This window comes from Curtobacterium sp. 1544, assembly GCF_040544915.1.
Classification (GTDB): domain Bacteria; phylum Actinomycetota; class Actinomycetes; order Actinomycetales; family Microbacteriaceae; genus Curtobacterium; species Curtobacterium pusillum_C.
Genome location: NZ_JBEPKX010000001.1, coordinates 1 through 56,087 on the forward strand (window position 1 = coordinate 1; position 56,087 = coordinate 56,087).

A 56,087-nucleotide genomic window follows, 5' to 3' on the forward strand; every position below is an offset into this window, starting at 1 on the left:
GGGGGGCCTTGTGGGGGGCGGCCCGCGCCGTTGTGGTTGGGGGGGTGGTCACACTTCTGGCCGGCTCCGCGGGGGGCCCCCCCCCCCCCCCCCGCGGGGGGGGGGGGGGGGGGGGCCCCCCCCCCGCCCCCCCCGGCCGTCCGCTTGTGGGTTTTCATAGCAATTGCAATGATTGTCGTTCCGGCGTCGGAGCCGGATTCGATAGGGGGATCCGGCTCCGCCGCCGGACACGTGTCGTTCCGACCCTGAACCATCGGGGCGATCTCGGCGTAGGTTCCCCTTTCGTGAGCAGCGCGACGACGAACGGGGCGATCAAGAGCCTGGTCCCCGCCAGGATGGACAGACTCCCGTGGACACGGTTCCACTGGAGTGTCGTGGTGGGACTCGGTGTCTCCTGGGTCCTCGACGGACTCGAGATCCAGATCGTGTCGAACGCCGGGTTCCAGGCGGACCTGAACCTGTCGACCCAGCAGGTGACCTCGCTCGGCACCATCTACCTCATCGGGCAGGTCGTCGGTGCGATCGTCTTCGGCCGGATGTCCGACCGACTGGGTCGTCGGAAGCTCTTCATCCTCACGCTGGCCATCTACCTGATCGGCTCCGGCATCGCGGGGCTCGCGCAGGACTTCTGGTTCCTCGCGGCCTTCCGGTTCGTCGCGGGTCTCGGCATCGGCGGCGAGTACGCGGCGATCAACTCGGCGATCGACGAGCTCATCCCGGCGAAGTACCGCGGGCACGTCGACATCGCGATCAACGGGACGTACTGGGGCGGTGCCGCGCTCGGTGCCTTCGCGAACATCTACCTGCTCGACACGGCCAACTTCGCCGAGAACATCGGTTGGCGCATCGGGTTCTTCCTCGGCCCGGTGCTCGGCATCGCGATCATCTTCCTGCGACGGCACATCCCGGAGAGTCCGAGGTGGCTGATGACCCACGGACGCGAGGACGAGGCGGAGGCGACGGTCACGCAGATCGAGGAGTCGGTGGAGAAGTCCACCGGGCACCGGCTGCCGGAGGTCGATTCGTCCAAGGCGATGACCGTCACGCCGATGGACAACGTGAAGTTCCGGACGATCGTGAAGGTGCTGTTCCGGCAGTACCCGACCCGGACCCTGGTCGGCGCGACGATGATGATCACGCAGGCGTTCCTCTACAACGCGATCTTCTTCACGTACGCACTGGTGCTCACGAACTTCTTCGGTCTGAAGACCGCCGAGACGTCGGTGTACTTCTTCCCCTTCGCGATCGGCAACCTGCTCGGACCGATCATCCTCGGTCGGTTCTTCGACACCTGGGGTCGCCGGCAGATGATCTTCTCGACGTACCTGGTGTCCGGGCTCGTGCTCGCCACCTCGGCGTTCCTGTTCCAGGCGGACGCGATCAGCGCCGGCGTGCAGGTGGTCTTCTGGTGCGTGTCGTTCTTCTTCGCCTCGGCGGGTGCGTCGAGCGCGTACTTGACCGTGAGCGAGATCTTCCCGCTCGAGCTCCGGTCGCAGGCGATCTCGTACTTCTTCGCGCTGGCGCAGATCTTCGGTGCGATCGCGCCGCTCATCTACGGGGCGCTCATCGGCGACGGATCCTCGCGCGAGCCGCTGTTCTGGGGGTACCTGCTCGGGTCCGCGGTGATGATCGCGGGCGGCGTCGTCGCGCTGGTCTTCGGGGTCGACGCGGCACGGAAGGGGCTCGAGGACGTCACGCAGCCGTTGTCGGTCCTGACGAAGGAAGCCGACGCCCCGCGGAAGTAGTATTCCGTATGCGGAGTGTTTAGCACGTCGTTCCGACGCCTGTCATCGTGCAGGCATGGCACTCCTCCACAGCACCCGCGTTCCCGACACCCTCCACGGCACGGCGCCCACGGAACCCCGCGGGACCGGTCGTGGGTGATCCTGGCGACATGGAGCGATCACCGAGTTGCGCGGGCCGCGAGGGCGAGGATCCGTACGGCATCCGGCGGAGTCTCCTCCGGGACGCCGTGTTCGCGCGGCTGCTCGACAACGTCCTTCGTGGCGTGTACCGCCGCGGGCAGCGCATCCGACTCGACACCATCGCCGCGGACATGCGCGTCTCCCGCACCCCCGTGCGTGAGGCCCTCGTGCCGTTGGAGACCCTCTGCCTCGTCACGGTCCAGCGGTACGTCGGGGTCGTCATCTCGCACTGGACGGTGGACCACATGATCGAGCGCATCCGGATCGCGCGGACGATGATCACCGAACCGTCCGCGGGAGCTGCCACCTGTCCGGACCGCTTCGACGTGGCGTGGTTGCGTGAGTGCGCGACCGAGGGTGGCGCGTTCGTGGAACTCGGGGCGTGGTGGCTCCGGCGGAACGGTGCGTCCGTCAGCGCGGACTGGTTGCTGTCGCAGCGCGCCGTCCTCGACGCGTTCTTCACGGACGAGGTCGCGCTGGCCAACGGGATCGACGCCGTCGTCGCACGACGCGAGCGGGTCCGGATCGTCGAACGGGCCACCGTCGCGGCGGAGCGTGAAGCCCTCGACGAGTGCGCCGCGGCGCTCGTCGAGCTCGCCGATGCGCTCATCGTGATGCCGGATCGGTTCCGGACCGCGGCCTGACACTCACCGCGGATTCGGGGGACGCTCGCACTGAATCGCCAGGTGCGCCCGTGGCAGGGTGGTCCGGTTGCCGTCTCCGCGGCCCGGGACCGACCGGGCCCGTGTGGGACGCCCCGGCGCCCGGAAGGATGGGCGCTGCCTGTGCGCCAGCTCCATCGGCGTGCACTGTGTCCGCACACGACAGGAGTGCCCGTGAACGACGTCCGCGACCGATCCCACCGACTCAACCGAGCGAACGGGATCGCACGGCACGGACGTCTCCGCCACCGCCACCCCCTCAGCACGGCGATGCAGGTGCTCTCCGGTGTGGCAGCCGTCGCCCTCGTCAGTTCCGCGTCCGTCGCCGCGATCGCCGCCAAGCAGGTGACCGACGACCTCGGCGAGGGCGTGCAGATCCAGGGGCAGCCTGCGCCGAAGGCCAAGGGCGCCACGGCGCTCAGCTCCTACAAGGGCGGGTTCAACATGCTCGTCGTCGGCACGGACAACGACCCGGAGCAGGGGACCGCGTACGGCGAACGCGACGCCACCCTCAACGACGTGAACATCCTGCTGCACGTGTCCGCCGACCACACCAACGCCACGGCCGTCAGCATCCCTCGTGACCTCATCACGCCCATCCCCGGGTGCCAGAAGCCCGACGGGTCCGGCACCACGCCGGCCATGGCGGCGCAGCCGATCAACAGCGCGTGGGGCGAGGGCGGGCTCAACTGCGTCGTGCAGACCGTCCAGGGACTCACCGGCCTGCCCGTGCAGTACTCGGCGGCGGTGTCGTTCAACGGTGTGATCGAGATGTCGAACGCCATCGGCGGCGTGCCCGTCTGCGTCGCCCAGCCGATCCACGACCGGTACACGGGGCTCGACCTGTCGCAGGGCACGACCACGCTCCAGGGTGACCAGGCCCTCGCGTTCCTGCGCTCCCGGCACGGTGTCGGTGACGGCTCCGACCTCGGGCGCATCTCGAGCCAGCAGGTCTTCCTGTCCTCGCTGCTCCGGACGGTGAAGTCGAACGACACCCTCACCTCGCCGACCACCCTGTACAAGCTGGCCCGCGCGGCGGCGTCGAACATGCAGCTCTCCCAGAGCCTGAACGACATCGGCACGATGGTCCAGATGGGACGGGCGCTGCAGGATCTCCCGCTCGCGCAGGTCAACTTCGTGCAGTACCCCGGCACGACCGGAGGCACCGGGGTGTACGAGGGCAAGGTGCAGCCGTCGACCGAGCTCGCGACGCAGCTGTTCACGAAGATCAAGGCGGACCAGTCGTTCTCCCTCGGGGCGGACAGCACCGGAATCGGGTCCGAGAGCGCGGCGTCCGCGGGTCAGCCAGCCAGCTCGGGGCCCGCCGCCGGATCGGCTGCTGCGCCGACCGCTCCGGCTGCTGCCCCGTCCGCTCCGGCCGCAGCTGCCCCTTCTGCGGCGCCGACCCCCGCGGCGACGGCATCGTCCGACACGATCGACGGCCTGCAGGGCCAGTCCGCCGACCAACAGACCTGCTCGAAGGCGTTCGGCTCCTGACCCGCCGCGCGACGCTCGCGCTCAGCGACACTTCTCGTGCCCTGGAAGCCGAGAACTGTCGCCTGGGCCGAAACGTGCCCCGCGTGAGCACCGCCCGCCACCACCGAGGTCGGGGGCGCGGTGGTGGGCCGCGCCCCCTCGGTCGCTCCCCGGCCGAGCGCCGCGATCGGGCGCGTCGAGCTCGGCTCCGGAGAGCGACGTCGGTGCTGTGTCGCGACTACGGAGGGGAACCCTCCGGAACGTGATCGCCGCGTCCCGTCGATGCTATTGAGCGGGGTACGGCCGGACAACCCCCACGTGTCCCCACTTCGGGGGACCCGCCGCGCCCGGCCGGGAGCCCCCGAGGTCGAGACTCGGCTCGTCCTCCTGTATGGTGGTCGGAGCGCTCGCGAGAGTGCTTGGAGACGTCGCATAGTCCGGCCGAGTGCACCACCCTGCTAAGGTGGAGTCCCCTTTGAGGGGACCGAGGGTTCAAATCCCTCCGTCTCCGCACCACACGAACCCCGGTCCACTCGGACCGGGGTTTCGTCGTTCCGGAGCGCGTCCTGCGCGGCATCGACTGAGCAGCAATCGTCGAGTGCGCGCTGGCGACCCGACGATTGCTGCTCACTCACGGCGCGCGACGCGACGACGGACGGACTGGACGCGACCACGGACGGGCTGGAGGCGCGGTGCCAGCCGACACCGCGCCTCCAGTCCGGTGGGTACGCACCATCAGACCGTCGCGACGCTCCCCGTCGTCACGGCACCGTGCGAACGGCCGCGGCGTGCCGCGCCCGCGGCCACCACGGTCAGCACGACCGCAGCCAGTGTGATGCCGGCCCCCGCCCAGATCGGCGAGGTGTAGCCGAGCCCCGCCGCGATCGTGAGGCCACCGATCCAGGCCCCGAGCGCGTTGCCGAGGTTGAACGCGGCGATGTTCGCACCGCTGGCCAGGGTCGGCGCGTGGTCGGCGTACTGCATCACCCGGGTCTGCAGGGCCGGCACCGTCGCGAAGCCGAACGCCCCCATCAGCACGAGCGCGATCACGGTGAGCACGGGCGAGGTCGCGACGACGGCGAACAGCGCGAGCACGACGGTGAGCACGACCAGGACGACCAGGAGGGTGCCGTCGATCGACCTCGAGGCCAGCTTGCCGCCGACGAAGTTGCCCACGAAGAGTCCGACGCCGAACACGATGAGCAGCCACGGGACGGCGCTCGACGCGAAGCCGGAGACGGACGTCAGCGTGTACGCGATGTACGTGAAGGCGCCGAACATGCCGCCGTAGCCGAGCACGGTCATGCCGAGGGAGAGCCAGACCTGACCTGAGCGGAAGGCGCTGAGCTCACGGACGAGCGACGGGGGCTGCTCCGTGTCCGACCGGACGCTCGGCACGAGCAGCGCCACGCCGACGAGGGCGACCACGCCGATGACGGCGATGGCCCAGAAGGTGGCGCGCCAACCGAGCGCCTGACCGAGGAACGTGCCGAACGGGACGCCGAGCACGTTCGACGCGGTGAGTCCGGTGAACATCAGGGCGACGGCCGAGGCGCGCTTCGACCGCTCGACCATGTTCGACGCGACGACGGAGCCGATGCCGAAGAACGCTCCGTGGCAGAGTGCGGCGATCACACGGCCGAGCATCATGACGCCGTACACCGGCGCGACCGCGGAGAGCGTGTTGCCGATGACGAACAGCACGAGGAGTCCGATGAGCACGGGCTTGCGGGGGAGTCGGGTGGTGGCGGCGGTGAGGCCGAGCGCCCCGACGATCACGGCGAGTGCGTACCCGGTGACGAGCCAGCCGGCGGTCGTCTCGGTCACGCCGTAGTCGGCGGCGACCTCGGGCAGGAGCCCGGTGATGACGAACTCGGTCAGGCCGATGCCGAATCCGCCGAGTGCGAGGGCGATGAGTCCCGCGGGCATGGATGTCCTTCCGTTGTGCGGTGCAGCTGTGCCGCGTACGCTGGTTGTTGCAGACGCGGGATATCGATAGTTGCACACGCGGGGTATCCGCGCAAGCAATCATCTGCGCCCGCGACCACGAGTTGGGAGAGTCCATGTCCGTCGACGACACGTCCGTCGCCGTCCGCGCCCACGGCTGGCGCACGCTCGCAGCCCTGCACGGCTTGATCGAGACGCGGCTCGAGCGCGGCCTCCGTGAGGTCGACCTCTCCGTCGTCGAGTTCACCGTCCTCGACGCCCTCCGCCGCCAGGACGGCTTCCACATGCGCATGCAGCAGCTCGCCCGCGCCGCGGCACTCAGCCCGAGTGCGACCACCCGTCTGGTGAACCGGCTCGAGGAGCGAGCGCTCCTCACCCGTGTCCTCTGCGCCGACGATCGCCGCGGGCTCTACACCGAGCTGACCCACGCGGGGCAGCGGCTGCTCGACGCGGCCACGCCGATCCACGCGGCCGCGCTGGAAGCGGCCCTCGCCGAAGCGCGAGAGGTCCCGGAACTCGAGGAGCTCGCGATCGCGGTCGACCGGCTCGAGGGTGCGACGGTCTGACGGGAGGCGCGGCTCCTCCCCGCCCCGCACGCTACGGTGTGCGCATGGTGCGGCGGAGGGGTCTCGTGGTCACCGGTGCGGTCGTAGTCGCGCTGGTCCTGGGCGGCTGCGCCGCCGGGCCGGATGCCGGCAGTGCCGACGGTGACGGTGCTGGTGCTGGTGCTGGTGCCGCTGCCGGTCTCGCCGTCGAGGCGTACGTCGAGCCGGGTGACGACTCGGCCGGGCTGGTGGCCGACGCGTCCAGTCGCGCGGCGACGATCGGGATCGACGGGGTCACGGTCGCGGACGACGGCGCTGGTCTGAATGACCTGCCGGCCGGCGTCGGGGCGCTCGCCCGGACAGCGACCGACGGTGGAGCGGCTCCGGAGCTGCTCGTCAGCAACTACTCCGAGTCGATCGGGGACTTCTCGCCCGAGGTCGGCACGGCGCTGCTCTCCGACGCCGGGAACCGGTCGCGGGTCGCGTCGAGACTCGCGGAACTCGCGTCCGAGCAGCACGTGCGCGGGGTGCAGATCGACCTCGAGTCGCTCCGGAGCCGCGACCGCGCCGGGCTCGTGGCGTTCGCCGCTGCGCTCCGGACGGCGGTGGACGACCGGCTCGGGAAGGACGCCGAGGTGTCGATGGCGGTGATGGCGTCGACCAGTGCGGGTGGCTACCGCGACACCGGGTACGACCTCGGTGCGCTCGCCGACCACGTCGACCGGTTCGTCCTGATGACGTACGACCAGCACGGTCCCTGGACCGGCGCCGGATCCATCGGGTCCCTGCCGTGGGCGGAGCGAGTCGTCGCTGCTGCCGAGCGCTCCGGCATCCCCGCGGACCGGATCGACCTCGGGATCGCCGGGTACGGCTACGTCTGGGGTGGCTCCGGCGACGCGCAGCTCAGCCCGGACGCCGCACGTGCGGCTGCGGGGAGCGCTGCGGCGTGGTCCGCCCGGACCGGCGAGTGGTCGGCCACGCTCGACGACGGGCGCGAACTGCGCTGGTCCGACGCCCGGTCCTACCGCGCCCGGGTCGCGCTCGCCGAGGACCTCGGGCTGCACGGTGTCGCGCTCTGGTCCCTGAACACCCTGGCCCTGCCCGAGACGGAGACGACGTGAAGCTCTTGCTGACCTCAGGGGGCGTGACGAACCCGACGATCCGGGCGGCGCTCGTGGACATGCTCGGCAAGCCCGTGGAGGAGAGCCACGCGCTGGTCGTCCCGACCGCGCAGTGGGGTCACCCGATGTGCGGGCCGGCCTCCGTGCGGAACCTGGTGGCCGGCGGCAGCGACTCGCGGTACCTGGCCGGGTTGGGCTGGGCCTCGGTCGGTGTCCTGGAGCTCACCGCGCTTCCGACGATCGGCGTCGAACGATGGGGAGCCTGGGTGCGGGAGGCGGACGTGCTGCTCGTCGACGGCGGTGACGCGACGTACCTGAGTCACTGGATGCGGGCGTCCGGGCTCGCGGAGATCCTGCCCGAGTTGCCCGACACGGTGTGGGTGGGCGTGAGTGCCGGGAGCATGGTCATGACCCCGCGGATCGGTGCGTCCTTCGTCGAGTGGCACGGCGCCGCCGACGACCGCACCCTGGGGGTCGTCGGCTTCTCGGTCTTCCCGCACCTCGACGCGTTCCCGGAGAACACCCTCGAACAGGCGGAGCGGTGGGCTGCCGACATCGGCGGGCCGGCCTACGCCATCGACGAGCAGAGCGCCATCGCGGTCGACGGCGGTTCGGTGCGTGTGGTCTCCGAGGGGCGCTGGGTGCAGCTGCGCGACTGACGAAGCATCAGCGACGCTCATCGACGAGTGCGACGAAGCGGCTGCCGACGCCCTCGACCTCGCGTCGGGTGAAGCCCGCGGTGGGTTCCGGCGCCTGGTACGGGGCGTGGTAGTCGCACATCAGGTGGTCCCAGTCGGGCCACCACTTCTTCGGTCGCGCGGTCTCGCTGTAGCCGCAGACCACGCACTCCAGGTGTACCCACACCTTCTTGCCACCGGTGCGGTTCGCTCGCGACTGCACGAGCCAGGCGGGCGGGTCCTGCTCGATCGCCGCCAGGTCGGCCTCGCTGAGACGCGGCGGGATCCCGTGGTGGGTCGCCATCTCGAGGGGGATGTCGAGCCGGACGGCGGCGTCACGTCGGGAGAGCATCACCCCAGCGTAGGTTCTCCGCGCGCACTCGAGTAACGACCCCGTAACGAGTATGTGGAATGCATTCCGATCACATGTACGGCGTGGATACGGTGCTGGAAGGCAGTCGCAAGGGTGAGGAGCGAGATCCACATGAACACCAGCACGCCGTCGACGATCACGATCACGGTGGTCCCGTACGTCGACTACACCCGGTCCCAGCCGGCCCCGGTGGTCCCGGAGAGCCCACGCACGGCGTCGACCGGCTGACTCGCCGTCACGCGCGCGGGGGAGCGGTCGTCGAGCGGACGACGAGCGACGGCGGCACGAGGGTCCTGGTCGCCTCCGGCTGCTCGGCGGCACCGATCAGGTCCACGAGTCTGTTCGCTGCCAACCGCCCGACCTCGTCGTTGTGCGGGTCGACCGTGGTCAGGCGCAGCAGGGGTGAAGCGGCGAGCGGGGTCTCGTCGTTGCCGACCACCGACACGTCCTCCGGCACCCGGAGGCCTGCTTCGTGCACCGCCGCGATCGCGCCCATCGCCATGACGTCGTTCGCGGCGAACACGGCGGTCAGGTCCGGGTGGTCCTGCAATGCGCGCCGTGTGCCCTGGTAGCCGGTCTGCTCCGAGGTCGGGCCGTCGCCGAACACCAGCGGCTCGATGCCGGACTCGACCATCCGTGCGACGGTGGCGGCGCGGCGGACGGCAGCCGGGCCTCCCGAGCCGGTGACGTGCACGATGCGGCGGTGACCGAGTCCGATGAGGTGATCCGCTGCCAACCGGCCGCCGGCGGCTTCGTCCGAGGCGACCACGTCGAGCCCGCCGGGCACCTCGGCGCGCTCGCCCGCGATGACGACGGGGGTGTCCGCCGGGACGACCAGGTCGGGGAACCCCTCGGCGGCGAGGACCACGCCGTCCACCCGCAACGACACGAGGTCGTCGAACGGTGAGGAATCGAGGTGCGCGTTGGCGCGCGTGTCGGCCAGGGTCAGCCGGAGGCCGTGCGGGGCGAGGGCCTCGCGGACGCCGTCGAGCATCGGGACGTACCAGGGGTTCCGGAAGTCGTCGACGACGACGCCGATCGTGCGGGTGCGTGTGCCGGCGAGGATCGCGGCGGCGCGGTTCGGCCGGTACCCGAGCTCTGCGGCAGCGGCGAGGACCGCGGACCGGCGGGCGTCGGACACCCCCGGGTCGTCGCGCATGACCATCGACACGAGCGACTTCGAGACACCGGCGCGGGTGGCGACGTCGATGATCGTCGGTGGTCGGGACACGCGGCTCCTTGACAGGACATGGGGTGGTGGGGCTACAGTCTAGCGACACGTTCTGGAACGTTCCAGACTCTGCATCCCACCGTCTCGAAGGAGAGAACATGAGCGACAGCATCGGCGTCGCCGTCATCGGCGCGGGCATGGCCGGCAAGGCCCACATGGCCGCGTGGCGGAACGCACCGTCCCTCTTCGGATCGACGCTGCCGCCGGTGCGGCTCGTGTCGATCGGCGACGTCTACGAGCCGCTGGCGGCCGAGTCCGCGCAGCGCTTCGGGTACGCCCGGCACGACACCGACTGGCGAGCGATCGCCGAGGCGGACGACATCGACGTCGTGAGCGTCGTCGTCGCCAACAAGCTCCACCGCGAGATCGTCGAGGGGCTGCTGGCCGCCGGCAAGCACGTCCTGTGCGAGAAGCCACTGTCGGACTCGCTCGACGACGCCCGCGCGATGGCGTCGGCCGCGACGGAGGCCGCCGCCCGCGGGCTCGTCGCACGGGTCGGCTTCACCTACCGCCGGGCTCCCGGGCTCGCGGCGATCAAGCAGCTCGTCGAGGACGGCACCCTCGGTCGCGTCCTGCACGTCTCCGCCCGCTACTGGACCGACTACGGTTCCTCGCCTGACGTGCCCTTCTCGTGGCGCTTCGGGGGAGTCCCGGGCACCGGGGCACTCGCCGACGTCGGCTCGCACCTCGCGTACGTCGCCGAGTTCCTCGCCGGCGAGGTGCAGAGCGTCAACGGCGGCATGTTCACGACCGCCATCACGAAGCGCCCGATCGCCGCCGGGTTCGCCCTGCGCGGCCAGGCCGTCCCGTTGACCGGCGAGTTCGCCGACGTCGAGAACGACGACTACGCCACGTTCAACGCCCGCTTCGGCGACGGCTCGGTGGTCGGTTCGCTCGAGGTGTCGCGGGTCGCCACCTCGCACCCGAACGGCCTCGTCATCGAGGTGTTCTGCGAGAACGGTGCCGCACGCTGGGACCAGGAACGCGCGTCCGAGATCGGCCTCGCGCTGCAGTCCGACGGGTCCCGCCTCGGCGGGTACCGCCAGGTCGTCCTCGGCCCGGACCACCCCTACGTCGCCGGCGGCATGGCGATGGACGCCCCCGGTGTCGGCTGGGGCCAGAACCAGATGTTCGAGTACCAGGCGCGCGCCTTCCTCGACGAGGTCGTGGGCAACACGACCGACCCGCTGCCGGCGAACGCCACGTTCGACGACGGCGTCCACAACATGGAGGTCCTCGACGCGGTGGCACGGTCCGCCGCTGACGGGGGAGCGACCGTCGACCTCGCCGCAACCGCAGGAGTGCACGCATGAAGCTCGGTCTCTACAACGCGATCTTCCACGACCGCCCGCTCGCCGCGGCGCTCGAGGCCATCGCGGGCAACGGCCTCACCGGCATCGAACTGAACACCGGCGGGTTCCTGCCGCCGGTGCACGTGCCGAACGTCGACGAGATCCTCGACGACGACGGGGCCCGCGATGCCTTCCTCGCGCAGTTCGACGGGACCGGTGTCTCGATCGCCGGCCTGAACTGCAACGGCAACCCGCTGCACCCGGACCCCGCGATCGGGCCGCAGCACGCGGAGGACGTCCGCCGCAGCATCCGCCTCGCCGCACGCCTCGGCCAGGACCGCGTCGTCACCATGTCGGGCCTCCCCGCGGGGGAGCCCGGTGGCACGCGTCCGAACTGGATCGTGAACGCGTGGAACTCCGCCGCGCTCGACGTCATCGAGTACCAGTGGAGCGTCGCGGTGCCGTTCTGGCAGGAGATCGACGCCCTCGCGCGGGAGCACGGGGTCCAGGTCGCGCTCGAGCTGCACCCGCAGAACGTCGTGTTCAACCCGGCGACGATCCGTGAGCTCGTGGAGCGCGGTGGGTTGACCAACGTGGGCGTCGAGCTCGACGCGTCGCACCTGTTCTGGCAGCAGATGGACCCGGTGGCGGTCGTCCGCGACCTCGGCCCGCTCGTTTTCCACGCCGCCGCGAAGGACGTCCGGATCAACCCGCACGCCGCGATCAACGGCGTGCTCGACAACTCGTTCCGCCGACTGTCGCCCGACGAGCAGCGCACGAACCTCGGCGGGGACGAGTGGGCGAACGAGTGGCCGAAGCCGTCGGCCTGGGACTTCGTCGCGCTCGGCAAGGGGCACGACGAGGCGTACTGGTCAGCGTTCCTCGAGGCACTGCGCGAGGTCGATCCGGAGATGTGGGTGAACATCGAGCACGAGGACACCGAGCTCGGGCGCGAGGAGGGCGTCGCCGTGGCGGCGCGCGTCCTGCTGGCCGCCGACGCGTCGCTGGCGGCGCGCGTCTGACGCGCTGCGGGAACCGGACTGGAGGCACGGATCACGTGAGCCGATCGGCGCACGCGAGTCGCGCCTCCAGTCCGTCGCCGTGTGTCCCAGGGCCCAGTCGGTGACGCATCCTCCGGGCGCTGTCACCGGGCCGTTGTAGCATGCACGACACCTGTCCCGAGACGAGGAGGCCTGCGTGCCGGAACCGACCGACCCTGCCTTCCCGATCGACCGCATCCGGGACGTCGGCGACGACATCACCGCGGCCGTCTCCACCGTCGTCGACGGCAAGACCGAGGCGATCCGCACGGCCCTGACGGTGATGCTGGCCGAGGGCCACCTGCTCGTCGAGGACGTCCCCGGTGTCGGCAAGACGGTCCTCGCGAAGGCGCTCGGCGCCTCGGTCGGCGGGTCCGTGAACCGCATCCAGTTCACGTCGGACATGCTGCCGTCGGACGTCACGGGCGTGAACATCTTCGACCAGTCCTCCGGCACGTTCCGGTTCTCGTCGGGTCCGGTCTTCGCGAACGTCGTCATCGGCGACGAGATCAACCGCACCAGCCCGAAGACCCAGTCCGCCCTGCTCGAGGCGATGGCCGAGGCCCAGGTCACGGTCGACGGCGTCACCCGCAAGCTCGACAGCCCGTTCATGATCGTGGCGACGCAGAACCCCATCGACATGGAGGGCACGTACCCCCTGCCGGAAGCCCAGCGCGACCGCTTCATGGCGCGCCTGACCATGGGGTACCCGAGCGCCGACGCCGAACGGCAGATGCTGACGAACCGGGGCGGTGGCGACCCGCTGGCGCACCTCCGGCCGATCGTCGACGTCGAGACCCTCCGCGCCCTCATCCAGTCCGTGCGCACGGTGCACATCGCCCCCGACGTCGAGGCGTACATCGTCGCGATCGTCCGGGCCACCCGCACGCACCCGGACATCGTCCTCGGCGCGAGTCCCCGTGCGACGCTGCACCTCGCGTCGGCGGCTCGTGCGCACGCGGCGCTGCTCGGCCGACCGTTCGTGACCCCGGACGACGTCGCGGCACTCGCGCCGGTGATCCTCGCCCACCGACTCGTCCCGGTCGCCCGGGGTCTCGGCGGCACCGGCGACGACACCGTCCGCGAGATCGTGGTCCGCATCGTGTCCGACACCGCCGTGCCGTTCACGGCCACGCCCGTCCGCTCCTGATGTCCGGTCCCTCGGCACCGTCGTCGTTCGCCCTGCGTGCCGGTGCCGCACGGTCGACGGCGGCGCGGTACGGCCGTCGGGGGCTCGCACTGCTGCGGCGGACCCCGTTCCCGCGGCCGACGGCACGCGGCTGGACCGTCATCGCGGTCGGCATCGGACTCGTCGGTGGCGGCCTCGTCGGCACCACGAGCGTGGCGGTGTCGGCCGGGCTGCTCCTGCTCGTCCTCGTCGTGCTCGGCATCGTGATGGCATTCGTCGTGGCCGCTCCGCTGCGCGGCAGCCGGGGAACGGCGCGCGCGATCGTCCAGGTGGGCGAGGTCTACCGGGAGCGCATCACGCTCCGCGGCACGAGCCTGCCGATCGGTCCGCGGTCGACGCTGCTCGTGCGGGAACAGCTCGACGACGGCCTCGCGAGCGTGTCCAGCGCCGAGACGTACGCGGCCGTCGGACCGAACGTGCCGCCGGCCGTCCTCGACGTCGAGGCCCTGGCGATGCACCGCGGCCGGAGCCTCGTCGGTCCCGTGACCATCCGGGTCGAGGACCCGTTCGGCCTGCTCCGCATCGACCGCCCGGTCGTCGCAGCGGAAGAGGTCGTGGTCGTGCCGGCGACGACTCCGCTCGGTGCGATCGAGACGGGCGCGCTCGCCGGTGCCGTGTCCGCGGACGAGGGCCGTGTCGGCCAGGGCGGGTCGGCGGACGACAGTGAGCTGCGGCCGTACCGACCGGGCGACCCGATCCGTCGCGTGCACTGGGCCCAGAGTGCCCGGCGCGGGGAGCTCCACGTCCGGCAGACCACGCAGGCCCAGCCGCCGGAGGCCGTCATCGCCCTCGACGTCCGTCGCGAGTCGTACCAGCGGCTCGGGCGGGACGACCTCGCCGAGCTCTCCGACCTCGGCGGGGACGCGGCCTTCGAGCACGCGGTCGTCGTGGCCGCCAGCGTGGCGCGGGCCCTCGCCGCCCGGACGTCCCGCGTGCTGCTCGTCAGCGACGGGCCCGCCGGCAGCACCCGGCACGCGGGCGACGCCGGTGGCCTGACCGACGTGCTGGTCGGGCTCGCCGACGTGCGGGTCCGCTCCGATGCGCGCGAGGTCACCGAGGTGCTGCCCGACGTGCGCGGCCGCGACGTCCACGGCATGACGGCGGTCGTCACCGGACACTGCACGGCCGAGCAGGCAGCGGAGCTCGTCTCCGCGACGACCGGGTCGAGCCGCGGCATCCTGGCGACCATCGTGCCGCCGGACCCGGTGGTGCGCGGCATCCTCGACCGAGCGGGCTGGCGCACGCTCGTCGTCCCGGTCGCCGGCGCACACGCGCCCGGGAGCCTGCGGTGAGCGGCGTCTCGACCCGGCCGTCCGCCCCGCCGTCGTCGTCCCGCTCGGACGCCGGCCGCGCACCCGCGCGCGAGGACCGTCCCGACTCCCCGAACCCCTGGGTGGTCGCGCTCGCCCCCGTGCCCGTCCTCATCGCGGCCCTCGCGATGCGTCCGCTCGTGCAGGGCGTGGCCTGGTGGGTGTCCGGCATCCTCGTCGTCGCCGTGTTGGTCGGCACGATGCTCGCCGTCCGTCGCCGCGCGCCCGGCGTGCGGTTCGTGGCCCTCGTCGCCGCGCTCGTCGTCTGCTCGTGCGCGGCTGCGGTCGTCAACGACGTCCAGCCGCTCGGGTGGCTCGACAAGGACGGCGCCCTCGGCGAGACCCTCGCGGCCATCCGCCTGAACCCCGCGCCCCTGCCGCAGACCGACTCCATCCGGCTCATCGTGACCGTCGCTATCGGGTGGGTCGCCGGGGTGTCCCTGTTCCTCGCCGCCGTCGCCCCGACCGCGGCGCTCGCGGCGGTCCCCGCGCTCGTCATCCTCATCGTGCCGGGCATCGTCACGGGGGCCCCGGCCGCACCGGGGCTCGTCATCGCCACCGCGATCGCGTTCCTCGCACTGCTGTGGCTCTCGGTCCGGCCGGTCCAGCGGGCACTGCCTGCCGCGGTCGTCGGCGCCATCGGACTCGTCGTCGCCGTGGGGCTGCCCGCGATCGTCCCGCTGAACGCCAGCTGGCTGTCCGGTGTGACCGGGGCGATCCAGTCACCCGTGCAGCCCGGACGTCCCGGCACGCTGCTCAACCTCGGCAAGGACCTGCGGCAGCCGAACGAACTCGAGGTGTTCCGGTACCGCTCGTCCGACGGGCAGCCTGAGTACCTCAAGCTCGCCGATCTCGACGAGTTCGGGACCGGCGACTGGGTGCCGACGACCACCGACGCCAGCAAGTCCGACACCGCCGACCAGCAGCAGTGGGCGGTCGGCGTGAACCCGCGACTGTCGACTCGCGGTGACGTCACGGTGCGCATCACGGGCCTGTCCAGCAACTACCTGCCGGTGCCGTCGGGCGCGGTCTCGATCGAGTCCCGGTCGACGAACCTCGACCTGTCGCAGTGGCGGTGGATGGGGGAGTCCAGCACGGTCCGGTCCACGGGGCCGGCGACACCGCGCGGCTCCACCTACGAGGTCTACGGCGCCTCGACGTGGTCTGGGGAGTACCTCGACGCCATCGCCGAGTCCGGTCTGCTCGGCCGTGCCGACGGCCGTGGGTACGCGACCCCCTCGGCGAACCAGCTCCGCACGGACCGGGCGCTCCCGGACGACCTGCCGAAGTCCATCGCCAGCACGGCCCAGCGCGTGGCCGGCAGCGCGGGGTCCGACTACCAGGAAGCACGTGCGCTCGAGCAGTGGTTCCGCAGCGACCTGTTCACGTACTCCGAGACGGCACCCGTCGAGCAGGGCTACGACGGCGACAGCATGGACGTCGTCGCGAAGTTCCTGCAGGTCCGCGAGGGCTACTGCGTGCACTTCTCCTCCGCGATGGCGGTCATGGCCCGCACGCTCGGGATCCCCTCGCGCATCGCGGTCGGGTACCGGGCCGGGACGACCCAGGCGGACGGCGAGTACACGGTGTCGAACCGGCAGCTGCACTCGTGGCCCGAGCTGTACATCAAGGGCGCCGGGTGGGTGGCGTTCGAGCCGACCCCGGACTCCGACCAGGCCGCGCAGTCCTCGACCGAGGCCACGTCGACGCCCTCGGCGGCGGCTCCGGAGACGCCGCTGCCGGCGCCGGGACAGTCGGCTCCGGCGGAGTCCTCGGCGACACCGACGCCCACAGCCTCCGCAGCACCGGGTGCAGCGAGCTCGACCGGTGGCGGCAACGGGCCGCTCGGGTTGGCGGTCGGCATCGTGCTGGCGCTCGCACTCCTCGTCTCACCCTCGGTGGTGCGGGCGGTCCGCCGACGCTCCCGGCTGGGGGCGGTCCGATCCGGGCGTGCGCCGGCGGTGAACGCCTGGCGCGAGGTCCTCGACGACGTCGCCGACCACGGGTACGCGCCGGGGCTCGCACCGCCGGGTGACGCAGCTGCCGCTGCCCGGACGGCGCGTGCTGTGCTCGGTCGCCTCCGGCCGTCGTTGCCGGTCGCGGTGCTCCCGCACCTCGATGCCGTGGTGGACGCGGTCGACCGGGAGCGCTTCGCTGCCGGAGGCGCGGCGGCGGTGGACGTCGATGGGCTGCTCGTCGCCGTCCAGGAGGCACGGGTCGCCCTCGACGCGTCGGTCTCGGGCGCACGGGTGGTGCGGTCGCGTGTGCTCCCGCCGAGCCTGCTGCCGTCGTCGGCGTGGTCGCACGAGGGCCGTCGCACGCGACGCACGGCGTAGCGCGCCGCGCCCGCGCCCGCGTCGCGGCGTGGCGCCGCCGCGCGCACGTAGTGTGCGAGGTTCCGTGCATGGTGCGAGGCCCGCAGGGTCCCACAGTGCACGAAACCTCGCACACTGCGGACAGCGCGCCGCGCGCGGCGCGCGCCGCGCCCGCGCCCGCGTCAGCGCCGGCGGATGACCGCCTCGACGAGAGCCGCGACGACCTCGCCCGGGTTCACCACGGGCAGGGCCTCGGCGTCGAACACGATGCCCACGTTCGCGCCGATGAGCACCGTGGCGAAGTCCTCGAGCGGCATCCCGGGGTCGATCTCCGGGTGCGCCCCGAACCACAGCTCGACGAGTTCGAGCACACCGTCCTGCAGCTCGCGGCGCTGTCGGACGAACTCGGGCAGGAACTCCGGGTGCCGGATCGCGTAGCCGCGGAACTCCGACAGCAGGGCGAACTGCGGCCCCTGGTCGTGCCGTCCGAACGCGGCCCGGACGACGTCCCCGATGTCGACGGCGGCGATGTCCGCGCGGACGAGCTCCCGGAGCGATCCGAGGACCAGGTTCGTCGCACGCTGCATCACCTGCGCGAGGAGGTCCTCCTTCGAGGAGAAGTTCGAGTAGACGGCGCCCTTGCTGAACCCGGCGTGCGCGGCGACGTCGTCGAGCCGGGCCTCGTGCACGCCCTGCTCGGCGAAGACCGCGGCTCCGGCGGCCAGCAGGCGCTCGCGGACCTCGGCCCGGGGGGTGCGCGGGCTGGGGGAGGCGGGGACGGAAGCGTCGTCGCTCATCGGTTCCTGGTTCGACGGGGCCCGCTGCGGTCCGTCGGGTCCGGCTTCGTCGGGCTGGCGTGGTGGTGGGTCACGGCCATTCTGGTGCAGGCGTGCTGTGGTCGGAGACCTGCCGCGCCGCGCGTCTGATCCCGCGCGGCATCAGCGAAGCCCCCATCCACACGTCCGTTCGAACCGCCGCGTTCGGGTCGCGTCGGTGCGGGAACGGACGACGTGTGCCGAGTCGATACCCGGCGGTACTGATCGTACGCCCGAGTACCGACAGATGACATCCCTCAATCGCCGGAGGTGTCGACGCCCGATTCGTTCTCGTGGTGCACGCTCCCCGCACCGGATCGCCGACCCGGTCGACGCAGCAGCCGGATCGCGTCGGGGCGGAGCTTCCGGCCGCGCTGCAGGAGCGAGCCGAGCGTTGACTTCGGCTGCCAGTCGCGGCCGTTCGGCAGGCCCCAGCCCCACCGGACGGCGCCCCACCGCAGGACGAGCGACAGCACGATGGCGGCGACGATCCCGATGGACGGCGATCCGAAGTGCGATGCGATCACCATCACCGCCGACGCGGCGACGGCCACGGTGGCGTAGAGCGCGTTGCCGCCGAACACCGCGGGGACACGGCGGAGCATGAGGTCCCGCATCGCACCGCCGCCCACCGCCGTGATGGTGCCCATGATGATCGCCGCGGGCCAGTCGAGTCCGGCGTCGAAGGTGCGTTGGACGCCGACCACCGACCAGAACCCGATCACGGCGGCGTCGAGCACGGTGAACAGCCGGTCCCAGGTCAGCTCGGAGAACGACACGAGGAACGCGATGAGCGCGCCCGCGATCGCGACGGGCACGTAGAGCGGGTCGACGAGTGCGACCGGCGGCCCGTTCTGCAGCAGGGTGTCGCGGAGCATGCCGCCGCCGAGCCCGGAGACGAACCCAACGACCAGGAACCCGAACAGGTCGAAGTCCATGGTGCGCGCGAGCGATCCGCCGAGCAACGCGGACGCGAAGACACCCGCCAGGTCGAGCACGTTGGTGACCGACGCGAGGCCGTCGACGGACAGCAGGTTCATGAGAACCATCAAACATCACCCGCGGGGAGTGGCGGGTCGGACCGCGGTTAGGTTAGCCTCACCTTCGTCATGCTCGCCACCCTCGTCATCGGCCTCCGTGAAGGCCTCGAAGCGACGCTCATCGTCGGCATCATCGCCGCGTTCCTCCGTCGCAACCGTGTCCCGCTCGCCCCCATGTGGCTCGGCGTCGGGGTGGCCATCGTGCTCAGCGTCGCGGTCGGCTTCGGCCTGCAGGTCGTCGAGCAGGCCCTGCCGCAGGCGCAGCAGGAGGGCATGGAGGCGATCATCGGCATCGTCGCAGTGGTCTTCGTCACGGGCATGATCGTGTGGATGCGCGCGCACGCGCGGACCCTGACGAAGGAACTCGAAGCCAGCGCGACGGAAGCCCTCGGCCGCGGCACCGCGTGGGCCCTCGCCGGCATGGCCTTCCTGGCCGTCCTCAAGGAGGGCTTCGAGACCGCCGTCTTCCTGCTCGCGACGTTCCAGGCGTCGTCGGACACCGGGCTCGCGGCGCTCGGCGCGGTCATCGGCATCGCGGGCGCCGTCGTCATCGGGTACGGGATCTACACCGGCGGTGTCCGGCTGAACCTGTCGAAGTTCTTCACCGGCACCGGGGTCTTCCTCGTGTTCGTCGCGGGCGGCCTCGTGCTGACCGTGCTCCGTCGGGCGCACGAGGCCGGCTGGATCGTCATCGGGCAGCAGCGCACCGTCGACCTCAGCTGGCTCGCTCCGAACGGCTCCGTGCAGGGCGCCCTCGTCACCGGCGTCCTCGGCATCCCGCCGGACCCGCGCGTCATCGAGGTGCTCGGTTGGGTCCTCTACGTCGTCCCGGTCCTCGCGATCTCGCTGTGGCCCCGCGCCTGGCGTCCGTCCCGCGCCCGCGTCCCCGCCGTGCGGTTCGGCATCGCGGGTGTCCTCGCCGTCGCGGCTGCTGCGCTCGCGATCGCCGTGCCGACCGGTGGTGCGGATCTGGCGCACACCACCGCCGTCACCGGCGACGCCACGTCCGTCACGGCTTCCGTCGACGGTGCGACCGGCATCCTCCGCACCACGGGCAGCGGACAGGAGGCGCGGATCGCCTTGCCGGCGTCGGCCCACCGTCGCGTCACCCGCGCGGGCGTGACCGCGGACCGCTGGCGGCTGACCGAGGACGCCACGGCCGCAGAGCGGCCGGCCACCCTCACGCTCGACGACCTCGTCGACCTGTTCGGTCGCGTCCCCGTCGGGATCTCACCGAGCACGAACCCCGGGCCGTTCTCGGCGCGCTGGTCCGTCCGCGACACCGTGAGCCTGTGGACCGTCCGGGGTGGGGTCCTGGACGCGACCCGCGCGGAACGCACCGTGCTCGCGCTGAGCGGTGGGGGCCTCCCGTCCGCTCGCACCACGACGCTCGACCGGACCGTGTGGTCCGTCCCGACCGCGACCGTCCAGCGATCCGCCGCCGCCGTGGCGGCCGGGGACACCCGCAGTGCCGAGCTGCTGCTCTGGAAGGCCTGGCTGCCGATCGCCCTCGGCGTCGCCGCCGCTGCACAGGCACTGCTCGCGCTGCGCGAACGACGCCGCCGGCCCGAGCCCACGACCACCACCCCCGAACCCGACCCGTCGCGCGGCCCACCCGCGGACGACCCCACAAGGAGCACCGAGTATGCCCTCCGCTAGGACAGCCCGCCCCCTGATCACCCTCGGCGCCCTCGGCGTCGTCACCGCCCTCGCCCTCACCGGTTGCGCGAACTCGTCGACGTCGGCGAGCGACGACGCGAGCAGCTCCGGCAAGGTCTCCCGGGTCTCCGTCACGCTGACGAACGACGGATCCGACAAATGCGCCGTCTCCGAGACGAAGGTCCCCGCTGGCCCGGTCACGTTCACCGTGAAGAACGAGTCGTCGACCGCCATCACCGAGGTCGAGCTGCTGCAGGACCAGCGCATCCTCGGCGAGAAGGAGAACCTCGCGCCCGGCCTCGACGCGGTGCGGTTCACCGCGACGCTCACCGGCGGGAAGTACCAGGTGTACTGTCCCGGAGCCGAGCAGGAGCTCACCGACTTCACCGTCACCGGCAAGGTGACCTCGACGGCGAACAGCAGCGCCGCGACCCTGCTCGACGAGGGCACCAAGGGCTACGCGGAGTACGTCGACGGCCAGGTCACCGACATGGTCACGGCCGTGAAGCAGCTGCAGGCCGACGTCGACAAGGGCGACCTCGCCGCCGCGAAGACCGACTACGCGAACGCCCGTCCGTTCTACGAGCACGTCGAGAGCGACGTCGACGGCTTCGTCAAGAAGGGCTTCAAGGCCACCGACAACGCCGGCAACCTCGACTACCTCATCGACATGCGCGCGTCGAACCTCGACGACGCCGTCGGGTGGAGCGGGTTCCACGCGGTCGAGAGGGACCTGTTCCAGGCCGGTGCGATCACGGACACGACGAAGAAGACCGCGGCGTCGCTCACGGAGAACGTCGAGTTGCTCGCGAAGCTCGTGCCGACGCTCGACTACAAGCCGGAGGACCTGGCGAACGGTGCCGCCGGTCTGCTCGAGGAGGTCCAGTCGAACAAGGTCACCGGCGAGGAAGAGGCGTACAGCCACATCGACCTCGTCGACCTCGCCGCGAACGTCGAGGGTGCCCGTCAGGCGTTCGCGTACCTCAAGCCGGGTCTGACGAAGCTCGACCCGACGCTGACCAAGCAGATCGCGAAGCAGTTCGACGCGACGAACACGCTCATGGACGAGTACCGCAACGCGGACGACCTCGGAGGGTTCGACACGTGGGACGCGGCGACCAAGGCCTCCGACGCGAACAAGATCTCGCAACAGGTCCAGGCCCTGCAGGACCCGCTGTCCCGCCTCGCCGAGAAGGTCGCCACCGCGTGACGACCCCACCCGTCTCCCGGCGCGGGCTGTTCGGCGCGGGTGTCGCCGCAGCCGGCGCCGGCGTCGGGGCGGTGGCCGGGATCGCCGGAGCCACCGCCGCGACCGGGGTGAACCCGTTCACCGCGGCGACGAACGGCGACGAGTCGATCGACCTGTCGCAGAGCCATCCCTTCTACGCGACCGCCGCCCGGCAACCCCAGGGCGGTGTGCGAACCGCACCCCAGCGGTACTGCGTGTTCATGACGTTCGACATGTCGTCGAGCGTGGCGACCGACCTGCAGGTGCTGCTCGCCCGCTGGTCGGCGTCGATCGCGCAGCTGCAGGCGGGCAAGACCGTCGGCAGCGTCGAACCCGCGCACGGCGACGGCGTCGGTGCGGACACGGGGGAGGCGCTCGACCTCGGCCCCGCGTCCCTCACCGTGACCGTCGGACTCGGCCCCGGGATCTTCGACGAGCGCTTCGGCCTCGCGACGAAGAAGCCAGCGCACCTCGCCGCGATCCCGACGCTGCCGAGCGACAACCTCGACGAGGGCCTCACGGGCGGCGACCTCTCCCTGCAGGCCTGCGCCGACGACCCGCAGGTGGCGTACCACGCCGTCCGGGACCTCGCCCGGATGGCACGGGGGACCGCGACCGTGCGGTGGACCGTCCTCGGCTTCGGGCGGGCATCGGCGGGGCCGAACCAGTCGACGCCCCGGAACCTCATGGGCTTCAAGGACGGCACCCGCAACATCACGACCGACGAGGACTACGACCGCTTCGTGTGGATCGACGACGCCGGCGACGGCGCGGACTGGATGCGCGGCGGAACGTACCAGGTGGCCCGGAAGATCCGGATGAACATCGAGATCTGGGACGCCGACGTCGTCAGCGACCAGCAGCGGGTGTTCGGTCGGACGAAGATCGAGGGTGCACCGCTCTCCGGCGGCTCCGAGCACACCACCCCGGACTTCGATGCCGTGCACAAGGGTGGCGAGACGAAGATCGACCCGACGTCGCACATCGCGCTCGCGGCGCACGAGGCGAACGGCGGCGTGAAGATCCTCCGGCGTCCGTACAACTACACGGACGGCCTGAACCAGTACGGGCAGCTCGACGCGGGACTGCTCTTCACGGCGTACATGAACGACCCGGAGCACTTCACGACGCTCCAGCGGAAGCTCGGCGCCTCGGACCGCCTGAACGAGTACATCTCGCACATCGGGTCCGCGGTCTTCGCCGTGCCGCCCGCGCCCCGCAAGGGCTCCTACATCGGCGAGCAGCTCTTCCGCTGAGGCGTCGCCGAGGCGTTGAGTGGGTGCCCTCCGTCGTTTCCCTGGAGACGGAGAGCACCCGCGTCGCGGAGTCCCCCGGGCGGAACCACCGTCCGGGTTGAGAGGCGACCCAGCGCGACGCGTCGCGATGCGACAGGCAGAGCGTACCCCGCGGATCGCCGGAACCGCAGGGAAGTACCGTGATGGGACAGGCTCGCCGACCACCTGCGGACGCGCGCCGACCCGGCGGACCGGCGCCGTGCCTCCTGGGCGGACGAGAACGGGCCGTCCCACCATGGTGAGACGGCCCGTTCCCTGCCTGGAGGCGCGGGTTCAGTCCGTCGGGACCGCCGCGTCGCGACGTGCGCGGTTCCGGCGCACGAGCACCAGAGCCACGAGCCCCGCGAGGAGCAGGACGCCCGCCGCGATGGCCGGTGCTGCGATGTCCGCGCCCGTGTAGGCGAGGGCTCCGCCGGCGTTCGCCGGGACCGACCCGTCGACGACGCCGTCTCCGTCGGTGTCGACGCCCGTGGAACCACCGGTGCCGCCGCCCGAGCCGGGCGTGCCCGCACCCGGCGTGCCCGGGTCCGTGGGGTCGGTCGGGTCGACGACCGCGGCGACGGGGATCGTCACCGCGAGTGTGATCGTCTGCCCGTTCGGCAGCGAGACGACGAGCGGCTCGTCCGTCGTGGCGGCCGGTGTGACCGCGGCGGCGAGGGTCGTCGTGGCGAAGGCACGTGCGGCTGCGGCGACCGGGTTCGTCGTCGCTCCCGGCACCCGGAAGGTCAGCGTCGCGGTGCCCTGCTCGTCGGTCTTGTCGATCACGGTCGGGTCGACGTCGTCAGTGGCGAGCGGCTCGCCGTCACCTGCTGCGATCGAGACCGTGCCGGCCTTCGCGGGGTCGTCGCTCGAGAACACGAGCGAGGAGAGCCGCACCGAGACCTCGTCACCCGGCCGGAAGCCGCCCTCGGGGGTCGGGGTGACCGTCACACCGACTGCTCGCTGGTCGGTCGGCGGGGTGACCTTCGGCGTGGTGGTGAAGTAGTCGACCTGCGCCTGCAGGTCCACCTGGCCCGAGTCGGCCTTGTTCGCGCCGGTGGCGAAGGCGGCGAAGTTGTCGCCACCCGTCGACAGGAACGAGTTCACCGTGACCTTGAGGACGTCGGTGAGGGCGATCGGCTCGCCGTCGAGGGTCATCGCCGTGATGCGCTCGCCGCGACCCTTCGACGGGTCGTAGGTGTACGCGAAGCCGTTCGAGACGCCGAGCTTCAGGAACGGTCGCTCGAGGCCGTCGGGCTGCCACTGCTGCTCGAGTGCGGCCTTGATCTGCGCGCCGGTCATGTCCTCGGTGACGAGGGTGTTCGCGAACGGCTGGACGAGTGCGGCCTCCTTGTAGGTGACGGTGCCGTCTGGGTCGCCCGCTCCGCTCGACGCGTAGAGCATGTCGGTGCGGAGGCCGCCCGGGTTCATGAAGGCGACCTGCGAGCCGTTCCGTTCGGTCGCGGCACGCTGGACCTCGGCGATGTAGTTGCCGAGCGCCGACTCGCCACCGCGGTTCTCCGTGGTGCGGTCGGACTGGACGGCGCGGCGCAGGTCGCCGGTGATCTCACCGAGCTTCTCGCCGCCCTTCACGTCGGCCACGGCCTTCGCCGCGGTGACGATCCCGGTGACGGCGTCCACCGACGTCTGGTCGGCGGGGACCCTCGTCTCCGCGTTGATCGACTTCACCTCGGAGGTGATGCCGGTCAGCTTCTTGTCCGCACCGACCGTGAGGCGCAGGTGGCCGTAGTTCACGCCGTACGACCCGGTCTGGATCACCGGACGCTTCGTGCCGTCCGGGCCGGCGATCGAGTGGTTGTACGTCGCGTGGGTGTGCGCGGAGACGATCGCGGAGACCCTCGACGAGACACCGGACGTGATCTTGCCGAACGCGCCCGTGCCGGTGGCGTCGGCGATCGCGCTCGTCGTCGCACCTTCGTGCACGAGCAGGACGAGGACGTCGGCCTCGTCGTTCTCGGTCTTGCCGTCCGTCAGCTGCTCGGCGTAGCGGTTCACCTGGCTGACGATCGGGGCCATCGCGAGGCCCTCGACACCGCCGGGGCTGACGAGGCCGGGGATGAGGTCCTCGGTGGTCGCACCGATGAAGCCGACCCGCACACCGCCCTTCTCGATGACCCGGTACGGCTCGAACGCGGGCGTCGTGGTGCCCTCGTCGACGATGTTCGCCGAGAGGTAGGGCCAGTCGGCGCGGTCCTCGATGCGACCGGTCAGGTCGCTCTGGCCCTTGTCGAGCTCGTGGTTGCCGATCGCGCTCACGTCGAGGTGCATGGCGTTCAGGGCGTCGATCGTCGGCGCGTCCTGCTGGATGAGCGAGGTGAACGTCGAGGCGCCGACGTTGTCGCCGACGCTCGCGAAGATGGTGTTCGGGTTGGCCTCGCGGTAGGACTGCACGACGCCGGCGAGCTTCGCGGCGCCGGCTGCCTTGTCGGCGGCGGTGCCCTCGGACTCGATGCGGCCGTGGAAGTCGTTCACGTCGAGGATGTCGATGGTGGTGTCGCCCTCGGCGGCGAGGGCGGCGGACGGGACGGACAGGGCGACGAGCACGCCGGCGGTGGCGAGTGCTGCGCTGCCGACGAGGCGCCGTCGTCGGCGCGGGGAGGTGTGAGCGTTCATCGCTCAAGAACCTATGAAAGCGCACAGCCGGCGCGCCAGTGCATGCCGCAACACGTCACGTGTTGTTCACACACGCAACACGGCGGTCACCGCTCCGGTGCTCGTTCGACCGCGATGAGCGGCCGTAGGGTCCGGTGTGCGATCCGCAGCCCCTCGAGGACCTTGTCGTCGGTACCGCCCCAGAGCGGGTCCTCGTGCTCGACGCTCAGCGTGCCGTCGAAGCCCGCCTCGTACAGCCGGTCGACCACGTGCGGCCAGTCCACGACGCCGCGACCGGGTACCCGGAAGCGCCACCACCCCATGTCCCACGGGTCGTCGCCCTTGTCGACCTTGCCGAAGAACCCGTACCGGTTGCGCTTCGCGGGGAAGAGTTCGAGGTCCTTCGCCTGCGCGTGCACGATGTGCTCGGCGAACGGCAGGATCGTCTCGAGCGGGTCGATGCCGATCCAGGTCAGGTGCGAGGGGTCCCAGTTCAGGCCGAAGCCGAGCCCCGTGACCCAGTCCCAGAGCTCGGGGGAGTACGCGAGGTTGCCCGGGTAGCCGTCCGGGTGCCAGCCCTCCATGACGCAGTTCTCGATGATGAGCTGCACGCCGCGTTCCCCGGCGTAGTCGACGAGCTCCGGCAGGACCTGGTCGCCGAGCGCCATGTTCTCGCGCACCGACAGGCTGTTGTCGCGCCCGATGAACGTCCCGACGTACGGCACTCCGACCATCGCCGCGGCGTCGACCGCGCGCTTGAGGTGCTCGTGTACGGAAGCACGGTGCGCGAGGTCCTGGTGCAGGTTGTTCTCGTAGTACGCGAACGCCGAGATCTCGAGCCCGGTCCGGTCGAGCAGCTCCCGCGTCGCCTGGGCGTCGTCGTCCGTGAAGGTGGCGACGGGCAGGTGCGCCGCCTCGAAGTCCCGGCCACCGGTGCCCGGCCACACGCCGACCTCGAGCCGTTCGTAGCCCTGCTCCTGGGCGAACGCGGCGATGCGGTCGAGCGGCCACCCGGGCAGGCAGGCGGTCAGCATCCCGAGCTTCATCGGATCTCCCTCCACGAGCCGTCGGCGGCACTGCCGATCACGGCGTCGATGATGCGTGCCGAGCGGGCTCCGTCGGCGAAGGTCGGCAGCCCCTCGGGCCACCCGTCGGGGTCGGACCCGCTCCGGACCGCGGCGTAGGTGTCTGCCACGAAGGCGGCGAAGGCGTCGAGGTAGCCCTGTGGGTGGCCGGACGGCACGAGCGCCAGACGCCGCTGGTCTGGGACGCCGAGCGCCGGGTCACGGACGACGATCTGCGCACCGCGCTCGTTGCCGAACCACGCCGACTCGGGCTGCTCCTGGTCGAACGCCGCCGACCCCAGGGTGCCGTCGATCTCGAACCACAGCCGGTTCTTCCGCCCGGCCGACACCTGCGAGATGACGACGTTGCCGATCCGACCGGTGCCGGTGCGGAAGGTGGCGACCGCGGTGTCCTCGGTCGTGACCTCGGCCCGTTGCGAGGCGTCCGCGACGGGGTCGGGGTCGGGGGAGCCCGAGAACGACGGACCCGAGGCAGCCGGTCGGGTGGGGTAGACGACGTCGGTCGCGGCGGAGACCGAGGCGAACGGGTCACCCGTGACGAACTCGACGAGGTCGCACCAGTGCGAGCCGATGTCCGCGAACGCGCGCGAGAGCCCGCCCGACCCGGCGTCGACCCGCCACGACGACGCGTCCTCGTCGAGCATCCAGTCCTGCAGGTAGTGCCCGTGCACGGCGAGCACGCGGCCGAGGTCGCCGTCGGCGATGCGGCCGCGGATCTCGCGGATGATCGGGTGGTAGCGGTACACGAAGGGGACCGTCGCGACGACGCCCGCCTGCCGTGCCGCGTCCACGAGCTCGGCGGCCTGGGCGGCGTCGATCGCCAGGGGCTTCTCGCACACCACGTTGATGCCGGCACGGATCACGGCGAGGGCCTGCGGGTGGTGCTGGTCGTTCGGCGTGCAGATGTGCACGACGTCGGGCGCGTCCGCGATCACCTCGTCGAGGGAGGCGTACCCGCGGGGGAGATCGAGCTGCGCGGCCACCTGCTCGGACCTCGCCTGGTTCCGGCCGAGCACCCCGAGGACCTCCGCGCCGGCCGCGCGAGCGGCCCGTGCGTGCACCCCGGCGATCATGCCGGTCCCGACCACGGCGACGCGCAGGCGTCGCCCTCCGTACCCACTGCTCATGGTGCTCCCTCGCGCCGAACTGGTCCCACCGTATCGGCGTCTCCCGGCCACGCGCCGGAACGCATGAGTACGTTCTGGGGCATGTCGAGCCTCCAGACCTCCCTGCTCATCCTCGGTGCCAGCGGTGACCTGTCCAAGCGCCTGCTGCTGCCGGGCCTCGCCACCCTGCTCGAGGTGAAGACCGACTGGGACGTCCAGCTCGTCGGCGCCGGCGTGGAGGACATCTCGGACGCCGACTGGAAGGCGCAGGTCCGAGAGTCCTTCGAGAACGCGCAGGCGTCGAAGAACAAGGAGGACGAGGGTGCGAAGGACGGTGGCGAACGGCTGAGCAAGCGGCTCGTGGACGTCATCGAGGCCTCGTCGTACCGCAAGGCCGACGTCACGGACGCCGACGACCTGAAGGCGCTGCTCGGTGTCTGCGAGCACGACCCGGCGATCTACTTCGCCCTGCCGCCCGCCGTGACCGAGAAGAGCTGCGCCGTGCTCAAGGGCATCGACCTGCCGTCCGGGACGCGCCTGGCGCTCGAGAAGCCGTTCGGCACCGACGCGGCGAGTGCCGCGGCCCTGAACGACCTGCTGCACTCGTTCCTGCCCGAGGAGCGCATCCACCGCGTCGACCACTTCCTCGGGCGCTCCACCGTCCTCAACCTGCTCGGCCTCCGGTTCGCGAACCGCATCGTGGAGCCGCTGCTGTCCAGCGCGCACGTCGAGCGCGTCGACATCGTCTACGACGAGACCCTCGGTCTGGAGGGACGTGCCCGCTACTACGACAAGGCCGGCGCGCTCGTCGACATGATCCAGAGCCACCTCCTGCAGGTGATGGCCGTCGTCGCGATGGAGGCACCGGCGTCGATCGACGCCGACGACCTCCGGACCCAGAAGGAGCTCGTGCTGCGTGCCGTTCGGCCGTGGCGCGGTGACGTCGTCGCCGCCGGCAAGCGCGCCCGCTACACCGCGGGTTCCGTGGGGGAGCGGAAGCTGCCGAGCTACGCCGACGAGGACGGGGTGGACCCGTCGCTCGGCACCGAGACCCTCGCCCAGCTCACCCTGGAGATCGCGAACTGGCGCTGGGCCGGCGTGCCGTTCACCCTGCGCTCCGGGAAGGCGCTCGCGGAGCAGCGGCGCGAGATCGTCATCACCTTCAAGGACTCGCCGCACGTCCCCGTCGGACTCACCGGCGCACAGCGTCCCGACCGGCTCCGCATCTGGATCGCCCCCGACGAGATGCAGCTCGAGCTCAACGTGAACGGCCCCGGCGACCCGTACACGATCGACCACACCACGCTCGAGACGACGTTCAACCCCGGTCGACTGAGCGCCTACGGCGAGGTCCTCGCCGGGGTCCTCGAAGGCGACGCCACGCTCTCCGTCCGCGGCGACAGCGCCGTGCAGGGCTGGAAGGTCGTCGAGCCGTTCCTGCAGGCCTGGCGCGACGGGAAGACCCCGCTCGACGAGTACCCCGCCGGTTCGGAGGGCCCCGAGTCCTGGGACAACATCGACGCGTGACGAGCACCGCCGCGTAACGTCCCCCACGTGACCACGATCGACGACGTCCTGCAGACCGTTCCCGAACCAGCCGGAGCCGACATCCGTGTCGAGCCGGTGCGCTACGACCACGAGGGCACCGCGTTGCTCGGCGTCCTCGCGAAGGACGCCGCGATCGCCGGCCCTCGCCCGGCCGTGCTCGTCGTGCACGACTGGCACGGTGTCAACGAGCACGTCGAGGCGCGCGTGACCATGCTCGCCCGGCTCGGCTACGTCGCGTTCGGTGCGGACGTCTACGGCGAGGGAGTGCGCCCGGGGGACGACACCGCCGGACAGGTCGCCGGCTCGTTCTACCAGGACCTCCCGCTCATGCGGGCGAGGACCCAGGCTGGCCTGGACCGGCTGCGCGCGGACCCCGACGTGGACCACTCACGCATCGTCGTGATGGGCTACTGCTTCGGTGGCTCGGCGGCACTGGAGCTCGCCCGTACCGGGGCGGACGTCGTCGGAGCCGTGTCGTTCCACGGCAACCTGCTCGCCCACGACCCGTCCGACGCCGACGCGATCCGCGCGAAGCTCCTCGTCCTCACCGGGGCGTCGGACCCCGTCGTGCCGGACGAGAAGGTCGCTGCCTGGCAGGACGAGATGCGGGGCGCGCCGCACGTCGACTGGCAGGTCGTCACGTACGCCGGGGCGATGCACGCGTTCGCGGTGCCCGGTACCGACGCACCGGACCACGGGGCGCAGTACCAGGCCCGTGCCGACCGTCGGTCGTGGCAGGCGCTCGAGGTCTTCCTCGCCGAGGTGTTCGACGAGGAGCTCGGCGGGCTCTGAGCGGGCGACACGCCGGACGGTCGTGCTGCGCCCGGCTCGATTGGCGTCGGGGCGGCACCTGTTGTAGAGTCTTCCACGGCCGCAAGGCCACCTGCGCTCGTAGCTCAATGGATAGAGCATCTGACTACGGATCAGAAGGTTGGGGGTTCGAGTCCCTTCGAGCGCACAGCACCACCGAACCGGCTATCGCCCTCGGTCCCGCCATCGGGACCGGGGGCGTTTTCCGTTTCCACGCCCGTCGTCAGCCAGTCGAACGGCGCGCCCGTCCGCAGCGCGAAGAGGCGCATGTGCGCGAGGCGCGGCTCAGACGTCCCGTTGATCCACGCGCTAACCGAATTGCGCGACACACCCAGGTATTCGGCCATCTCGTTGTTGCTCACGCCGGAGGACCGGAGCGCCTTCCGCATCCGGTCGGCTAGGTCCCATTCGAGCGCGAGATGCGCTGCCTGCTGTTCTGCCATGCACTGAGCATTGCACAGCGCGCGCCGTGATGCATAGAGCGTTGCGCGTGTCCTAGGCGACCTATCAGAACACGGTTCTGGGCCACGACACGCCGAACCGTGCAAATCCATGTTTGCAACGTTCTGTGCCTCAGACTCTCGACTGTGACTTTCCAAGTTGAGGCCGAGTGCCGCATCATCTGGCCCGGCCAGCTGATCGGTGCCGCTCAGGCGTGCGCAATTCTGCACATCGACCGATCAACCCTCAGCCGCCGCATCCGGGACGGCAAGCTCGTCCCGCTCGCCCAGCTGGACGGCCCGAACGGGGCGTTCGTGTTCGACCGGACTGACGTCGAGGGGCTGGCCCGTGTCCGTTGAGTCCATGACGATCGCGCTGCACCACTCGCGTGCGACCGGTGCGGTGAAGCTCGTCCTGCTCGGCATCGCCAACCACGACGGCGACGGCGGCGCGTGGCCATCGATCGCGACCCTGGCCAAGTACGCCGCCACGACCCCGCGGACCGTGCAGCGGTCGATTCAGCAACTGCAACGGCTGGGCGAGATTCGTCGCCATGTGAACGCCGGGGGAACGCACATGACGGCCGACTACATGCGCCCCAACCTGTACCAGTTCCTGCTCCGGTGCCCGCCGACCTGCGACCGGTCGAGCCGTCACCGCGTGCACGGTGAGACCGCTCCAGTGGTGCTCTTCGACCCCCCGACAGTGGCGTCGGGGGGTGACGCCCACGTCGGGGGGACCCCTGACGCTCACGTCGGGGGAGGGGCGACGCCAGCGTCACCCGAACCGTCCTTGAACCGTCAGATGAAAGATCAGGGTTCTACGAAACCAGCCACAGACGCGCGCGCAGCATCAAAGGGCCTGAACGAGTCGATCGTCCGGGACAAGTGCAAGCACTCGCCCCTCGGCTGGCACGACTGGAACGCATCGAGCTACTGCAACTTCTGCGGCTCCCGACGCGAGGACGCGCCGTCGTGACCCGCTCCGCCGTCTTTGGCTTCGCCCGCGACACCTGGCGAGCCCTCCGTGACGAGTTCGAGACCGTCCGCACGGCCGCCTACGAGCGGGCCGTCGATGAGACCAACGGCGCGCTGTTGAACGCACGCGGCCGCGCCAAGGGCGTCGATGCCTGGGATCTGTTCATCGGGCCAGCCGCCCGAGCGAACGCCTACGCGTCCGACGAGCTACGAGACCACTGGGCCAGGCACGGACGCCTGACCTTCGCCGAGTTCGAGCGCCAGGCGTTCGACCGACAGTCCTGGGAGGGCGTCGCATGACCAAGACCAAGACCACACGAGCGCGCTGGCGGATCGAGCGTGGCGGGACGCCTGGAGGACGGCTCCCGGGATGGTTCGCAGTCCTGACCGCTCACGACGGGTGCGTGGTCCGCTGCGCACACGTCCCGACCTTCGGCGCGGCATGGGCCGTCGTCGACCTTCACTCCACCGGAGAGGCCACAGCATGACCACCAAGACCCCCGCGCCCGTCGCCGTCCAGCTGATGGACTCGCAGGACGTCATCGTCACGAAGACCCACGACGTGGACGCCGCCCTGGAGGCCCTGCTGGACCTGTTCACGACCGAGTACGGCGACACCGACGACGAGGCCCTGGACCGCCTGCACCTGTACATCGTGAACGAGCCGACCCTGGAGTCCGGCCGGTGGGTGCGCTCGGGCAGCTACGAGGGCGAGCCCTGCCGACGCTGGAAGACGGCCGACCCGTCCGGCCGCGGCGTCACCCGCGCCGTCGTCTGGAGCGTCGACTGATGCGCCGCCGCGACTTGCTCGTCCCGCTCGCGTTCGTCGTGCTCGGGGTCGCCCTCGCAGCGCTCGTCGCCGCGCTGCTCGTCCTCGCCGCGGTGATGCGCTGATGGGCGCCGGGGACATGTCCAACGACCCGGCCGTGATCGCCGTGCTGGCGCTGCTGGCCATCGCAGCGCTCGCCTACCAGACCTGGAAGATGCGATGACCCGCCGCCTCGCCCTCGCTGCCGTCGTGACGACCAGCGCCCCCGAGGGTGGCCAGCGTGTCCTCGACTGGCGCACCGACCTGCTGACCGGCGGCGTGTCGACCGGGCTCGTGTACGACGATCTGGACCGGCCCGGCCTGAACATCGCCGACGAGTTGGACGGCGCTCTCTTCCGCGCCCGCGCCGGACAGGCCCACCAGGCGGCGACCGATGGGTAAGTACATGACCCCAGCCGAGGTCGCCGAGATGCTCGACGTGAAGCCCGACCGGCTGCGCAAGATGCGCGCAGCCGGTCGCGGCCCCGCGTTCGTGAAGGACGGCCGCCTGATCCGCTACCACCCGCGGGCCGTGGACGCCTGGCTCCGGGCCTGTGAGCGCGGAGGCCAGCGTGGGAGGGGCTAAGCGCGGCGGAAGCGCCTCAGCGGCCCTCACGCGGCGCGTCATCGAGGTCTACGGCGACGTCTGCTGGCTCCAGGGTCCCAAGTGCACCTACAAGGCCACGACCAAAGACCACGTGATCCCGTTCCACGAGGGCGGCTCCGACGACATGGACAACCTGCGCCCCGCGTGCCGCTCGTGCAACTCGTGGCGGCGCAACCAGGCCATGTCGGGCATGGCGGGCGGCCCGGTGATCACCGTCGTCATGGGGCCGCCCGCCGCGGGCAAGTCGACCTACGTCCGGCAGCACGCTGGCCCGATGGACGTCGCAATCGACCTCGACGAGATCGCTCGAGCGCTGATGCCCGTCCCGCCCGAGCGGACGCACGTCTACCCCGCCCACGTGCGCCACGTCGCGATCGGCGCACGCTCAACGGCGATCCATCGCGCCAAGCGGCTCCAGGTCCCGTGCGGCGTGTGGATCATCCACAGCATGCCGAGCCCGGCCGACGTGGCCGAGTACCGGATGCTCCGCTACCGCATCGTCACGATCGACCCCGGCCGCGAGATCGTGCAGGCCCGCGCTGACGCAGAGCGGCCCGAGGTCATGGCGCAGCACGTGGCCACCTGGTACGACCTCGTGGCCCCCGCCCTGGCGCAGACACCCACCCCCGGGGTCGAGACCCCACCCCCCACCCTGCAGCCCACCCCCACCCCCACCCCCACCGAACCGGAGGCAGCCGTGACCAGCACCACGAGCACAGCGGGCGGGTGGTGGTGATGCCTGCTCGCATCGAGACCACGGACGTTCGAGCGTTCGACGGCGACGACTACACCGTCACTGCGACTCTCGTGCAGGACTCCAGGGCTGCCACCAACGCGGAGGTGCGCCTGTGGGGCTCGTGTCTCGTGCATGACCGCGTGCTCGTGTTCGGCGATCGCGCCCCGCGAATGCTCGTCGGCGGTCGCCTCGGTTTTTCTGAGCGTGGGTCCGACGACACCCAGCGATACCACCGACGTTCTCTCCCCCAACGAACCAGGAAAGAAAAAAATGGACGCCCCAACCCTTGGGTTTGACAGCCCCGAAGTGTTCGGTGGAATCGACCTGGACACGGGGAAGTACGGCGAATCACCCGAAGAAATGGCCGTAAAGCAAGCCCTCAAAGAAATCGCCGAGAAAAACCCGCTGACCGGCTCCCGGATCGCCCTCGCTCGCATGTGTATCTCGCTCGCGCAGAACATCTCGAAGGGGAACGCGAAGGGTCGCGCCGTCGCGAACGAGGTCGCCACGCTCGGGACGCTCATGGCGCAGCTGGACCCCGCGATCCCCGACGCCGACGACTCCGACCTCCCGCCCGAACTACGAAAGATCGCAGATGCCCTCGCAAGCGCCCCCCGTCCCGGTGGTCCCACGGCAAGTGACGCCGCGTAACCACGAGCGCGCCACCTACGGCGCGCATGCCGCGGCCGTCGGCGATGCACTCGGGAAACCGTTCATCCCGTGGCAGCGCCTCGCCGCGGACGTCGCTCTCGAAGTCGACGAGGCCGGCCGATTCGTCTACTCCGACGTCGTGGTCACCGTGCAGCGCCAGTGCGGGAAAACGACCCTCGACCTCGCCACGAGCACGCAGAATGCGCTCATGGGTCGCGGCCGCCGCGCCTGGTACACGGCGCAGTCCGGGCAGCACGCGACGGACAAATGGCGCGAAATGGTCGAGGACGATTGGGCGCAGTCGGTCATTTCTCCGCTCGCGCGAAAGCCGCGCCTGTCGAATGGCTCCGAGGCATTGCGGTTCTACAATGGATCGACATTCCGACCGCACCCGCCCACGGTCGATTCCCTGCACTCGAAACAGGTCGACCGGGCGTCGATCGACGAAGCGTGGGCGTTCTCGCAGACCGACGGGCAGGCGCTCGTCCAGGCGATCGCGGGTGCGGCTGGGTCGCGGTCGATGGTCACCGGACAGCGGCCGCAAGTCTGGATCGAATCGACCGAGGGGACTGTGGACTCGACGTTCCTCAACGCGGTCCTGGAGCGTGCCCGAGCGGGTGACCCGACGGTCTGCCTGATCGACTACGGGATTGGCCCGGACGTCGACCCGACCGACCTCGACGCCGTGGCTGCCGCGCACCCGGGCTACGGGTACCTGTTCGACATGCAGACCCTCGTCGACAACCTCCAGCGCCTCGGCCCTGGCGAGTTCGCCCGCGCCTACGGCAACCGCCGCACGGGCGCGACGGAACGCACCATCCCGCTCGACGCCTGGAAGCGCGCCGCGTACACCGACCCGGGCCAGCCAGACGGACCGATCGCGTTCGGCGCGGCCGTCGGGGTCGACAACGTGGACGCGACGATCGTCGTCGCCGTGCGGGTCGCGGGGGACGTGATCGTAGGCGTCGTGCCCGAGGGCCACGCGCCCGGCTCGGACTGGGTGCTCCCGAGGCTCCAGCAACTCTCGACCGAGTTCGGCGCACCCGTCGCGATCGACCGCGTTGGCCCGTCCGGCGCGCTGTTCGACGCAGCCGAGCGGGCGCAGCTGGACCTCTTGCCGCTCACCTCGTCCGCCGTCACCGCGGCCGCCTCCAACGTCCTCTCGTGGGTCACCACCGAGCCTCAGCCGAAGTTCCGCTACCGGCCGCACGCCGCCCTCGACGCGGCCGCCGAACTGGCGACCCGACGATGGATCGGCGACGGTGCGTGGACCTGGGGACGGCGCGCCTCGGTGGGGTCGATCAGCGCCCTGGAGGCTGGCACTCTCGCCGCGTGGGCCGTCGATCACCTGCCGAAGAAGGTCGGCCGCCAGCTGTTCTGAGACCGCCCCGACGAGCCCCGCCGCGCGACCGCGCGGCGGGGCTTTCGCGTGGCCGCTCACGGCCGCTCGTGGCCGCTCACAGCCGCCCACGGCCGCTCAAAGTTGGCACCCCGACCGCGCGACCCTGATCGTTTCCGCCATGCCGTCGTTCTGGTCCCGCACCGCCGCCTTGCTCAGCACGGGCGCTGCCGTCACCGAAGCGCGCTCCGCCGAGCCGAACGCCGCTGACACGATGCCCGACGAGGTTCGCCCGCCGTCCCGCTCCGAGGTCGTCGGCGTCACGCCGGATCGCGCGATGACCCTCTCGACCGTGTTCCGCGCCGTCCAGATTCACACGACCGCGATCGCGCAGCTGTCCGTCCAGATCGAGCGAGGCGGCCGCGTCGTCGCCGACACTCCGGCCCTCGTTCAGAAGCCGTGCCTGTCGATGTCCCGCTCCCGGTTCCTCGAAGAGACCGCCGCCGCGCTCTACCTGCACGGCAACGCCTACTGGCGGCGGATTCACCTGGACGGCGCGGTGGTCGAGCTGGTCCCGCTCGACCCGCGCAAGGTGCAGCCGTTCACCGACCCGAAGACCGGCCGGAAGACGTTCACCTACGACGGCCGCACCGACTGGACCACGCTCGACATTCAGCACCTGAAGTTCCTCAGCGTCCCCGGGATGACGCTTGGTCTCGGACCGATCCAGGCAGCCCGCTTCGAGATCGCCGGGGCGCTCGACGCACGCGACTACGGGTCGGGGTTCTTCCGCGAGGGCGGCGTCCCGTCCGGCGTGCTGAAGAGTGACCAGGACCTCAACGGCGACGACGCCCGCGCCTACCGCCGCATGTGGCACGGCCGCGACCCCGAAACCGGCGAACCGCTGGACCCGGAAGACAGCCGCAACGACGTGCGCGTGCTCGGGAAGGGCCTCAGCTACGACTACCTCGGGCTGAAGCCGTCCGACGTCCAGTTCCTCGAATCGCAGCAGTTCTCCACGACCCAGATCGCCCGCCTGATGGGCGTCCCCTCGTCGCTGTTCCTCGCGTCCGTGCAGGGCGGCTCGCAGACCTACGCGAACGTCGAACAGGACTGGATCGGATACGTCCGGTTCTCGCTCATGAACGTCCTCCGCGAGATGGAAGAGGCGTTCACCGAGGTCACCCCGCGCGGACAGGTCGCCCGCTTCAACATCGACGTCCTGCTGCGCACCGACACCAAGACCCGCTACGAGGCGCACGCGTCCGCGCTCGAGGCGAAGTGGAAGACCCGCGACGAGGTTCGCGACGACGAGGGGCTGGCCCCGCTCACCGACGCGCAGCGCGCCGATATCGACACCGCCGTCCCCGCCAAGCCCGCCACGACCCCGCAGGAGACCGAGAATGCCTAAGACCCGGATGCACCGCCGCGCCACGACGGCCGACACCCAGATGCACCACCGCGAGATGCTCGTCCGCGCCGTCAACACCGACGAGCGCACCGTGACCGGGATCGCCGTCCCCTGGGACTCGCCCGCCGCGATCAATGACTGGTTCGGCTCGTACACCGAACAGTTCGCCCGCGGCTCGGTCCAGGACTCGGACGACGCGCTGCTGTACTGGCGGCACACCGACCCCATCGGCCGGATCGTCTCGCACCGCGACACCGACGCCGGGTGGGAGGTCACCGCTCGCATCTCCGAGACCCCGCTGGGCGACGAGGCCTACACGCTGCTCCGCGACGGCGTGGTCCGGTCCATGTCCGTCGGCTTCTACCCCATCACGACCGAGCGCGACGACGAGACCGGCGACGTGACCCGCGTAGCCGTCCGCGTCGGCGAGGTCTCACTCGTCCCCATGCCCGCCTACGACGGTGCAACGGTCACCGACGTTCGCCACCGCCAGACCGCCCCCAATACCCCAACAGGAGACCCCGTGGACCCCGAAGAGTTCCAGCGCATGCTCGACACCGCTCTCCAGCAGGAGCGCGCCGAGACCGGCCGTCAGTTCGACGCCCTCACCGCCCGCATCGGCCAGACCCGCACCGCGACCGAGCCCGCCGACACCCGATCGGCCGGTCAGGTCCTCCAGGCCCTCGTGCGCGGCGACAGCGCCACGGTCGAGTCCTACGAGGCCCTGCTGGCCCGTGCCTACGACGGCGGCGTGCTCGCCGACGACGGCACGCTGCGCCCGGGCTGGGTCGGCGACCTCACCCGACTGATCGAGGACAACTCGATCCTGTCCAGCCTGTTCTCGACGGGCGTCCTGCCCGCCGAGGGCGAGACCATCGAGTACGGGCAGCTGAACACGAACACCACCACGGTCGACGTGCAGGAGAACGAGGGCGACGACCTGCCCTACGGCAAGGTCACCGTCAAGACCCGCAACGCCCCCGTCGTCACCGTCGGTGGGTACACGAAGCTCTCCCGTCAGTCGATCGAGCGCTCCAGCGTCAACCTGCTGGACACCAACCTCCGCGCACTCGCGATCGAGGCAGGCCGGCGGAAGAACATCATGCTCCGCAAGGGCGTTGCCGACCTCCGCGCCAAGCAGGTCGAGGCCGACACCCTCAACAACCGGACCACCGTCACGATCGTCGACCAGACGAAGTACACCGGCTGGGTCGGCGGCATCATCGACGCGGCCGGGATCTACGAAGACCAGGGCCTCAGCCTCGACGCGCTGCTGGTCGACAAGGACACCTTCAAGGGCCTGGCGAACATGACCGACACGGCGGGCCGACCGCTGATGGTCGTCTACGGCGAGGGCGTCAACGCGATCGGCGTCGTCACCGCCGCCGCGCTCGGTGGGAACCTCGCGGGCGTCATCGTCCGCGTCGACCCGAAGCAGGCTGCCGGTACCCCCGAGTTCGTCAACAAGCTCGCCCTGCGCGCCTACAACAGCCCGATCGTGCGCCTGACGGACTCGAACATCGTCAACCTGACCGAGGCGTACTCGGTGTACTTCTACTCGGCTCTCGCCGACGAGGTGCCCGGTGGCCTGGTCCCCGTCGTGAAGGCCAACCCGGCCGCGGCTGGCGCGTGATCGCATGACCGACGCAACCCCGGCCGAGCCCGCCGCCGACCCGCAGCACGTCACCCTCGCCGAGTACGTCCAGGCGGTCAGCGACGTGGACAAGCGGCTCGCAGCGGACTCGGCCGAGGAAGCGGAGGCGCTCGTAGACCAGCGGATCGGCAAGACCGCCACCGAGCGCCGGACGGTCCCCGCCGCCGTGCGGCGCCGGGCGATCCTGGAGGTCGGCTCCGACCTGTACTACCGCAAGTCGTCCCGCTCGGGTGTCGCCGGATTCGAGTCGGCCGACGTGCAGCCGATCCGGCTCGCCCGGGACCCGATGCTCACCGCCGCCGCGATCCTCCGGCCTTATCTCCGGGGGCTCGCGTGACCGGCCCTCGCCTCGAGCGGGCGGCCGAGATCGCCGCCGCGATTCGCGCCGCCCTGCCCGACGATCTCGCCGACGTCCTCGTCACGTTCGACGGCACCCAGGTTCCCCAGGGCGCTCCGGACGGCGCGGTGATCGTCCTCCCGCCCCGCCTGACCTTCCCGACCTACACCCAGACCGAGACCACGTGGGAGGTCTGCGTCACCGCAGGCCCGTTCAACAACCACATGGTCGCGTGGGATCGCATCGACCAGATCATGGCCGCGATCGCGCCCGTCCTCGACTTCACCGAGGCCGAGCCCAGCGCATTCCAGCCCACGGCCGGGCAAGCCCTGTCCGCCTACGTCCTCACCTACACCGACCCCGAATAGGAGACCACCCCATGGTCGCAACCGCCCACGTGCTCGGCCCGGGCTCGCTGAAGCTCGGCGAGACCGCCAGCCAGCGCGAGATCGCCGCGCAGCTGACGAAATTCAGCCTGGAACCGAAGTCCGACTTCGAGGACGACGTGCCGGTCCTGTCCGGCGAGACCGTCGCCGGTGACGCCTCGACCGATTGGACGATCAAGGGCACCGCCAACCAGGATTTCGACCGCCAGTCGGTCGAGATGTACTGCTACCAGCACCGCCTCCAGGACGTGCCGTTCCTCTTCACCCCGTCGAACGATCACGACGTGTCGTGGTCCGGCGTCTGCACGGTCGTCCCGCTCACCGTCGGCGGCGACGTCAAGAAGAAGAACACGTCCGATTTCGAGTTCCGCGTCATCGGCGAGCCGATCCCCGTCGACTCCACCGGGACGCCGATCGAGCTGACCTGACATGGCCGAGACCGTCGTCCAGATCGACGGCGGGCGGAAGCTCCGCGCGACGCTGAAAGCCGCTGGCGACGATCTCACCGACCTCAAAGCCGCCCACCGCGAGGCGGCCGAGATCGCCGCCCGCGCCTCGGCTGCCCTCGCCCCCGTCGGACCCACCGGCCGCCTACAGCGCACCATCCGGGCGTCCGGCACGAAGACCGCGGGCGTGATCCGCGCAGGCACCGCCCGCGTCCCGTACGCCCCCGTCATCCACTGGGGCTGGCCAAAGCGTCACATCAAGGCGCAGCCGTTCCTCTCCGACGGTGCACGCGACTCCGAGGGTCGCTGGCTGCCCGTCTACATCAACCACCTCGACACCATCGTCAAACGAATCGAAGGAACCTGACATGTCCAACGCACGAGCCCTCGTCGTCACCCCCGCGACCGGCGACCCGTTCGAGGTCACCCCGAACATCGGCGACACCCTCGCGTTCGAGACCACGCTGCGCAAGAACAAGGCCTGGGGAACCATCTCGGAAAATGCGATGCGTCTCCAGTTCTTCCGCGCCTGGAACGCCGCCCGACGCGAGGGCAAGACCGACCTCACCTGGGACGAGTGGTCCAGCGGCCCGAAGGCCGTCGTGGACGTGTCGTTCAAGTCCCTGGACGCCGTGGAGGCCGCTGACGCCGCTGATCACCTGGGGGAAGACACCCCCGAGGGTCAGCACACGAGCTTCTAGTAGCGCTCGCCCTCGAAACCGGGATTCCCGCGTCCGTCTGGGCGCGGGAAGACCCGGACGATATCGCCACCGCCGTCGCCATGCTCGAAGAACGAAACGAGGCCCGCTCCAATGGCTAACAAGACCGCCATTCTCGCCGTCAAAATCCTCGGCGACGCCGCTGGCGCGCAGAAGTCCGCCCGCGAGGCGGAGAAGGCCGTCGACGGTCTCGAAGAGCACGTACAGAAGGCCAAGGACGGACTCAACGTCGCGGGCGCTGCCGCGGGGGTCGCCCTCGCGGCAGGCGTCGTCGGCGCGGTCGAGAACGCCCAGGTGGGAAACAAGCTCGCCGGGCAGCTGGCACTCGACCCGCAAGAGTCCGCCCGGCTCGGGAAGATCAACGGCGACCTGTTCGCCGACGCCTACGGAGACAGCCTCGAACAGGTCGCCGAAGCATCCCGTCAGGTGATCGGCAACATCGACGGGATGCGCGACGCGAACGACGCGACCATGCGCGATATCACCGCCAAGGTGCTCGACGTGTCGACCACGTTCGATCAGGACCTCGGCGGCGTCACGACCGCCGTCGGGCAGCTGATGCGGACCGGTATGGCCCCGGACGCGCAGGCCGCGCTCGACATCATCACGTCCGGCCTCCAGGGCAACGCCCGCGCCAGTGAGGACCTGATCGACACCTTCACCGAGTACCCCGCGCTCTTCCAGCGGCTCGGCCTCGACGGGCAGACCGCCGTCGGCCTGATCGATCAGGGCCTCGCCGCGGGGGCCCGAAACACCGACCTCGTGGCCGACGCGCTGAAAGAGTTCCAGATCCGCGCCACCGACGGGTCGGCGACCTCGGCGGCCGGATTCGAGGCGCTGGGCCTCAACGCGCAGCAGGCCACCGCGCAGATCGCGGCGGGCGGAGACTCCGCGTCAGCGGGGCTCCAGGACGTGCTCGATCGACTGCGCGGCATCGAGGACCCCGTGCAGCGCAACGCTGCCGCCGTCGCCCTGTTCGGCACTCAAGCCGAAGACCTCGGGGACGCCCTGTTCGCCCTCGACCCCTCGTCCGCTGTGCAGGCGCTCGGCGACGTCGAGGGGGCCGCGAAGCGCCTCGACGACACCGTGGGCCAGGACCAGGGGTTCGAGAAGCTGAAGCGGACCGTCACAACGACGTTCACCGACATTGGCGCGGCAGCACTGCCCGTGCTCGAACCAGTGTTGACGCTGCTCCAGCAGTGGGCGCCCGTCCTCGGGCCGCTCGCCCTCGTCGTCGCCGCCGTCGCCGGGGCGGTCACTCTCTACTCAGGCGCAATGAAGGTGTTTGCCGCGGTGCAGGCGATCCAGACCGCCGCGCAGTGGGCCTCGAACGCCGCGTGGCTCGCCAACCCCATCACATGGATCGTCCTCGGGATCATCGTCGTCCTGGCGGCCGTCGTCACCGCGATCGTCCTCGTCGTCACGCACTGGGACAACTTCCGCAAGAACGGTGCCGCCGCGGTCGAGTGGGTCGGTCAGAAGGTCGAGGGCTTCAAGAACGGCATCATCGACGCGTGGAACTGGGTATCGACCCTCGTGTCCGCCCTGTACGAGATCGCCACCTTCAACTTCGGCTCCGGGTTCGACAAGCTCTCCAGCCTGTTCGGCGGGGGAGCGTCTGCCCGCACCGTCGAGATCGCCGCCGCCGACACCCGCAGCGTCTCCCGAATGGCCACGTTCGCGCGGGCAGCCACCGTGGCCGCTGCTCCCGCGCCCACCGTGTCTGGCGGGTGGAGCGCCCTCGCCGGGACCGCGGGCACGTCCGACGTCGCCCGCGGCGGTGACACGTACAACATCGACGTGTCCGCGGGCGTCGGAGACCCCGTGGAGATCGGCCGTACCGTCGTGAAGGCCATCAAGACGTACCGGACCACCACCGGCCAGCTGAAGCCGGGGGAGGCGTTCACATGGTGATGGGTGCCCGGGTCACGATCGACGGGACTGAAGTCGCGTCCACCTGGAACGGCGCGGACGCCGTGGCCCTCGACGGTCTCCGCATCACCTGGGGCCGCGGCGACCCCTACGACGAGACGGAACCGGGCACGCTGTCCGCATCGATCATCGATCCGACCGGCCGGTGGTCGAGCGATCAGACGCTCGCCGGCCGAACGATCGAGGTCGCTCGCACCAGCGGCACGGCGGCCGTCGTCATGTTCCGCGGCAAGATCACCCGCGCCGCGCTCACGAGGCGCAAGGTCAGCAACCCCGCCACCGGCTCCCGAGAGCCCGTGTGGATCGTCAGCCTGTCGGCCGGTGACACCCTCGCCACCGCTGCCGCCACGATCCTCTCGGGCGAGATGGGCGATGGCTCCGTGGAAGGTCTCGGCGGCTGGGGCGAACAGGCTCCCGGCACTCGACTGTCCAACGCGATGGCCCGCGGCGGCAGCGCCGTGTTCACCGACCGCGATCCGATCATCTACGACGTGCTTGGCAACGGCACGGTCCACCGCTGGATGCACGGCACCCCCGCGTCGGAACAATGGACGCTGCTCGATCTGCTCGCGCAGGCCTACAAGTTGAGCCCGCTCGGCGTCGTCGGCTACGACCCTGATACCGGGGTCGCCAAGCTCTGCAACTTCGCCGCCGCGTCGAACATCGTCCTCGTCTACACCAACCAGACCGTGACGTTGCAGCTGCCGTCCGGCCGCGTCATCGACGCAGCGAAGGTCGCGCTGCCGGATGACTCCACGGTCGAGACCACGGCGGCGGAAGCGATCGACACGGTGCAGCTGTCGTACTACTGGTACGGCAAGGACCCGAACGTGTCGGGCGGCACCGCGAAGCGCGTCACCTACACCAATCCGTTCATTCAGCGGACCACCGCCCGCGGTCTCGCGTCCGGCACGAACCGGGTCCTGAAGGTCGACACGTGGGCCATGTACCTCGACCCGAGCGAGTACGCGGCGGGCGCGGTCGACTCACGCAACCGGTTCATCGGCTGGCTGGCGGACCAGGTGACGAGCATTGTCAACAGCCTCAACGGGCAGCTGCGCATGCCGACCGTGCGGTTCGACGACAAGCGCCTCCCGTTGGACGCCGCCGCCACCGACGCGATCTACCGCCCGTTGCAGTCCACCACCCCGCTCTACTTCGCCGGGTCGATGTTCAACGTGCTCGAGAACGCGGGACCGCAGTACCAGATCATCGGCGGCACCCTCACCTACAACCGCGGCTGGACGCACGACGTGAACGTGTGCGCCGCTCGCTCGCTCACAACCCCGGACCTCACGATCGCGCAGCTGTTCGGCACCACCACGCCCGCGCAGCTCGGTCAGTTCGATGCCTCGATCCGTCTCGGCGATCTCGCCACCGTCACCCAAGGACTCTGACCATGACCCGATACACCCCGCTCTACGGCCTGCCTGCGCTGGAGCCGTCCACCCCGGTACGCAACATCGCCGACGTCGACTGGCAGAACGCGCAGCGGATCGAACAGATTCTCGCGAACGAGGGACGGCCGCCCCTCGCCTCGGAGCTCGTAGACCTCATCAAGCGGCTCAACGCGCTCGAAACCGCACCCAAGGGGCGCGCGCAGCAGGGCGGCGTCGTGACCGCCACCGGCAACGTGGCCGCGCAGTCCTACGGCCCGAACTTCGACGTGAAGTTCACTGCTGGCCTGTTCACCAAGCCGCCGCTGTTCTTCTGCTCCGCAGGCCACTCCCGCATCACGGCTGCGTTCAATATGGCCTCCCTCACGAAGGACGGCGTGCAGATCAACACCGGCAACTGGTCGCCCGCCGTCGCCAGCAACGTGTCCGTGTCCTGGTTCGCCGTCGCGGCCGACTGACGTCGATGATCCTCGCGTCACAGACGATGCCCAACCCGGCCGAAGTGTCAAACGACCACTTCGTCGCGATCATCTCCGGGCTCGTCGCGGTGTTCGTCGCCCTGTGCGGCCTCGGGGGCATCGTCCTGCCGCTGCTGATCAAGGCCCGCAACGAGGCCCGCGCCGCGAACGAGCAGGTGTCGAACAACCACGTCCGCCCAGACGGGACACCGATCAACCTTCGGGAAGAGCAAGACGAGCGCCACGAGGCCAACTCGACCGTGCTGACCGAGATTCGCAAGGACGTGAAGTCCGTCCTCGAAACGCTCGCCGTCCACGGCTACCGCCTCGACCGCCACCACGACGACATCGAACGAATCGAACAGACCCTCGACCGGAGGCCCGAATGACCATCACCCGCACCCGAGCGTCCGCCGCGACGTACGCCCTGTCCCTGATCGGCAAGAGCCGCGATCGGCTGCCCGTCCCGTGGACCGACTCGGCCGCAATCGACGACTGCGCGCGGTTCTGCTCGCACGTCCTCTGGGGTGGCTTCCCCATCTCGTGGGTCGACAACTTCAAGACTGCGGGTGACGGGTCCTACGCGGCCGGATCAGGCGACCTCCAGCCGTGGGACGTGCTGCTGTTCGACTGGGAGCACAACGGCGTCGGGAACCACGTCGAGTTCTTCGTCAGCCACGACGCCGACCCCCGCTACGTGCGCACCTTCGGCGCGAACGGCTCCGACACGAAAGCCGCCGCGTACCGCCGCCGCCCGGTGTCGTACATCCTCGGCCGGTTCCGCCCCCGCTGGGCCGCCGACCCCGCCCCTGACCTGCCCCAGAAGACCCCCATCACCACGAACAGGAGACACCCCGTGGAGCACATCATCCAGGCCCCGTACCGCAAGGGCGGCCCCAAGTACTCCGTGCTGATCGAGCCGGGCACCGCCACCCTGCTCGACACCGAGCGGTTCAACTACTGGCGCGGCCTCAAGGACGGCAACGGCCAGCCGCTGTACCCGGTCGTGCAGGGCAACGAGCGCTCGCTCGCCCTCGCGATCGAGCACCGCAAGCGGGTCACCAACGGAATCAAGCTCCGCTGATGGGCGCCCACAAGAAGACCACGGAGCCGATCTGGTTCCCGTGGCAGCGCGTCATCCGTACGGCCGGTCAGGTGCTGGTCGCGACGTCGATCGTCCTCACGGCAGTTGCCGTCGTCGCCCCGCAGGTGCTCGACGCGGTCGCTGACGTCCTGCCCGGCCCGTGGGTCGCGTGGCTGACCGGCGCGATCGCGTTTGTCGCGGCCCTCGCGGCGGCTCTCGCGCGCGTCATGGCGCTCCCGGTGGTCAACACCTGGCTCACCGCCCTCGGTGCCGGGAGCGTGCCCGCCAGCGGGCACAGCGCAGGCACCGAGCCCGCGCCGGCCGAGTCCACTACCGCGGGCTACCCCGCAGCGAACAAGACCGAGCCCGCCGACGCCCTCGGGTGAGCGGAACGACGACGGGGCCGGGTGCAGATGCACCCGGCCCCGTTCTCGTGCGCTCAGCGCGCTCGTGCGGCCTGACGGTCCTTGTGGTGCTCGCGCACGACCGCGCTCACCGCGAGCCACAGCAACAGCGACACGAACCACCAGAACGACACGAGGGCGGCCGCGCCCGCGAGCACGCCCGCGAGCGGCAGGAGGTCGATCGCCTCCGGACCCTTGCCCGCGATCACCCCCGCGGACGCCCACAGCCCGATCGCCGCCAGCAGAGACACAATCCACACGACCATGAGGCCGTCACGCCACCCGTTGTTCACGAGGACGAGAGTAGCGCTCACGATGCAATCGCCTCGATCGTCCGCCGACGGGCGCTGTCGTCCGTCGCGACGTAGATGCGGGTCGTGGCGGGCGACGCGTGCCCGAGAAGGTCCTGCACGACGGCGAGGTCCCGATTCACCCGATGCGCCCGCGCTGCGAATCGGTGGCGCAGCGAGTGGATCGTCCAGTCCCCGTCGAGAAGCCGCGTGATCAGCTTCCCGACCCACCGCGGCGACAGGTGGCCGTCCTCGTCGCCGGGAAACAGGTACCCGTGCGGCTGTGACCGCAGCACGGCGGCGAAACCGGACGTGAGGGGCACGGGACGCCGCTTACCGCCCTTGCCGTGCACGATCAGTGTCCACCCCAGCATGTCCTCGTACACGTCATCCGTGTGCGCGACGGCGATCTCGCCGCGCCGCATCCCGCAGTCGGCCGCCAGGCGCAGCATCAGCCGCTCGCGGTCGTCAGCGCGCCGCATGGCGGTGTGGAACACCGTGTCCGGCGTCGGGTGCGGCATCGGCGGCGCGGGCTTCACGCGGGGCAGGGACAATGCGGCGTTGGTCGATGCCAGGCCGGTCTCGACGCCGTAGAGCCAGAACGCTCGGAACGTCGTGCGGCGGCCGCGGCGAGTCTCGCGCGCCCAGGTCTGCGTCCCGGCCCACTCGACCAGCTGTCGGCCGGTCGTGGTCCACGGGTCGTCGGTGCCGATGCGCCTGGCCATGTGCTCGAGGTGTTGACGGCGGGTGTAGATGGTCGTTTCTGGGAGGCCCGCAGCACGCTGCGAGCCGAGGAAACCGGCGATTGCGGCCCCCCATGCTGTGTCGATGTTCACACCCCTACTCACGTCCGATTTCCGCAGTCCGACGGTGGGTCGGGGCGATCGTGACCGGATCGTCATGGCGCGAGGCAGAGCGTCACGACGAGCACGAGCACGATCGCGCCGACCGAGGCGGCGACCTCGCGGCCGCGCGGGCTCATGCGGCCGCGTCCTCGTCTTCGAGGGGTGCGGGGAACAGCTGAGCGACCGCCGCGCCGCCCTCGTCGGCTACAGACCAGAAGGTTGGGGGTTCGAGTCCCTTCGAGCGCACGCAACACCGAACAGACCGAAGGCCCCGTCGCATCGCGACGGGGCCTTCGTCGTTCCCGGACCGGAACAGGATCGCGTCGATCACCCCGGCCACGACTCCGTCGACCACGAACCGTCCGTGCGCCGCTCGTACGCGACCCGGTTGCTCGCCGCGTCCGTCGCCCCGCGCCAGAACACCATCCGCACCGGGGTGAGCGCGAACCCCGCCCACGTGCTCGGCGGCTGCAGGTCGGTGCCCTCCCGCTCGCGGTCGAACGCCGCCCAGACCTCGCGGCGCCGGTCCGGTGTGTCCGCGGCGGCAGCGTGGTCGTTGACCCACGCCAGCACCTGCAGGTACCGCGACCTGGCCAGGTAGGCGAGCCGTGCTTCCCGGTCGGTGACCGCTGCCACGTCGCCGACCACGACGAGCTGGCGGGCGTCCTCCGGCCAGTGCAGGGTGACGGCGGCGCGGGGGAGCGCGGCGAGCTCGGCCACCTTGCGGCTGCGCGCGTCGGTGTGGAAGTGCAGGCGCTCCCCGTCGAAGAGCGAGAGCAGCACCGTGCGGGCATCGGGGTAGCTGTCGAGGCCGACGGTGGAGAGCGTCATGGTCGGACCCGGTCCGTCGGCCGCGGAGGGGAGCCAGGCGGCGGCCAGCGCGAGGGGGTCCGCCGGGGCCGGCGCTTCCTGGTCGACCACGTCCGGCCCCGACGGCACGGTCACGAGACCGCGGTGGTGGCGACGGGCAGCGGGGGAGCCACCGCCGGGTCGAACCGTGCGATCTCGTGGAGGGACGCCACGGCCTCGGCGACGGAGTGCTCCCACAGGGCCGCACCGTACGACGCCGACGCTCGGCTGGCGTCACCGACGACCCCGGGGGTGCCGAAGTCGTCGGACAGCCACCCGAACGACACCGGGCCGCCGTTGAACGCGATCTTCTCGAAGCCCGCGATGTGCTCCGGCACCCAGCGTTCCGCGAGCGACATGTCGACCAGGTCGGGGCGCAGGTGCAGGATCATCGACGTCTCCGCCGCACCGCCGTGGATCCCGAGCCCGAGCTCGTCCGCGTCCTCGCCGTCCGGGCCTGGTACGCGGGCGAGGGTCGGCATGAGGAAGGTCTTCAGCCCGTAGCGCTTCCGGATCTCCCGGAGCGCGACCTGCAGCAGGGCGACGTTGCCGCCGTGCCCGTTGGCGAACACCAGGGTGCCGGCGCCGGTGAGGGCGACGGCACGACCGATCTGCACTGCGGTGTCGAACATCGTGTCGGCGTCGAGCCACACGGTGCCTGGAGCCCAGCTGTGCTCGTCGGACTTCGTGAACGACAGCGTCGGGAGCTGCCACACGTCGAGGCCCTCGGCAGCGGCCTGTTCGACGGCGGCGCCGCCGATGTGCTCGGCGAGGAGGTGGTCGGTGAGGAGCGGCAGGTGCGGACCGTGGTGCTCGACGGCACCGGTCGGCTGGACGACGATCGTGTCCGGCCCGAAGCCGGCCGCGACGGCGGGTCCCGACAGCTCCGCGAGCCGACGCGAGCGCACGGTACCCACGGCGCTCACTTCCCGAACCCCGGCACGACGGGCTGCGCGGACGCGGTGGAGCCTCCGCTGACCACGAGCGACGGGTCGATGACGTGCCCGGGGTTGAGCAGTCCGGCGGGGTCGGTGCGCTGCTTCAGCGCGACGAGCTCCTCCACCCCGTGGTCGACGTAGTACTGGTGGGGGCTGTGCACCCGGACGCCGAGCTCGCGGAGCACCGGGTAGCCGGCGTAGACGTCGTCTGCCCCGGTGTACGGCGCGGTGAGCATCCCGATCGGGCCGATGTGCGCGGCCTCGATGTGGAGCATGCCGCCCGGGTAGACGGCCTCGACCTCGGCGATCCTGTCGATGAGCGCCTCGCCGCCGACCTCGACGTGGAAGTACTCGGTGTCCGCCGTGTTCCGCTTCAGCCACCAGATCGGGTGGTTGTACGACAGCATCGACACCTTCGTGGTCTGCTGGAGCCCCTCGCGGACGTCCAGGACCTCGCCGCCGGCAGCGTCGATGCGCGCACGTGCCTCGTCGAGCACGGCGTCGTCGATGATCGCCCGGAGGCTCGCGCGGTCGTCGGGGATCGCGAGGTCGGACGGCAGCGTCGCGGCGACCTCGGCGCGGTCGGCGCTCACCAGGCGCGGCACCGGGTCGAGTCCACGCAGCGTGCGGACCGCGACGAGCGCGTCCTCGAAGGTCGGGAACGCCGCGTAGACGGCGCGCCACTCCTGCAGGGGTTCGAGCCGGACGGTGGCGCGGGCGATGACGCCGGCGGTGCCGTAGGTGTGCACGAACGGCTGCGCCTCGTCGCCCTCGACGTGCAGCAGCTCGTCGGCGCCGGGGAGTGCGACGTCGAGCGCCGTGACGAAGCCCTGCCAGTTCGACCCGTGTGCGATCGATCCGGTGCCGCCGGAACCCCCGGACAGGAAACCGCCGATGGTCGACTGCGCGGTGGACGGGTACATCCAGAGCTGCTGGCCCGTGGCCGCGGCCGCCTGCTCCAGGGCGACCATGGACGCGCCCGCCTCGGCGGTGATCCAACCGTCGCCGACCTCGACGACGGCGCGTGCCCGGGACGTGTCCAGGACGAGTCCGCCGTGCAGCGGGATGCCCTGGCCGTAGTTGCCGGTGCCCTTGCCACGGGTGGTGACGGGGACGCCGTGCCGGACGGCGACCTGCAGGGTGGCGGCGATGTCGTCGGCGGAGGCCGGCGACGCCACCAGGTCGGCGAGGCCGAGCGGCAGCTGCTCGCTGAGGATGGGGCTCATGGTCGCCTCGTCGACGGAGGCGCGGGCCCGGGTGCGCTCGTCGGCGCTCACGCCGCGCTCGCCGAGCAGGGCGACGAGCTCGGCGCGCAGCGCCTCGACGGCGGTGGGGGAGACGGGGGTGACGGTGGTCATGCTCACTCCTGGGATGTGGGTGGTGCGGAGACAGCGGACGGGAGGCGCGGGGCGGTGGTGCACCGCGCCTCCCGTCCGGTGGGTGGTCGGCCCGCGGACGACGCGAGCCGACCGGTGTCAGTTGCCCAGACCGATGGACTTGTCGAGGAACTCGTTCGTGTACAGATCGGAGGGCTTCAGGCCGCTCTTGACGTCACCGGTGCCGGCGAACACGGGGGTCGCCTTCTCGATGAAGTCCTGCATGCGCTGCTCGTCCATCGACCCGATGTAGCCGTCGGTGTCCTTCGCGAGACCGAGCTTCACCATCTGGGCCGCGGCGAACGCGCCGACCTTCGAGTCGTAGGTCCAGCCGTTGTTGTACTGCTGCACGAGCTTCGTGATGAGGTCGTTCGTGGCACCGGGCGACTTCAGGTAGTCCACGTCGGCCTGCTGCATGACCGGCACGAGCTTCTTCAGGCACGGCTCGAGCTTGGTCAGGTCGCCGGTGCGGACGGACATCGCCTCGGGGTAGGGGTTCCACCCGGTGCTCGAGACGAGCGCGTAGTCGACCTTCTTGCCCCAGGCTGCGACCTGGTTCTGGTAGATGTACGGCTCGGCGGTCGCGAAGCCCTGCTGCGCGTCCTTGCCGCCCGCGGACACGAACTTCGACGGGGTGCCGTCGTAGCTGCCGTCGAGGACCTTCTTCGGCAGGATGCCGGACTGCTCCAGGTAGGTCATGTACGCCGCACCGTTGAAGTAGCGCACGACGCCGTCGTTCTTCTCGAGGGCCTTGCCGAGGCTCTCGATGCTGTCGACCTTCGGGTACGTCTTCGGGTCCCACATGATCGACATCGGGGACTGGTCGTTCTCGGCGAACACCGCCGTGGTGGGCAGGTTGCCGGAGAACTGCACCTGCTCGTCGGTGGACATGTACCCGAGGGTGATGTCCTTGTCCTGGTACATCTGCGACGCGACCTTGGTGTAGCCGATCGCCGGGCCGCCGGCACGGATCTCGAGCTTGACGCCGGTGCTCTTGCCGTTGGCGTAGAGGTCGCCCGTGACGGTCTTGCCGGAAGCGTCGATCGACGGGTTCGGGCCGAGCATCTGGTACAGGTGGCCGTGCTCGCCCTCGGGGTTCCAGTCGGTCTGGACGACGACGGTCGCGGGGCACGCGCCGGAGAGGTCGACCTTCGGCCCGGAGGCGGTCGTCGAGGTCGCGGCGGTCGTGCCGGTGCTGCCGGCCGAGCCGGCCGCGCAGCCGGTCAGGGCGATGGCGGTGGCGGCGAAGGCGGCCGTGGCGACGCCGAGGCGGGAGGTGGTGCGCATGGAGGCTCCGTTCGTGGTGCGGGTCTCGTGGTGCTGTGGTGGGAAAGGGGTGGGTACGGGGAGGGATGGTCAGCTGAAGTCGTGCCAGCGACCGACGGCCAGGCGGCCGATCAGTCCGAACACGAGGAAGACGGCGACGCCGTAGAGCGAGGCGATCAGGATGGTCGCGTACAGCTCGGGGCCCATCAGGCGCGAGGCCGTGACCTGGATGAGGACGCCGAGCCCGGGGTTGCCGCGTTGGAAGAACTGGTCGCCGACGATCGCGCCGATGACGCTCAGCCCGGCGGAGGTGCGCAGGCCGACGAAGATGGACGGCAGCGCGGCGGGGAACTGCAGCTTGACGAGCTGGGCGAACCGGCCGGCGCGCTGCAGCTGGAACAGCTCACGTTGCGCGCGGTCGGCGGACTGCAGCCCGAACAGCGTGTTCGACACCATCGGGAACAGCGCGATCATCACGGTGACGATCACGCGGCTGACGAACTCGTAGCCGAACAGTGCGCCGATGAGCGGGACGAGCGCGAGGATCGGCACGCACTGCAGCACCACGGCGTACGGGTACAGCGAGTTCTCGAGCCACTTCGCCTGCGCCATCGCCATGGCCCAGACGACGCCGATCACGATCGCGAACGCGAGGCCGGTCAGCGAGACGACCGTGGTGCGTCCGAGGGCGGACCACAGGTCGGAGCCGAACGTGGACGGCGACCCGTCCGGCATGGTCGGCGCGACGATCGCCTTCGCCACGAGGTGCGGGTACGGCACGAGGAACGCCAGGCCACGGACGTGGTCGTAGTAGGCGGCGGCCGCGTACCAGATGCCGACGAGCACGGCGAGGACGACGACGGGCTGCCACCAGGCGATGCCGCGCCGGGTCCGAGGAGCGGCGCGACGGGCGGCGGCGCGGACCGCGCGGGTCTCGGCGGCTTCCTGCAGGGTGACCATCAGCGGTGTCCTTCCCGGAGCGCGTGCGAGACCTCGCCGACCAGCTCGGCGAACTCGGGGGTGAAGCGGATGTCGGGGTCGCGGGGCATCGGGAAGGGCACGTCGAACCGGCCGACGATGCTGCCGGGGCGTCCGGACATGACGATCACCTCGGTGGACAGGTAGACGGCTTCGGAGACCGAGTGGGTGATGAAGAGCCCGGCGAACTGCTGCTCGACGAAGAGCCGGAGGAGCTCGTCGTTGAGCCGTTCGCGGGTGATCTCGTCGAGGGCGCCGAACGGTTCGTCGAACAGGAAGAGCTCCGGGTCGAGCGTGAGCGACCGGGCGAGTGACACACGCATCCGCATGCCGCCGGAGAGCTGCTTCGGCAGGTTCGTCTCGAAGCCGTTCAGGCCGACGAGGTCGATGGCGTGGGCGGCCTTGGCAGCTCGCTCGGCCTTCGGCACGTGTCCGAGCTCGGCGAGCAGCTCGACGTTGCCCTGGACGGTGCGCCAGGGCAGGAGCGTGGCGTCCTGGAAGACGTAGCCGATGCGGTCGGCCGCGACACCGGCCGACCCGTCCGACGCGGTCTCGAGGCCGGAGGCGATGCGGAGCAGCGTGGACTTGCCGCAGCCGGACGGGCCGACGACCGAGACGAACTGGCCGCGGTCCACGGTGAGGTCGACGCCCTGCAGGGCGATGGTGCCGTTCGGGAAGGTCATCTCGACGTTGCGGAAGTCGAGCAGCGTGTCCGTCGTGGCGACGGGTGGCGGGGCGGTGGTGGTCACGATCACCTCGGGTTCTCGGTGCGGGCGGGCGGTGGGGTCAGGCGGGGACGGCGGCCGTGGCCGGCGCGGCGACGGTCCGTCGCACCTCGGTGCGGGCGACGAGTCGCCCGCGGGACAGGACGATGCGGTCGGCGGGGGCGTTCGCGACGGCGTCGGTGACGCTCGTCGCGGCAACGGCGAGCAGGTCGGCGCGCCGCCCGGGGACGGGACCGGCGGCCGGGAGGCCCATCACGCTCCGGGCGGTGTCGCTCACCATCGCGTACGCCTGGTCCGGCGTCACGTGGCCGGCGGAGACGAGCAGCGACGCGGTCTCGAAGGCATCGCTCCGGCCGACCGGGTTGAAGGGGTCGCGGACGTTGTCCGCGCCGGCGGCGACGCGGACGCCGGCGTCGAGGAGCGCCTGGATGGCGGTCAGTCCCCGCGGCGTCGCGACCGGGTGCTGCCAGCCCTGCAGGTACAGGTTCGTGATCGGGAGCGTGATCACCCCGAGGTCGGCTGCGGCCACGTCGGCGACGACCTCGGCGAGTCGCTCCGGCCCCAGGGTGCCGAGCCGGACGCAGTGCCCGGCGGAGTACTGCCGGTCTGGCCGCAGCGAGCGGGACGCCCGGGCGTAGTGGTCGAGGGTCACCGGGCCGTCGAGGCTCTCGTCGGCGTGCAGGTCGACCCCGAGGCCCCGTCGCCGGGCGATGGCGAGGAGTCGGTCGACGTCGGCGAGGGGGTCCTCGGCGAGGTGCGGGGCGCCGCCGACGAGGTCCACGCCGACGTCGAGGACCGCCTCGACGTGCTCGTCGGGGGCGAGCGGACCGGCGAGGGCGACGAGCTCGATGTCCATCAGGCCTGCGAGTTCGTCGCGGACCTGCACGAGGGCACGGGCGCCGCGCAGGGCCTGCTCCGTGGTGGCGGGCCGGTCGGCCGCGCTGTGCCGGCCGCTGAGGACGTCGACGTGGCTCCGGACGGCCGTGGTGCCGGCGGCGAGCAGCGTCAGGGCGGCGGTCCGGGCCCGGTCGGCGATGTCCTCGACGGTCATGGTCGTCGCGTGCGCTGTCCACGAGGCGATCGCGGCGCCGAGGTCTCCGAGCGGCGGCCGGATGGCGTCGGCGCTGAGAGCCTTGTCGAGGTGGGCGTGCGGTTCTGCCGGTGCGGTCAGGAGCAGCCGGCCGCCGAGGTCGATCGTCTCCTCCGCCGGGGCCGTGAGGGTGCCGGCCGGTGCCACGGTCGAGACGGTCGCGCCGTCGATCGCGACGTCGACGGAGCGGCCGTCCGGCAGCAGCGCGGAGCGCAGGAGGGCGATCGGGCGGGGCACTGACGAGTCCATCCGGAGCCTCTCGATCGTGTGTGAGAATGTTGATCGCATCAACATCTCTGATGCTAGGGCGGCAGTGTTTCCCTCTCGTTTCGAGGCGGTTGCCGTGTGTGACGCCCGCCCCGACGCGACCGGGAGCGGGAACGAGTGTTCCGGCCGACCGGTCGGGACGGCCCCACCGAGGACGAGAGGAGCGCGCGTGAGCACCGGCACCACCACCGAGATCGACCGCGTCGTCGACGACCAGACCCAGCGGATCGGTGAGCACATCCGTGCCCGCCGACGCGCCGCACGACTGACGCTCGTGCAGGTCGCCGAGCTGACCGGTCTGTCGCACCCGTTCCTCAGCCAGGTCGAGCGCGGGCACTCGCGCGCCAGCATGGTGTCCCTTGAGAAGATCGCCGCGGCGCTCGGGACGACCCAGGTCGAACTGCTCGCCGCCGGCGCCCCGGAGCGACCGGAGCGCGACGTCCGCCTGCCCGAGGTGATCCGTGCCGGCGAGGGTGCCCGCGGACCGTTCTCGAGCGGCGAGGCCCGGCTGCTCGTGCACGCGGGCCCGCACGCGTTCGAGCCGCTGGAGTGGGTCGGCGACAACACGGACCTCGGCGAGTACTTCGAGCACCACGAGGACGAGTTCCTCACCGTGCTCGCCGGCCGTGTGCACCTCGACCTGCGCGGACAGGGACCACTCGACCTCGGTCCGGGCGACTCGGCGTACTACCGCGGCGGCACCGGCCACCGGTGGTGCAGTGCGGACGGCACCCGCTTCCACATGATCGTGGTCAAGGAGACCCCGCGCGCCGGAGCGATCGCGTGAGCGCCGTGCCGGAGCGTCGGCGGGTGCGCGTCGCCGCTCGCCGGCAGGTCGCCACCGACGTCGTCGCGCTCGACCTCGCCCCGCTAGACGACGCGCCGCTACCGGACTGGGAACCGGGGGCGCACGTCGACCTCGAGGTCGCACCCGGCACCGAGCGGCAGTACTCGCTCGTCACGACGACGGCCGACGGGCACTGGCGCATCGCCGTGCTCCGCGAGCCCGACGGTCGCGGCGGATCGGTCGCCGTGCACGAGGGTCTGGCGGTCGGCGACGAAGTCGTGGTGGCCGGACCGCGGAACCACTTCGGCCACGACCCGGCGCGCCCCGCGGTCTTCGTCGCCGGGGGCATCGGGATCACGCCGATCCGGTCGATGATCGCCGCCGCCGAACGCGCCGGCACCCCGTGGGAACTCCACTACGCGGGGCGGTCCCGCGACCGCATGGCGTTCGTGCACGAGCTCGTCGCCGCGCACCCCGACCGGGTCGTGGTGGCCGCGGCCGACGAAGGCGTCCGGCTCGACGTCGACGCGCTCCTCGCCGCACCGCGCGACGCGGTCGTGTACTGCTGCGGGCCGCGCGGGCTCATGGACGCGGTCGAGGCCGCTGCC

Annotated in this window: 58 protein-coding genes and 2 tRNA genes (1 of these 60 running past the window's edge); 42 read left to right on the forward strand and 18 right to left on the reverse strand. The window is 71.0% G+C overall.

Annotation, left to right across the window (positions count from 1 at the left end):
• Positions 1–284 precede the first annotated feature (284 nt).
• The 4 genes from ABIC61_RS00005 to ABIC61_RS00020 all read left to right on the forward strand — a co-directional run bounded on the left by ABIC61_RS00005 (position 285) and on the right by ABIC61_RS00020 (position 4,574).
• Complete coding sequence (locus tag ABIC61_RS00005) at positions 285–1,745, forward strand: MFS transporter (protein ID WP_354028308.1); 1,461 nt, start codon at positions 285–287, stop codon at positions 1,743–1,745.
• A gap of 149 nt (positions 1,746–1,894) precedes the next feature.
• Positions 1,895–2,569, forward strand: coding sequence for a GntR family transcriptional regulator (locus ABIC61_RS00010; protein WP_354028309.1), 675 nt, complete (start codon positions 1,895–1,897; stop codon positions 2,567–2,569).
• A gap of 192 nt (positions 2,570–2,761) precedes the next feature.
• The gene (locus ABIC61_RS00015) at positions 2,762–4,084 is read left to right on the forward strand and encodes an LCP family protein (RefSeq protein WP_354028310.1); all 1,323 of its coding nucleotides are present in this window, start codon (positions 2,762–2,764) and stop codon (positions 4,082–4,084) included.
• A gap of 400 nt (positions 4,085–4,484) precedes the next feature.
• Positions 4,485–4,574 (forward strand) — tRNA-Ser (locus ABIC61_RS00020).
• Between the two features lie 224 nt (positions 4,575–4,798).
• On the opposite strand, the gene ABIC61_RS00025 is transcribed toward ABIC61_RS00020, so the two are convergent.
• A complete protein-coding gene (locus ABIC61_RS00025) occupies positions 4,799–5,992 on the reverse strand; it encodes an MFS transporter (protein ID WP_354028311.1) in 1,194 nt (397 codons plus the stop codon).
• A 134-nt stretch (positions 5,993–6,126) separates the two neighbouring features.
• On the opposite strand from ABIC61_RS00025, the gene ABIC61_RS00030 reads away from it, so the two are divergent.
• Genes ABIC61_RS00030 through ABIC61_RS00040 form a run of 3 tightly spaced genes read left to right on the forward strand, consistent with a single transcriptional unit; the run spans position 6,127 to position 8,335 of the window.
• The gene (locus ABIC61_RS00030; protein ID WP_144751321.1) at positions 6,127–6,576 is read left to right on the forward strand and encodes a MarR family winged helix-turn-helix transcriptional regulator; all 450 of its coding nucleotides are present in this window, start codon (positions 6,127–6,129) and stop codon (positions 6,574–6,576) included.
• Positions 6,577–6,620: 44 nt separating this feature from the next.
• Positions 6,621–7,676 carry a glycosyl hydrolase family 18 protein gene (locus ABIC61_RS00035; protein WP_354028312.1) on the forward strand — a complete coding sequence of 352 codons (1,056 nt, stop codon included), beginning with the start codon at positions 6,621–6,623 and terminating at the stop codon, positions 7,674–7,676.
• Positions 7,673–8,335: a Type 1 glutamine amidotransferase-like domain-containing protein gene (locus ABIC61_RS00040; protein ID WP_354028313.1), complete on the forward strand. Its 663-nt coding sequence runs from the start codon at positions 7,673–7,675 to the stop codon at positions 8,333–8,335. The genes ABIC61_RS00035 and ABIC61_RS00040 overlap by 4 nt, the downstream gene beginning before the upstream one ends.
• 7 nt (positions 8,336–8,342) lie before the next feature.
• Here the strand turns inward: ABIC61_RS00040 and ABIC61_RS00045 are convergent, their stop codons facing one another.
• Both ABIC61_RS00045 and ABIC61_RS00050 read right to left on the reverse strand, forming a co-directional pair.
• Positions 8,343–8,705 (reverse strand): hypothetical protein, encoded by a 363-nt coding sequence (locus ABIC61_RS00045; protein ID WP_354028314.1) that lies wholly within the window; start codon positions 8,703–8,705, stop codon positions 8,343–8,345.
• A gap of 256 nt (positions 8,706–8,961) precedes the next feature.
• Positions 8,962–9,957, reverse strand: a complete 996-nt coding sequence (locus tag ABIC61_RS00050) for a LacI family DNA-binding transcriptional regulator (protein ID WP_354028315.1) — start codon at positions 9,955–9,957, stop codon at positions 8,962–8,964.
• A 98-nt stretch (positions 9,958–10,055) separates the two neighbouring features.
• Here ABIC61_RS00050 and ABIC61_RS00055 point away from each other — a divergent pair, with 98 nt between their 5' ends.
• From ABIC61_RS00055 to ABIC61_RS00075, 5 genes are all read left to right on the forward strand, one after another.
• The gene (locus tag ABIC61_RS00055; protein WP_354028316.1) at positions 10,056–11,270 is read left to right on the forward strand and encodes a Gfo/Idh/MocA family protein; all 1,215 of its coding nucleotides are present in this window, start codon (positions 10,056–10,058) and stop codon (positions 11,268–11,270) included.
• Positions 11,267–12,271: a sugar phosphate isomerase/epimerase family protein gene (locus ABIC61_RS00060; protein WP_354028317.1), complete on the forward strand. Its 1,005-nt coding sequence runs from the start codon at positions 11,267–11,269 to the stop codon at positions 12,269–12,271. Before ABIC61_RS00055 ends, ABIC61_RS00060 begins: the two co-directional genes overlap by 4 nt.
• Before the next feature lie 175 nt (positions 12,272–12,446).
• On the forward strand, positions 12,447–13,439 hold the full coding sequence (locus ABIC61_RS00065; protein ID WP_354028318.1) for an AAA family ATPase: 993 nt from the start codon (positions 12,447–12,449) through the stop codon (positions 13,437–13,439).
• On the forward strand, positions 13,439–14,770 hold the full coding sequence (locus ABIC61_RS00070; RefSeq protein WP_354028319.1) for a DUF58 domain-containing protein: 1,332 nt from the start codon (positions 13,439–13,441) through the stop codon (positions 14,768–14,770). The genes ABIC61_RS00065 and ABIC61_RS00070 overlap by 1 nt, the downstream gene beginning before the upstream one ends.
• Positions 14,767–17,124, forward strand: coding sequence for a transglutaminase TgpA family protein (locus tag ABIC61_RS00075; RefSeq protein ID WP_354028320.1), 2,358 nt, complete (start codon positions 14,767–14,769; stop codon positions 17,122–17,124). The genes ABIC61_RS00070 and ABIC61_RS00075 overlap by 4 nt, the downstream gene beginning before the upstream one ends.
• A 161-nt stretch (positions 17,125–17,285) precedes the next feature.
• Here ABIC61_RS00075 and ABIC61_RS00080 read toward each other — a convergent pair whose 3' ends face one another.
• Together ABIC61_RS00080 and ABIC61_RS00085 are read right to left on the reverse strand one after the other, a co-directional pair.
• Positions 17,286–17,900: a TetR/AcrR family transcriptional regulator gene (locus ABIC61_RS00080; RefSeq protein ID WP_354028321.1), complete on the reverse strand. Its 615-nt coding sequence runs from the start codon at positions 17,898–17,900 to the stop codon at positions 17,286–17,288.
• 275 nt (positions 17,901–18,175) lie between these two features.
• Positions 18,176–18,958 (reverse strand): trimeric intracellular cation channel family protein, encoded by a 783-nt coding sequence (locus tag ABIC61_RS00085; protein ID WP_354028322.1) that lies wholly within the window; start codon positions 18,956–18,958, stop codon positions 18,176–18,178.
• Between the two features lie 69 nt (positions 18,959–19,027).
• Here ABIC61_RS00085 and efeU point away from each other — a divergent pair, with 69 nt between their 5' ends.
• From efeU to efeB, 3 genes are read left to right on the forward strand one after another with little or no spacing between them, the layout of a single operon-like run.
• Entirely contained in the window at positions 19,028–20,617 is a 1,590-nt protein-coding gene (gene efeU, locus ABIC61_RS00090; RefSeq protein WP_354028323.1) for an iron uptake transporter permease EfeU, read from the forward strand.
• Positions 20,604–21,827, forward strand: a complete 1,224-nt coding sequence (gene efeO / locus ABIC61_RS00095) for an iron uptake system protein EfeO (protein ID WP_354028324.1) — start codon at positions 20,604–20,606, stop codon at positions 21,825–21,827. Before efeU ends, efeO begins: the two co-directional genes overlap by 14 nt.
• Positions 21,824–23,101 (forward strand): iron uptake transporter deferrochelatase/peroxidase subunit, encoded by a 1,278-nt coding sequence (gene efeB / locus ABIC61_RS00100; RefSeq protein WP_354028325.1) that lies wholly within the window; start codon positions 21,824–21,826, stop codon positions 23,099–23,101. The genes efeO and efeB overlap by 4 nt, the downstream gene beginning before the upstream one ends.
• 312 nt (positions 23,102–23,413) lie before the next feature.
• Here the strand turns inward: efeB and ABIC61_RS00105 are convergent, their stop codons facing one another.
• The 3 genes from ABIC61_RS00105 to ABIC61_RS00115 all read right to left on the reverse strand — a co-directional run bounded on the left by ABIC61_RS00105 (position 23,414) and on the right by ABIC61_RS00115 (position 27,944).
• Complete coding sequence (locus ABIC61_RS00105; protein ID WP_354028326.1) at positions 23,414–25,753, reverse strand: bifunctional metallophosphatase/5'-nucleotidase; 2,340 nt, start codon at positions 25,751–25,753, stop codon at positions 23,414–23,416.
• 86 nt (positions 25,754–25,839) lie between these two features.
• A complete protein-coding gene (locus tag ABIC61_RS00110; protein ID WP_354028327.1) occupies positions 25,840–26,778 on the reverse strand; it encodes a sugar phosphate isomerase/epimerase family protein in 939 nt (312 codons plus the stop codon).
• A complete protein-coding gene (locus ABIC61_RS00115) occupies positions 26,775–27,944 on the reverse strand; it encodes a Gfo/Idh/MocA family protein (protein WP_144751374.1) in 1,170 nt (389 codons plus the stop codon). The genes ABIC61_RS00110 and ABIC61_RS00115 overlap by 4 nt, the downstream gene beginning before the upstream one ends.
• An 81-nt stretch (positions 27,945–28,025) precedes the next feature.
• Between ABIC61_RS00115 and ABIC61_RS00120 the strand changes: the two genes are divergently transcribed.
• From ABIC61_RS00120 to ABIC61_RS00130, 3 genes are all read left to right on the forward strand, one after another.
• Entirely contained in the window at positions 28,026–29,450 is a 1,425-nt protein-coding gene (locus tag ABIC61_RS00120) for a glucose-6-phosphate dehydrogenase (protein WP_354028328.1), read from the forward strand.
• Between the two features lie 27 nt (positions 29,451–29,477).
• On the forward strand, positions 29,478–30,263 hold the full coding sequence (locus tag ABIC61_RS00125) for a dienelactone hydrolase family protein (protein ID WP_079236839.1): 786 nt from the start codon (positions 29,478–29,480) through the stop codon (positions 30,261–30,263).
• A gap of 93 nt (positions 30,264–30,356) precedes the next feature.
• Positions 30,357–30,429, forward strand: a tRNA-Arg gene (locus ABIC61_RS00130).
• Here the strand turns inward: ABIC61_RS00130 and ABIC61_RS00135 are convergent.
• Positions 30,395–30,724 (reverse strand): helix-turn-helix domain-containing protein, encoded by a 330-nt coding sequence (locus ABIC61_RS00135; RefSeq protein ID WP_354028329.1) that lies wholly within the window; start codon positions 30,722–30,724, stop codon positions 30,395–30,397. The two genes, ABIC61_RS00130 and ABIC61_RS00135, sit on opposite strands and share 35 nt — an antisense overlap.
• Before the next feature lie 144 nt (positions 30,725–30,868).
• Between ABIC61_RS00135 and ABIC61_RS00140 the strand changes: the two genes are divergently transcribed.
• The 22 genes from ABIC61_RS00140 to ABIC61_RS00245 all read left to right on the forward strand — a co-directional run bounded on the left by ABIC61_RS00140 (position 30,869) and on the right by ABIC61_RS00245 (position 46,050).
• Positions 30,869–31,081 carry a MerR family transcriptional regulator gene (locus ABIC61_RS00140; RefSeq protein ID WP_354028330.1) on the forward strand — a complete coding sequence of 71 codons (213 nt, stop codon included), beginning with the start codon at positions 30,869–30,871 and terminating at the stop codon, positions 31,079–31,081.
• 4 nt (positions 31,082–31,085) lie between these two features.
• Entirely contained in the window at positions 31,086–31,700 is a 615-nt protein-coding gene (locus ABIC61_RS00145; protein ID WP_354028331.1) for a helix-turn-helix domain-containing protein, read from the forward strand.
• On the forward strand, positions 31,697–31,999 hold the full coding sequence (locus tag ABIC61_RS00150; RefSeq protein ID WP_354028332.1) for a hypothetical protein: 303 nt from the start codon (positions 31,697–31,699) through the stop codon (positions 31,997–31,999). The genes ABIC61_RS00145 and ABIC61_RS00150 overlap by 4 nt, the downstream gene beginning before the upstream one ends.
• A gap of 184 nt (positions 32,000–32,183) precedes the next feature.
• Positions 32,184–32,489, forward strand: coding sequence for a hypothetical protein (locus ABIC61_RS00155; RefSeq protein ID WP_354028333.1), 306 nt, complete (start codon positions 32,184–32,186; stop codon positions 32,487–32,489).
• A gap of 198 nt (positions 32,490–32,687) precedes the next feature.
• Complete coding sequence (locus tag ABIC61_RS00160) at positions 32,688–32,909, forward strand: hypothetical protein (protein WP_354028334.1); 222 nt, start codon at positions 32,688–32,690, stop codon at positions 32,907–32,909.
• Positions 32,910–32,913: 4 nt separating this feature from the next.
• Positions 32,914–33,093, forward strand: a complete 180-nt coding sequence (locus ABIC61_RS00165) for a helix-turn-helix domain-containing protein (RefSeq protein ID WP_354028335.1) — start codon at positions 32,914–32,916, stop codon at positions 33,091–33,093.
• On the forward strand, positions 33,080–33,850 hold the full coding sequence (locus ABIC61_RS00170; RefSeq protein ID WP_354028336.1) for an HNH endonuclease: 771 nt from the start codon (positions 33,080–33,082) through the stop codon (positions 33,848–33,850). Before ABIC61_RS00165 ends, ABIC61_RS00170 begins: the two co-directional genes overlap by 14 nt.
• A 270-nt stretch (positions 33,851–34,120) precedes the next feature.
• Positions 34,121–34,501 carry a hypothetical protein gene (locus ABIC61_RS00175; protein WP_354028337.1) on the forward strand — a complete coding sequence of 127 codons (381 nt, stop codon included), beginning with the start codon at positions 34,121–34,123 and terminating at the stop codon, positions 34,499–34,501.
• Positions 34,488–35,882, forward strand: a complete 1,395-nt coding sequence (locus ABIC61_RS00180; RefSeq protein ID WP_354028338.1) for a terminase large subunit domain-containing protein — start codon at positions 34,488–34,490, stop codon at positions 35,880–35,882. The genes ABIC61_RS00175 and ABIC61_RS00180 overlap by 14 nt, the downstream gene beginning before the upstream one ends.
• A 139-nt stretch (positions 35,883–36,021) precedes the next feature.
• Positions 36,022–37,251: a phage portal protein gene (locus tag ABIC61_RS00185; protein WP_354028339.1), complete on the forward strand. Its 1,230-nt coding sequence runs from the start codon at positions 36,022–36,024 to the stop codon at positions 37,249–37,251.
• Complete coding sequence (locus ABIC61_RS00190) at positions 37,244–38,884, forward strand: HK97 family phage prohead protease (protein ID WP_354028340.1); 1,641 nt, start codon at positions 37,244–37,246, stop codon at positions 38,882–38,884. The genes ABIC61_RS00185 and ABIC61_RS00190 overlap by 8 nt, the downstream gene beginning before the upstream one ends.
• 4 nt (positions 38,885–38,888) lie before the next feature.
• Entirely contained in the window at positions 38,889–39,242 is a 354-nt protein-coding gene (locus ABIC61_RS00195; RefSeq protein ID WP_354028341.1) for a hypothetical protein, read from the forward strand.
• Positions 39,239–39,610 carry a hypothetical protein gene (locus ABIC61_RS00200; protein WP_354028342.1) on the forward strand — a complete coding sequence of 124 codons (372 nt, stop codon included), beginning with the start codon at positions 39,239–39,241 and terminating at the stop codon, positions 39,608–39,610. The genes ABIC61_RS00195 and ABIC61_RS00200 overlap by 4 nt, the downstream gene beginning before the upstream one ends.
• Positions 39,611–39,621: 11 nt before the next feature.
• A complete protein-coding gene (locus ABIC61_RS00205) occupies positions 39,622–40,056 on the forward strand; it encodes a hypothetical protein (RefSeq protein WP_354028343.1) in 435 nt (144 codons plus the stop codon).
• A gap of 1 nt (position 40,057) precedes the next feature.
• Positions 40,058–40,441: a hypothetical protein gene (locus ABIC61_RS00210; RefSeq protein WP_354028344.1), complete on the forward strand. Its 384-nt coding sequence runs from the start codon at positions 40,058–40,060 to the stop codon at positions 40,439–40,441.
• Between the two features lies 1 nt (position 40,442).
• Positions 40,443–40,775, forward strand: a complete 333-nt coding sequence (locus tag ABIC61_RS00215) for a hypothetical protein (RefSeq protein ID WP_354028345.1) — start codon at positions 40,443–40,445, stop codon at positions 40,773–40,775.
• Between the two features lie 111 nt (positions 40,776–40,886).
• Complete coding sequence (locus tag ABIC61_RS00220; protein ID WP_354028346.1) at positions 40,887–42,707, forward strand: phage tail tape measure protein; 1,821 nt, start codon at positions 40,887–40,889, stop codon at positions 42,705–42,707.
• Positions 42,701–44,122: a hypothetical protein gene (locus tag ABIC61_RS00225; RefSeq protein ID WP_354028347.1), complete on the forward strand. Its 1,422-nt coding sequence runs from the start codon at positions 42,701–42,703 to the stop codon at positions 44,120–44,122. Before ABIC61_RS00220 ends, ABIC61_RS00225 begins: the two co-directional genes overlap by 7 nt.
• 2 nt (positions 44,123–44,124) lie before the next feature.
• Entirely contained in the window at positions 44,125–44,580 is a 456-nt protein-coding gene (locus ABIC61_RS00230) for a hypothetical protein (protein WP_354028348.1), read from the forward strand.
• Between the two features lie 44 nt (positions 44,581–44,624).
• Positions 44,625–44,969, forward strand: coding sequence for a hypothetical protein (locus ABIC61_RS00235; RefSeq protein ID WP_354028349.1), 345 nt, complete (start codon positions 44,625–44,627; stop codon positions 44,967–44,969).
• Complete coding sequence (locus ABIC61_RS00240) at positions 44,966–45,664, forward strand: hypothetical protein (RefSeq protein ID WP_354028350.1); 699 nt, start codon at positions 44,966–44,968, stop codon at positions 45,662–45,664. The genes ABIC61_RS00235 and ABIC61_RS00240 overlap by 4 nt, the downstream gene beginning before the upstream one ends.
• Positions 45,664–46,050: a hypothetical protein gene (locus ABIC61_RS00245; RefSeq protein WP_354028351.1), complete on the forward strand. Its 387-nt coding sequence runs from the start codon at positions 45,664–45,666 to the stop codon at positions 46,048–46,050. The genes ABIC61_RS00240 and ABIC61_RS00245 overlap by 1 nt, the downstream gene beginning before the upstream one ends.
• A gap of 53 nt (positions 46,051–46,103) precedes the next feature.
• Here the strand turns inward: ABIC61_RS00245 and ABIC61_RS00250 are convergent, their stop codons facing one another.
• From ABIC61_RS00250 to ABIC61_RS00290, 9 genes are all read right to left on the reverse strand, one after another.
• A complete protein-coding gene (locus tag ABIC61_RS00250; protein ID WP_354028352.1) occupies positions 46,104–46,382 on the reverse strand; it encodes a hypothetical protein in 279 nt (92 codons plus the stop codon).
• A complete protein-coding gene (locus ABIC61_RS00255) occupies positions 46,379–47,194 on the reverse strand; it encodes a tyrosine-type recombinase/integrase (RefSeq protein ID WP_354028353.1) in 816 nt (271 codons plus the stop codon). The genes ABIC61_RS00250 and ABIC61_RS00255 overlap by 4 nt, the downstream gene beginning before the upstream one ends.
• A gap of 336 nt (positions 47,195–47,530) precedes the next feature.
• Positions 47,531–48,148 carry a pyridoxine/pyridoxamine 5'-phosphate oxidase gene (locus ABIC61_RS00260; protein WP_354028354.1) on the reverse strand — a complete coding sequence of 206 codons (618 nt, stop codon included), beginning with the start codon at positions 48,146–48,148 and terminating at the stop codon, positions 47,531–47,533.
• The gene (locus ABIC61_RS00265; protein ID WP_354028355.1) at positions 48,145–48,978 is read right to left on the reverse strand and encodes a creatininase family protein; all 834 of its coding nucleotides are present in this window, start codon (positions 48,976–48,978) and stop codon (positions 48,145–48,147) included. Before ABIC61_RS00265 ends, ABIC61_RS00260 begins: the two co-directional genes overlap by 4 nt.
• Entirely contained in the window at positions 48,975–50,348 is a 1,374-nt protein-coding gene (locus ABIC61_RS00270) for an FAD-binding oxidoreductase (RefSeq protein WP_354028356.1), read from the reverse strand. Before ABIC61_RS00270 ends, ABIC61_RS00265 begins: the two co-directional genes overlap by 4 nt.
• A 117-nt stretch (positions 50,349–50,465) precedes the next feature.
• Entirely contained in the window at positions 50,466–51,653 is a 1,188-nt protein-coding gene (locus tag ABIC61_RS00275; RefSeq protein WP_354028357.1) for an ABC transporter substrate-binding protein, read from the reverse strand.
• Positions 51,654–51,722: 69 nt separating this feature from the next.
• Positions 51,723–52,592 (reverse strand): ABC transporter permease, encoded by an 870-nt coding sequence (locus ABIC61_RS00280; protein ID WP_354028358.1) that lies wholly within the window; start codon positions 52,590–52,592, stop codon positions 51,723–51,725.
• Positions 52,592–53,359, reverse strand: a complete 768-nt coding sequence (locus ABIC61_RS00285) for an ABC transporter ATP-binding protein (RefSeq protein WP_354028359.1) — start codon at positions 53,357–53,359, stop codon at positions 52,592–52,594. The genes ABIC61_RS00280 and ABIC61_RS00285 overlap by 1 nt, the downstream gene beginning before the upstream one ends.
• A 37-nt stretch (positions 53,360–53,396) precedes the next feature.
• Complete coding sequence (locus ABIC61_RS00290) at positions 53,397–54,674, reverse strand: amidohydrolase family protein (RefSeq protein WP_354028360.1); 1,278 nt, start codon at positions 54,672–54,674, stop codon at positions 53,397–53,399.
• Between the two features lie 187 nt (positions 54,675–54,861).
• Between ABIC61_RS00290 and ABIC61_RS00295 the strand changes: the two genes are divergently transcribed.
• Both ABIC61_RS00295 and ABIC61_RS00300 read left to right on the forward strand, forming a co-directional pair.
• Positions 54,862–55,479, forward strand: a complete 618-nt coding sequence (locus ABIC61_RS00295) for a helix-turn-helix domain-containing protein (RefSeq protein ID WP_354028361.1) — start codon at positions 54,862–54,864, stop codon at positions 55,477–55,479.
• Positions 55,476–56,087, forward strand: the 5' portion of a protein-coding gene (locus ABIC61_RS00300) for a PDR/VanB family oxidoreductase (protein ID WP_354028362.1). The gene runs 342 nt beyond the window's last position; only the first 612 of its 954 coding nucleotides appear in the window; the start codon lies at positions 55,476–55,478; its stop codon lies beyond the right edge, outside the window. The genes ABIC61_RS00295 and ABIC61_RS00300 overlap by 4 nt, the downstream gene beginning before the upstream one ends.

Coding starts and splice junctions, on each gene's coding strand:
- ABIC61_RS00010 (WP_354028309.1), top strand. CDS start 1,895: ATGGAGCGATCACCGAGTTGCGCGGGCCGCGAGGGCGAGGATCCGTAC.
- ABIC61_RS00025 (WP_354028311.1), bottom strand. CDS start 5,992: ATGCCCGCGGGACTCATCGCCCTCGCACTCGGCGGATTCGGCATCGGC.
- ABIC61_RS00030 (WP_144751321.1), top strand. CDS start 6,127: ATGTCCGTCGACGACACGTCCGTCGCCGTCCGCGCCCACGGCTGGCGC.
- ABIC61_RS00035 (WP_354028312.1), top strand. CDS start 6,621: ATGGTGCGGCGGAGGGGTCTCGTGGTCACCGGTGCGGTCGTAGTCGCG.
- ABIC61_RS00045 (WP_354028314.1), bottom strand. CDS start 8,705: ATGCTCTCCCGACGTGACGCCGCCGTCCGGCTCGACATCCCCCTCGAG.
- ABIC61_RS00055 (WP_354028316.1), top strand. CDS start 10,056: ATGAGCGACAGCATCGGCGTCGCCGTCATCGGCGCGGGCATGGCCGGC.
- ABIC61_RS00060 (WP_354028317.1), top strand. CDS start 11,267: ATGAAGCTCGGTCTCTACAACGCGATCTTCCACGACCGCCCGCTCGCC.
- ABIC61_RS00070 (WP_354028319.1), top strand. CDS start 13,439: ATGTCCGGTCCCTCGGCACCGTCGTCGTTCGCCCTGCGTGCCGGTGCC.
- ABIC61_RS00080 (WP_354028321.1), bottom strand. CDS start 17,900: ATGAGCGACGACGCTTCCGTCCCCGCCTCCCCCAGCCCGCGCACCCCC.
- ABIC61_RS00085 (WP_354028322.1), bottom strand. CDS start 18,958: ATGAACCTGCTGTCCGTCGACGGCCTCGCGTCGGTCACCAACGTGCTC.
- efeU (WP_354028323.1), top strand. CDS start 19,028: ATGCTCGCCACCCTCGTCATCGGCCTCCGTGAAGGCCTCGAAGCGACG.
- efeO (WP_354028324.1), top strand. CDS start 20,604: ATGCCCTCCGCTAGGACAGCCCGCCCCCTGATCACCCTCGGCGCCCTC.
- ABIC61_RS00105 (WP_354028326.1), bottom strand. CDS start 25,753: ATGAACGCTCACACCTCCCCGCGCCGACGACGGCGCCTCGTCGGCAGC.
- ABIC61_RS00110 (WP_354028327.1), bottom strand. CDS start 26,778: ATGAAGCTCGGGATGCTGACCGCCTGCCTGCCCGGGTGGCCGCTCGAC.
- ABIC61_RS00115 (WP_144751374.1), bottom strand. CDS start 27,944: ATGAGCAGTGGGTACGGAGGGCGACGCCTGCGCGTCGCCGTGGTCGGG.
- ABIC61_RS00120 (WP_354028328.1), top strand. CDS start 28,026: ATGTCGAGCCTCCAGACCTCCCTGCTCATCCTCGGTGCCAGCGGTGAC.
- ABIC61_RS00135 (WP_354028329.1), bottom strand. CDS start 30,724: ATGGCAGAACAGCAGGCAGCGCATCTCGCGCTCGAATGGGACCTAGCC.
- ABIC61_RS00145 (WP_354028331.1), top strand. CDS start 31,086: ATGACGATCGCGCTGCACCACTCGCGTGCGACCGGTGCGGTGAAGCTC.
- ABIC61_RS00155 (WP_354028333.1), top strand. CDS start 32,184: ATGACCACCAAGACCCCCGCGCCCGTCGCCGTCCAGCTGATGGACTCG.
- ABIC61_RS00160 (WP_354028334.1), top strand. CDS start 32,688: ATGACCCGCCGCCTCGCCCTCGCTGCCGTCGTGACGACCAGCGCCCCC.
- ABIC61_RS00165 (WP_354028335.1), top strand. CDS start 32,914: ATGACCCCAGCCGAGGTCGCCGAGATGCTCGACGTGAAGCCCGACCGG.
- ABIC61_RS00175 (WP_354028337.1), top strand. CDS start 34,121: ATGGACGCCCCAACCCTTGGGTTTGACAGCCCCGAAGTGTTCGGTGGA.
- ABIC61_RS00185 (WP_354028339.1), top strand. CDS start 36,022: ATGCCGTCGTTCTGGTCCCGCACCGCCGCCTTGCTCAGCACGGGCGCT.
- ABIC61_RS00190 (WP_354028340.1), top strand. CDS start 37,244: ATGCCTAAGACCCGGATGCACCGCCGCGCCACGACGGCCGACACCCAG.
- ABIC61_RS00195 (WP_354028341.1), top strand. CDS start 38,889: ATGACCGACGCAACCCCGGCCGAGCCCGCCGCCGACCCGCAGCACGTC.
- ABIC61_RS00205 (WP_354028343.1), top strand. CDS start 39,622: ATGGTCGCAACCGCCCACGTGCTCGGCCCGGGCTCGCTGAAGCTCGGC.
- ABIC61_RS00210 (WP_354028344.1), top strand. CDS start 40,058: ATGGCCGAGACCGTCGTCCAGATCGACGGCGGGCGGAAGCTCCGCGCG.
- ABIC61_RS00215 (WP_354028345.1), top strand. CDS start 40,443: ATGTCCAACGCACGAGCCCTCGTCGTCACCCCCGCGACCGGCGACCCG.
- ABIC61_RS00220 (WP_354028346.1), top strand. CDS start 40,887: ATGGCTAACAAGACCGCCATTCTCGCCGTCAAAATCCTCGGCGACGCC.
- ABIC61_RS00225 (WP_354028347.1), top strand. CDS start 42,701: ATGGTGATGGGTGCCCGGGTCACGATCGACGGGACTGAAGTCGCGTCC.
- ABIC61_RS00230 (WP_354028348.1), top strand. CDS start 44,125: ATGACCCGATACACCCCGCTCTACGGCCTGCCTGCGCTGGAGCCGTCC.
- ABIC61_RS00240 (WP_354028350.1), top strand. CDS start 44,966: ATGACCATCACCCGCACCCGAGCGTCCGCCGCGACGTACGCCCTGTCC.
- ABIC61_RS00245 (WP_354028351.1), top strand. CDS start 45,664: ATGGGCGCCCACAAGAAGACCACGGAGCCGATCTGGTTCCCGTGGCAG.
- ABIC61_RS00270 (WP_354028356.1), bottom strand. CDS start 50,348: ATGACCACCGTCACCCCCGTCTCCCCCACCGCCGTCGAGGCGCTGCGC.
- ABIC61_RS00275 (WP_354028357.1), bottom strand. CDS start 51,653: ATGCGCACCACCTCCCGCCTCGGCGTCGCCACGGCCGCCTTCGCCGCC.
- ABIC61_RS00280 (WP_354028358.1), bottom strand. CDS start 52,592: ATGGTCACCCTGCAGGAAGCCGCCGAGACCCGCGCGGTCCGCGCCGCC.
- ABIC61_RS00290 (WP_354028360.1), bottom strand. CDS start 54,674: ATGGACTCGTCAGTGCCCCGCCCGATCGCCCTCCTGCGCTCCGCGCTG.